Annotated in this window: 62 protein-coding genes (2 of these 62 cut by a window edge); 43 read left to right on the forward strand and 19 right to left on the reverse strand. The window is 66.2% G+C overall.

Translation table 11 applies throughout. From position 1 onward, the window contains the following. The 6 genes from WBP06_RS17725 to WBP06_RS17750 all read left to right on the forward strand — a co-directional run. A protein-coding gene (locus WBP06_RS17725; RefSeq protein WP_395330381.1) for an SMP-30/gluconolactonase/LRE family protein crosses the window boundary here: on the forward strand, nt 1–335 show its 3' portion. Its footprint begins 1,282 nt before the window's first position; only the last 335 of its 1,617 coding nucleotides appear in the window; its start codon lies off the left edge, out of view; its stop codon occupies nt 333–335. A 127-nt stretch (nt 336–462) separates the two neighbouring features. Further along, a complete protein-coding gene (locus WBP06_RS17730; RefSeq protein ID WP_134093806.1) occupies nt 463–876 on the forward strand; it encodes an EthD domain-containing protein in 414 nt (137 codons plus the stop codon). Then, a complete protein-coding gene (locus WBP06_RS17735; RefSeq protein ID WP_395330383.1) occupies nt 869–2,101 on the forward strand; it encodes an MFS transporter in 1,233 nt (410 codons plus the stop codon). Before WBP06_RS17730 ends, WBP06_RS17735 begins: the two co-directional genes overlap by 8 nt. An 89-nt stretch (nt 2,102–2,190) precedes the next feature. After that, complete coding sequence (locus WBP06_RS17740; protein WP_395330385.1) at nt 2,191–3,549, forward strand: SRPBCC family protein; 1,359 nt, start codon at nt 2,191–2,193, stop codon at nt 3,547–3,549. Nucleotides 3,550–3,565: 16 nt separating this feature from the next. Further along, nucleotides 3,566–4,477: a glyoxalase gene (locus WBP06_RS17745; protein ID WP_395330387.1), complete on the forward strand. Its 912-nt coding sequence runs from the start codon at nt 3,566–3,568 to the stop codon at nt 4,475–4,477. 46 nt (nt 4,478–4,523) lie between these two features. Beyond that, nucleotides 4,524–4,850 (forward strand): YnfA family protein, encoded by a 327-nt coding sequence (locus tag WBP06_RS17750; RefSeq protein ID WP_395330389.1) that lies wholly within the window; start codon nt 4,524–4,526, stop codon nt 4,848–4,850. A gap of 4 nt (nt 4,851–4,854) precedes the next feature. On the opposite strand, the gene WBP06_RS17755 is transcribed toward WBP06_RS17750, so the two are convergent. Continuing rightward, on the reverse strand, nt 4,855–5,091 hold the full coding sequence (locus tag WBP06_RS17755) for a hypothetical protein (RefSeq protein WP_395330391.1): 237 nt from the start codon (nt 5,089–5,091) through the stop codon (nt 4,855–4,857). A gap of 79 nt (nt 5,092–5,170) precedes the next feature. After that, the gene (locus WBP06_RS17760; protein ID WP_395330393.1) at nt 5,171–5,692 is read right to left on the reverse strand and encodes a TlpA family protein disulfide reductase; all 522 of its coding nucleotides are present in this window, start codon (nt 5,690–5,692) and stop codon (nt 5,171–5,173) included. Between the two features lie 82 nt (nt 5,693–5,774). On the opposite strand from WBP06_RS17760, the gene argH reads away from it, so the two are divergent. The 8 genes from argH to WBP06_RS17800 all read left to right on the forward strand — a co-directional run bounded on the left by argH (nt 5,775) and on the right by WBP06_RS17800 (nt 12,308). Continuing rightward, entirely contained in the window at nt 5,775–7,148 is a 1,374-nt protein-coding gene (argH, locus tag WBP06_RS17765) for an argininosuccinate lyase (protein ID WP_395334250.1), read from the forward strand. A 5-nt stretch (nt 7,149–7,153) separates the two neighbouring features. Beyond that, nucleotides 7,154–7,405, forward strand: coding sequence for a hypothetical protein (locus tag WBP06_RS17770; protein ID WP_395330395.1), 252 nt, complete (start codon nt 7,154–7,156; stop codon nt 7,403–7,405). Between the two features lie 21 nt (nt 7,406–7,426). Beyond that, the gene (lysA, locus tag WBP06_RS17775) at nt 7,427–8,689 is read left to right on the forward strand and encodes a diaminopimelate decarboxylase (protein WP_395330397.1); all 1,263 of its coding nucleotides are present in this window, start codon (nt 7,427–7,429) and stop codon (nt 8,687–8,689) included. A gap of 135 nt (nt 8,690–8,824) precedes the next feature. Then, the gene (locus WBP06_RS17780; protein WP_395330399.1) at nt 8,825–9,613 is read left to right on the forward strand and encodes a siroheme synthase; all 789 of its coding nucleotides are present in this window, start codon (nt 8,825–8,827) and stop codon (nt 9,611–9,613) included. A gap of 168 nt (nt 9,614–9,781) precedes the next feature. Then, nucleotides 9,782–9,961, forward strand: coding sequence for a hypothetical protein (locus tag WBP06_RS17785; RefSeq protein WP_395330401.1), 180 nt, complete (start codon nt 9,782–9,784; stop codon nt 9,959–9,961). Between the two features lie 21 nt (nt 9,962–9,982). After that, nucleotides 9,983–10,948, forward strand: a complete 966-nt coding sequence (locus tag WBP06_RS17790) for a hypothetical protein (RefSeq protein WP_395330403.1) — start codon at nt 9,983–9,985, stop codon at nt 10,946–10,948. Beyond that, the gene (locus WBP06_RS17795) at nt 10,948–11,847 is read left to right on the forward strand and encodes a transposase (protein ID WP_395330405.1); all 900 of its coding nucleotides are present in this window, start codon (nt 10,948–10,950) and stop codon (nt 11,845–11,847) included. Before WBP06_RS17790 ends, WBP06_RS17795 begins: the two co-directional genes overlap by 1 nt. Continuing rightward, nucleotides 11,844–12,308: a hypothetical protein gene (locus tag WBP06_RS17800; protein WP_395330407.1), complete on the forward strand. Its 465-nt coding sequence runs from the start codon at nt 11,844–11,846 to the stop codon at nt 12,306–12,308. The genes WBP06_RS17795 and WBP06_RS17800 overlap by 4 nt, the downstream gene beginning before the upstream one ends. Before the next feature lie 13 nt (nt 12,309–12,321). On the opposite strand, the gene ruvX is transcribed toward WBP06_RS17800, so the two are convergent. From ruvX to pyrE, 7 genes are all read right to left on the reverse strand, one after another. After that, on the reverse strand, nt 12,322–12,807 hold the full coding sequence (gene ruvX, locus WBP06_RS17805; RefSeq protein WP_395330409.1) for a Holliday junction resolvase RuvX: 486 nt from the start codon (nt 12,805–12,807) through the stop codon (nt 12,322–12,324). A 31-nt stretch (nt 12,808–12,838) separates the two neighbouring features. After that, the gene (locus WBP06_RS17810) at nt 12,839–13,969 is read right to left on the reverse strand and encodes an AI-2E family transporter (RefSeq protein ID WP_395330411.1); all 1,131 of its coding nucleotides are present in this window, start codon (nt 13,967–13,969) and stop codon (nt 12,839–12,841) included. After that, nucleotides 13,966–14,895, reverse strand: a complete 930-nt coding sequence (gene lepB / locus WBP06_RS17815) for a signal peptidase I (protein WP_395330413.1) — start codon at nt 14,893–14,895, stop codon at nt 13,966–13,968. Before lepB ends, WBP06_RS17810 begins: the two co-directional genes overlap by 4 nt. Before the next feature lie 21 nt (nt 14,896–14,916). Continuing rightward, nucleotides 14,917–15,327: a holo-ACP synthase gene (gene acpS / locus WBP06_RS17820; protein WP_395330415.1), complete on the reverse strand. Its 411-nt coding sequence runs from the start codon at nt 15,325–15,327 to the stop codon at nt 14,917–14,919. Then, entirely contained in the window at nt 15,324–16,067 is a 744-nt protein-coding gene (locus WBP06_RS17825) for a pyridoxine 5'-phosphate synthase (protein WP_395330417.1), read from the reverse strand. The genes acpS and WBP06_RS17825 overlap by 4 nt, the downstream gene beginning before the upstream one ends. Further along, a complete protein-coding gene (locus WBP06_RS17830; RefSeq protein ID WP_395330420.1) occupies nt 16,064–16,312 on the reverse strand; it encodes a hypothetical protein in 249 nt (82 codons plus the stop codon). Before WBP06_RS17830 ends, WBP06_RS17825 begins: the two co-directional genes overlap by 4 nt. Before the next feature lie 79 nt (nt 16,313–16,391). After that, nucleotides 16,392–16,976 carry an orotate phosphoribosyltransferase gene (pyrE, locus tag WBP06_RS17835; protein ID WP_395330422.1) on the reverse strand — a complete coding sequence of 195 codons (585 nt, stop codon included), beginning with the start codon at nt 16,974–16,976 and terminating at the stop codon, nt 16,392–16,394. A gap of 222 nt (nt 16,977–17,198) precedes the next feature. Between pyrE and coxB the strand changes: the two genes are divergently transcribed. The 14 genes from coxB (at nt 17,199) to WBP06_RS17905 (ending at nt 28,219) form a co-directional block, all read left to right on the forward strand. Beyond that, nucleotides 17,199–18,254, forward strand: coding sequence for a cytochrome c oxidase subunit II (coxB, locus tag WBP06_RS17840; RefSeq protein WP_395330424.1), 1,056 nt, complete (start codon nt 17,199–17,201; stop codon nt 18,252–18,254). Between the two features lie 28 nt (nt 18,255–18,282). Next, nucleotides 18,283–19,965 (forward strand): cytochrome c oxidase subunit I, encoded by a 1,683-nt coding sequence (gene ctaD / locus WBP06_RS17845; protein WP_395330426.1) that lies wholly within the window; start codon nt 18,283–18,285, stop codon nt 19,963–19,965. A 117-nt stretch (nt 19,966–20,082) separates the two neighbouring features. Then, nucleotides 20,083–21,027 (forward strand): heme o synthase, encoded by a 945-nt coding sequence (locus WBP06_RS17850; RefSeq protein ID WP_395330428.1) that lies wholly within the window; start codon nt 20,083–20,085, stop codon nt 21,025–21,027. A gap of 10 nt (nt 21,028–21,037) precedes the next feature. Next, nucleotides 21,038–21,181: a hypothetical protein gene (locus WBP06_RS17855; RefSeq protein WP_395330430.1), complete on the forward strand. Its 144-nt coding sequence runs from the start codon at nt 21,038–21,040 to the stop codon at nt 21,179–21,181. A gap of 2 nt (nt 21,182–21,183) precedes the next feature. After that, on the forward strand, nt 21,184–21,792 hold the full coding sequence (locus WBP06_RS17860; RefSeq protein ID WP_395330432.1) for a cytochrome c oxidase assembly protein: 609 nt from the start codon (nt 21,184–21,186) through the stop codon (nt 21,790–21,792). Nucleotides 21,793–21,883: 91 nt separating this feature from the next. Continuing rightward, nucleotides 21,884–22,705: a cytochrome c oxidase subunit 3 gene (locus WBP06_RS17865; protein ID WP_395330434.1), complete on the forward strand. Its 822-nt coding sequence runs from the start codon at nt 21,884–21,886 to the stop codon at nt 22,703–22,705. 99 nt (nt 22,706–22,804) lie between these two features. Next, complete coding sequence (locus WBP06_RS17870) at nt 22,805–23,371, forward strand: SURF1 family cytochrome oxidase biogenesis protein (RefSeq protein WP_395330436.1); 567 nt, start codon at nt 22,805–22,807, stop codon at nt 23,369–23,371. A 114-nt stretch (nt 23,372–23,485) separates the two neighbouring features. Further along, nucleotides 23,486–24,886, forward strand: a complete 1,401-nt coding sequence (thrC, locus tag WBP06_RS17875) for a threonine synthase (RefSeq protein WP_395330438.1) — start codon at nt 23,486–23,488, stop codon at nt 24,884–24,886. Next, nucleotides 24,886–25,773, forward strand: coding sequence for a class I SAM-dependent methyltransferase (locus WBP06_RS17880; protein ID WP_395330440.1), 888 nt, complete (start codon nt 24,886–24,888; stop codon nt 25,771–25,773). Before thrC ends, WBP06_RS17880 begins: the two co-directional genes overlap by 1 nt. Before the next feature lie 20 nt (nt 25,774–25,793). After that, the gene (locus WBP06_RS17885; RefSeq protein ID WP_395334251.1) at nt 25,794–26,165 is read left to right on the forward strand and encodes a dihydroneopterin aldolase; all 372 of its coding nucleotides are present in this window, start codon (nt 25,794–25,796) and stop codon (nt 26,163–26,165) included. Between the two features lie 3 nt (nt 26,166–26,168). After that, on the forward strand, nt 26,169–26,495 hold the full coding sequence (locus tag WBP06_RS17890) for a Rossmann fold domain-containing protein (protein WP_395330442.1): 327 nt from the start codon (nt 26,169–26,171) through the stop codon (nt 26,493–26,495). A gap of 8 nt (nt 26,496–26,503) precedes the next feature. Beyond that, complete coding sequence (moaA, locus tag WBP06_RS17895; RefSeq protein WP_395330444.1) at nt 26,504–27,508, forward strand: GTP 3',8-cyclase MoaA; 1,005 nt, start codon at nt 26,504–26,506, stop codon at nt 27,506–27,508. Between the two features lie 2 nt (nt 27,509–27,510). After that, nucleotides 27,511–27,771, forward strand: a complete 261-nt coding sequence (locus tag WBP06_RS17900) for a MoaD/ThiS family protein (RefSeq protein ID WP_395330446.1) — start codon at nt 27,511–27,513, stop codon at nt 27,769–27,771. 1 nt (nt 27,772) lies between these two features. Then, nucleotides 27,773–28,219 (forward strand): molybdenum cofactor biosynthesis protein MoaE, encoded by a 447-nt coding sequence (locus WBP06_RS17905; RefSeq protein WP_395330448.1) that lies wholly within the window; start codon nt 27,773–27,775, stop codon nt 28,217–28,219. Nucleotides 28,220–28,228: 9 nt separating this feature from the next. Here the strand turns inward: WBP06_RS17905 and WBP06_RS17910 are convergent, their stop codons facing one another. Next, on the reverse strand, nt 28,229–28,744 hold the full coding sequence (locus tag WBP06_RS17910; protein WP_395330450.1) for a hypothetical protein: 516 nt from the start codon (nt 28,742–28,744) through the stop codon (nt 28,229–28,231). Between the two features lie 415 nt (nt 28,745–29,159). Here WBP06_RS17910 and rplU point away from each other — a divergent pair, with 415 nt between their 5' ends. The 4 genes from rplU (at nt 29,160) to WBP06_RS17930 (ending at nt 31,390) form a co-directional block, all read left to right on the forward strand. Next, nucleotides 29,160–29,456, forward strand: coding sequence for a 50S ribosomal protein L21 (gene rplU, locus WBP06_RS17915; RefSeq protein WP_395330452.1), 297 nt, complete (start codon nt 29,160–29,162; stop codon nt 29,454–29,456). A 23-nt stretch (nt 29,457–29,479) separates the two neighbouring features. Then, nucleotides 29,480–29,749 (forward strand): 50S ribosomal protein L27, encoded by a 270-nt coding sequence (gene rpmA / locus WBP06_RS17920; protein ID WP_395330454.1) that lies wholly within the window; start codon nt 29,480–29,482, stop codon nt 29,747–29,749. Nucleotides 29,750–30,004: 255 nt separating this feature from the next. After that, a complete protein-coding gene (locus WBP06_RS17925) occupies nt 30,005–30,607 on the forward strand; it encodes a GNAT family N-acetyltransferase (RefSeq protein ID WP_395330456.1) in 603 nt (200 codons plus the stop codon). 219 nt (nt 30,608–30,826) lie between these two features. Then, nucleotides 30,827–31,390 (forward strand): GNAT family N-acetyltransferase, encoded by a 564-nt coding sequence (locus WBP06_RS17930; RefSeq protein WP_395330459.1) that lies wholly within the window; start codon nt 30,827–30,829, stop codon nt 31,388–31,390. A 4-nt stretch (nt 31,391–31,394) separates the two neighbouring features. On the opposite strand, the gene WBP06_RS17935 is transcribed toward WBP06_RS17930, so the two are convergent. Beyond that, nucleotides 31,395–32,150, reverse strand: coding sequence for a YgfZ/GcvT domain-containing protein (locus WBP06_RS17935; RefSeq protein ID WP_395330461.1), 756 nt, complete (start codon nt 32,148–32,150; stop codon nt 31,395–31,397). A gap of 246 nt (nt 32,151–32,396) precedes the next feature. Here WBP06_RS17935 and WBP06_RS17940 point away from each other — a divergent pair, with 246 nt between their 5' ends. Beyond that, a complete protein-coding gene (locus WBP06_RS17940) occupies nt 32,397–32,975 on the forward strand; it encodes a nitroreductase family protein (RefSeq protein WP_395330463.1) in 579 nt (192 codons plus the stop codon). A gap of 137 nt (nt 32,976–33,112) precedes the next feature. Here WBP06_RS17940 and WBP06_RS17945 read toward each other — a convergent pair whose 3' ends face one another. After that, complete coding sequence (locus WBP06_RS17945; protein WP_395330465.1) at nt 33,113–33,466, reverse strand: hypothetical protein; 354 nt, start codon at nt 33,464–33,466, stop codon at nt 33,113–33,115. Between the two features lie 186 nt (nt 33,467–33,652). Here WBP06_RS17945 and WBP06_RS17950 point away from each other — a divergent pair, with 186 nt between their 5' ends. Beyond that, nucleotides 33,653–34,321: an HPP family protein gene (locus tag WBP06_RS17950; RefSeq protein WP_395330466.1), complete on the forward strand. Its 669-nt coding sequence runs from the start codon at nt 33,653–33,655 to the stop codon at nt 34,319–34,321. 17 nt (nt 34,322–34,338) lie between these two features. On the opposite strand, the gene rarD is transcribed toward WBP06_RS17950, so the two are convergent. Beyond that, nucleotides 34,339–35,241 carry an EamA family transporter RarD gene (gene rarD / locus WBP06_RS17955; RefSeq protein ID WP_395330469.1) on the reverse strand — a complete coding sequence of 301 codons (903 nt, stop codon included), beginning with the start codon at nt 35,239–35,241 and terminating at the stop codon, nt 34,339–34,341. Nucleotides 35,242–35,455: 214 nt separating this feature from the next. Here rarD and WBP06_RS17960 point away from each other — a divergent pair, with 214 nt between their 5' ends. Together WBP06_RS17960 and WBP06_RS17965 are read left to right on the forward strand one after the other, a co-directional pair. Then, on the forward strand, nt 35,456–35,881 hold the full coding sequence (locus WBP06_RS17960) for a glycine zipper 2TM domain-containing protein (RefSeq protein ID WP_395330471.1): 426 nt from the start codon (nt 35,456–35,458) through the stop codon (nt 35,879–35,881). Nucleotides 35,882–36,179: 298 nt separating this feature from the next. Beyond that, a complete protein-coding gene (locus tag WBP06_RS17965) occupies nt 36,180–36,872 on the forward strand; it encodes a hypothetical protein (protein ID WP_395330473.1) in 693 nt (230 codons plus the stop codon). Between the two features lie 3 nt (nt 36,873–36,875). Here the strand turns inward: WBP06_RS17965 and WBP06_RS17970 are convergent, their stop codons facing one another. Both WBP06_RS17970 and WBP06_RS17975 read right to left on the reverse strand, forming a co-directional pair. Next, complete coding sequence (locus WBP06_RS17970; protein ID WP_395330476.1) at nt 36,876–38,285, reverse strand: succinylglutamate-semialdehyde dehydrogenase; 1,410 nt, start codon at nt 38,283–38,285, stop codon at nt 36,876–36,878. 152 nt (nt 38,286–38,437) lie between these two features. Beyond that, nucleotides 38,438–39,844, reverse strand: a complete 1,407-nt coding sequence (locus WBP06_RS17975) for a protein adenylyltransferase SelO family protein (protein WP_395330478.1) — start codon at nt 39,842–39,844, stop codon at nt 38,438–38,440. Nucleotides 39,845–39,909: 65 nt separating this feature from the next. Between WBP06_RS17975 and WBP06_RS17980 the strand changes: the two genes are divergently transcribed. The 5 genes from WBP06_RS17980 to WBP06_RS18000 all read left to right on the forward strand — a co-directional run bounded on the left by WBP06_RS17980 (nt 39,910) and on the right by WBP06_RS18000 (nt 45,700). Beyond that, nucleotides 39,910–40,791, forward strand: a complete 882-nt coding sequence (locus WBP06_RS17980) for an alpha/beta fold hydrolase (protein WP_395330480.1) — start codon at nt 39,910–39,912, stop codon at nt 40,789–40,791. A 12-nt stretch (nt 40,792–40,803) separates the two neighbouring features. After that, entirely contained in the window at nt 40,804–41,931 is a 1,128-nt protein-coding gene (locus tag WBP06_RS17985; RefSeq protein ID WP_395330482.1) for a glycosyltransferase, read from the forward strand. Nucleotides 41,932–42,097: 166 nt separating this feature from the next. Then, entirely contained in the window at nt 42,098–42,865 is a 768-nt protein-coding gene (locus tag WBP06_RS17990; protein ID WP_395330484.1) for a tetratricopeptide repeat protein, read from the forward strand. 23 nt (nt 42,866–42,888) lie between these two features. After that, nucleotides 42,889–44,253 (forward strand): PQQ-binding-like beta-propeller repeat protein, encoded by a 1,365-nt coding sequence (locus tag WBP06_RS17995; RefSeq protein WP_395334252.1) that lies wholly within the window; start codon nt 42,889–42,891, stop codon nt 44,251–44,253. A gap of 106 nt (nt 44,254–44,359) precedes the next feature. Then, on the forward strand, nt 44,360–45,700 hold the full coding sequence (locus WBP06_RS18000) for a methyltransferase family protein (protein WP_395330486.1): 1,341 nt from the start codon (nt 44,360–44,362) through the stop codon (nt 45,698–45,700). A gap of 147 nt (nt 45,701–45,847) precedes the next feature. On the opposite strand, the gene WBP06_RS18005 is transcribed toward WBP06_RS18000, so the two are convergent. Both WBP06_RS18005 and WBP06_RS18010 read right to left on the reverse strand, forming a co-directional pair. Next, nucleotides 45,848–47,236: a glutamate--cysteine ligase gene (locus WBP06_RS18005; protein ID WP_395330488.1), complete on the reverse strand. Its 1,389-nt coding sequence runs from the start codon at nt 47,234–47,236 to the stop codon at nt 45,848–45,850. Nucleotides 47,237–47,486: 250 nt separating this feature from the next. Further along, complete coding sequence (locus WBP06_RS18010) at nt 47,487–48,230, reverse strand: 16S rRNA (uracil(1498)-N(3))-methyltransferase (protein WP_395330490.1); 744 nt, start codon at nt 48,228–48,230, stop codon at nt 47,487–47,489. Nucleotides 48,231–48,456: 226 nt separating this feature from the next. On the opposite strand from WBP06_RS18010, the gene ubiA reads away from it, so the two are divergent. Continuing rightward, nucleotides 48,457–49,407: a 4-hydroxybenzoate octaprenyltransferase gene (gene ubiA, locus WBP06_RS18015; RefSeq protein WP_395334253.1), complete on the forward strand. Its 951-nt coding sequence runs from the start codon at nt 48,457–48,459 to the stop codon at nt 49,405–49,407. A gap of 149 nt (nt 49,408–49,556) precedes the next feature. Here the strand turns inward: ubiA and WBP06_RS18020 are convergent, their stop codons facing one another. Further along, nucleotides 49,557–49,928 carry a VOC family protein gene (locus WBP06_RS18020; protein ID WP_395330492.1) on the reverse strand — a complete coding sequence of 124 codons (372 nt, stop codon included), beginning with the start codon at nt 49,926–49,928 and terminating at the stop codon, nt 49,557–49,559. Nucleotides 49,929–50,029: 101 nt separating this feature from the next. Here WBP06_RS18020 and soxR point away from each other — a divergent pair, with 101 nt between their 5' ends. Then, nucleotides 50,030–50,470 (forward strand): redox-sensitive transcriptional activator SoxR, encoded by a 441-nt coding sequence (gene soxR, locus WBP06_RS18025; RefSeq protein WP_395330494.1) that lies wholly within the window; start codon nt 50,030–50,032, stop codon nt 50,468–50,470. An 81-nt stretch (nt 50,471–50,551) separates the two neighbouring features. On the opposite strand, the gene WBP06_RS18030 is transcribed toward soxR, so the two are convergent. Continuing rightward, on the reverse strand, nt 50,552–53,550 hold the 3' portion of the coding sequence (locus WBP06_RS18030; RefSeq protein ID WP_395330496.1) for an AAA family ATPase. 439 nt of this gene lie beyond the right edge of the window; the window shows 2,999 of its 3,438 coding nt (coding positions 440–3,438); the start codon falls outside the window, past its right edge; the stop codon is at nt 50,552–50,554.

Consider the following 53,550-nt stretch of genomic DNA (forward strand, 5'->3'; position numbering starts at 1 on the left):
TGGTGAAACTGGTCGGTGGACGTGCCGAGACGGTGCTGGACGATCTTATCCGCCCCGAAGGCCTCGCGATCCGCAATGGCACCGTGACCGTACTCGACGTGAAGCGCCGCGAAGCGATCCAGTGCGACTTGTCCGGCGGCGCGCGCGAAGTGATCGCGGCCGGCCTGCCGGTCGGCGCGCCCGAAGGCACCGATCCCAAGCCGCTGGGCGGCGTGGGCGACATGTGCGGGCCGATGGGCAACATGACCGGGCTCGACGTGGGGCCGGACGGCACGGTGTGGATCTGCGGTGACCTCGAAGGCACCGTTCTCGCACTCAGGAAGGCGTCTTCGTGAAAACCCGCGGCATCGGCCCGCTCCCCCACCCGAGTACGCACAAGCGTATCCTCATGGGTGGTCGGGTGGGGGAGCGGGCCGGTGCCGCTTCGATCCGGCTGCGCCGGATCGTCAAAGGAGCCTAATCATGCTCAAGCAGATCTGCTTTTTCCGGAAACGTCCGGATATGACCATGGACGAGTTCATGGACTACTACGAGAACCAGCACTCGCAGCTTTCCAAGAAGATGGGCGCGCAGCCGGCGATCCCCGGCGCGGTGCGCTACGTGCGGCGCTATCTGGTGCCGGAAAAGAACCCGATCACCGGCGAAGTGCACGATCCCGGCTTCGATTGCGTGATGGAAATCTGGTGGAACAGCCGCGCCGACTTCGAACGCTCGCAGGCGATCATCAGCGATCCCGCGCGCCTGCCGATGACCAAGGCGGACGAGGAAAAGCTGTTCGCCAGCCACGCCAACCCGGTCTGCACCTGCATCGAATACGATTCGCCGATGGGTCCGAATGGCGAAGCGACGCAAGTCGAGCTGCGCTACGGTGACTGAATTGCCTTCGGCTCGGCAGGAATGGCGGCAGTTCGGGCTGGTGCCGGTGGCGGCGGGGCTCGGCTACGCCACCAGCGTGATCCATATCTACGGCATCGGGCCCTATATCGGCCCGGTGGCGGAAGCGATGGGCTGGAGCCGCACCGAAGTGACCTTCGGGCTCACCATTGCAACGCTAGTTCAAGCCATCGGGGGCGTGTTCATCGGCCTGGCGGTCGATCGCTTCGGTCCGCGCCGGTTCGGGGTGATCGGCATCGTACTGCTGACCCTGGCCTTCGCGCTGCTGGGCACGACCGGGGTCAGCCTGTCGCAATGGTATTTGCTCTGGGGGCTGATCGCGATGGTTTCGCTGCCGGTGCAGGCCTCGGTCTGGACCAGCGCCGTCGCGTCCCGGTTCGAACTTTCGCGCGGGATGGCGCTGGCGGTCACGCTCTGCGGCGCCTCGATCGCGGCGGGGCTGTTCCCGATCATTGGCACCTGGGCGATCAAGGCCTTCGGCTGGCGCATGGCCTTCGCGGTGCACGGTGGGCTGTGGTTCGTGATCGCGGCGCCGGTAATCTTCCTGTTCTTTCGCGGCGCGCATGACCGGGGGCGGCGCAAGGAGACCGCGCCGGCCAAGCGCGACCTGCCCGGCGTTTCGCTGGGCGAGGGGCTGCGCTCCAGCGTCTACCACCGGCTTTTCGTGGCGAGCCTGCTGTTCACTTTCACGATCATCGCCGTGGTCGTCCACTTCGTCTCGATCCTGGGCGATCGTGGCGCGGACCCGATGACGGCGGCGGCGATCGCCTCGTTCGTCGGCTGGTTCTCGCTCGCCGGGCGGCTGGGGACGGGCGTGTTGCTCGATCGCTTCCCGGCCTCGCTGGTGGGCGCGGCGGTGTTCATGCTGCCGGTGATCGGCTGCCTGCTGCTGCTGGGATCGGGCACTTCGCTGATGGCGTTGGCGCTCGCCTCGGGGCTGATCGGGCTGACGCTGGGGGCGGAGATCGACGTGGTGGTCTACCTGATCACCCGGCACTTCGGCCTCAGGAACTTCGGCGGGCTCTACGGTGGTGTGCTGGCGGCGCTCTCGATCGGCACGGCAGTCGGCCCGCTGGTCGCCGCGCTGATCCATGACCGCACGGGCAGCTACGAAATGTTCCTCTATCTGGCGATCGCCACGATGGCGGCCAGCAGCCTAGCCATCGGTACGCTGCCACGGCGCAGTCTGAAATTTGCCCCCGCCTAGCGCCCGGTAGCGCCACGGCGATTGGCCTTGCGTGCGAATAATGGGATAACGGCCGCAAATCGGCGCGATGCGAAATTGGGAAGAGAGCAATGGGTGAGCAAGGTAAGATCGTGCAGGCTCCCGAGGATCTGACCGTCCCGGTCCGCGTCCCGGCGGAAGCCTACATCTCGCCGGAATACGCCAAGGCGGAACGCGACAAGCTCTGGCGCAAGGTATGGCTTCAGGCCGGGCGGCTGGAAGACATTCCGGAAGTGGGCGATTTCATCACTTTCGACATCATCGACGATTCGGTGATCGTGGTCCGCGCCTCCGAAACCGAGATACACGCTTTCTACAATGTGTGCCCCCATCGCGGGCGCAAGCTAGTCGATACCCCCGCCGGAAAACGCAACGCGCGCGGCACCCGTCGCAGCTTCATCTGCGGCTATCACGGCTGGACCTTCGGGCTGGACGGCGCGAACACCTACATGGAGCATCAGGAGGACTGGCAGGGTCATCTCTGTGCCGGTAAGGCCGACTTAGGTGTCGTCAAGGTCGATACCTGGGGCGGCTGGATCTGGATCAATCTGGATCCCGATTCGATGCCGCTGGCGGACTATCTCCACCCGGCGGCGGGGATGCTCGATCCCTATGGCCTTCAGAACATGCGCCCGCGCTGGCGCAAGTGGGTGGTGTTCGAATGCAACTGGAAGGTCGCGATGGAGGCCTTCTGCGAAACCTACCACGTTGCCACCACCCACCCGGAATTCATGGAATTCGGCCAGTTCCGCGGCTGGGCGCGCAATCAGGGGCTCCATTCCAACATCGGTTACGACGCGCCCAAGGGGCAGGAGGAAGACTCCGGAAAGCTGCGCCTCGGCGCCGGGGAAGACCCGCGGCTGACCACGGCGGAAATGCAGAATTTCACCTGGGCCAACGCCAATACCAACACGACGATGACGCTGGTCGGCGTCGCCAACCGCCTGAAGGACGAACTGCCCGAAGGCACCCCGGCGGCGGAAGTCTCCGCCTACTGGATCGGCACCGCGCGCAAGGAAGATGCCGAGCGCGGCGTGGTCTGGGCGCAAGTGGACCCGCAGCACACCGCACAGGCGGGCACGGCCTGGCAGATTTTCCCGAACTTCCAGATCGGCCACGCGGTCAACAACATGCTCTGCTATCAGGCGCGGCCCTACGGCACCGATCCGGACAAGTGCATTTTCGAAGCCGCCGTCTACGAACTCTGGCCCGAGGGCGAGGCGCCGGAGACCGAGTGGGATTACACCGCGCCCAGCGACTGGCCGCCGGTGCTCCAGCAGGATTTCGCCAACATGGCCGCCGTCCAGCAGGGCATGAAGAACCTGGGTTTCCGGGGCGCGCAGCCCAATCCCTACATGGAACGATCGGTGGCATCGCTGCACATGAACCTTGCCAAGTTCATGGGCACCGGCGCGCCGGAAACGTACTGAGCGCGCCCGGCCGCCCATGCAGTTCCCGCTGGTCCACGTAAGCTGGGCGCTGGCCGATAACGCCGGCCGGCCGGCCTGCGATGCCTTCTTTCGCGAGGTGTTCGGGGCGCAGACCGCGCACGAAATCCTGATCACGCCCGAGACGGAGAAGATGGGGCTGGATCGGGAGGAAAGCCTGCTGATGGTGGGCGACGCCATGCTGATCCCGATCGCCCCGGCCGGCGGCGGCGCGCGGGAAGGCAGCCCGCTGGGCGACATGCTGCGCCGCTCCGCCGCGCCGCATCGCTGGATCGGGGTAGCGCTGAAAGTCGCCGATCTGGCCGAGGCCGACGCCTGGTTCGCGGCGCGCGGGTTCAAGCGACATTACGATCCGGGGATGGAGGCGTTCTACTTCCTGGTCCCGCGCGGACAGGCGCTGGGCATGCGGCTGGAAATCGTACGGCAGGACATGCCGGGCGATCCGCGCCGCGACCCGGAATGGCGGCCTGCGGCGGACCATCGGCTCGGCATAGAGGGGCTTCAGGCGCTGGGCGTCTCGACGCCCTCGCTGGAGGAAGCGCGGGCGCTGTTTGCGGAAAAGCTCGAATGGCCGGAAATCGGCGCGCGAGATTTGCCCGAGGCACGCTGTGCCGCCTTCGCGATGGGCGATACCGTGCTGGAAGCGCTTGAAGGCGCTGAAGGCTCGGCCGTCGCAGCCCATGCCTGCGATGTGAAGGGCATCTGCCATCTCGTCTTCAAGGTCCGCGATGCGGGGGAAACTGCGCGAAACCTGCGCGCACAAGGCTTGCCGCTGATCGGAGACACCGCCACGCGCTTCGCCATCGATCCCGACGCAGCGCACGGACGGCTGATCTGGTTCACCGATCAGGTGCCGCAGGGCTATCCGGCGACGGGATCAAGGCTGGGTGAAATATCGCGGCCGGCCTGAGCTTTACGGGGAAGACGTCGGGGGCTTGCAGCGCTAGGCAGGCCAGATGCAATCCATTCTTATCTACTTCGGCGCGGCACTGGCAGAGATCGCCGGGTGCTTCTCGTTCTGGGCATGGCTGCGCATGGGCAAGTCGCCCTTGTGGCTGGTGCCCGGCTGCGGGTCGCTGGTGCTGTTCGCGTGGCTGCTGACCCTGGTGGACAGTTCGCAGGCCGGGCGCGCGTACGCCGCTTATGGCGGCATCTACATCACTTTCGCGCTGCTGTGGCTCTGGGCGGCGGAGGGCGTGCGGCCGGATCGCTGGGATCTGGGCGGTGTGGCGCTATGCCTGGTCGGTGCGGCCGTCATCCTGTTCGGGCCGCATCGCGCCTGAAAAATCAGGTGCGCGGGGTACGCTTGCGCAAGGTGCGGGTGTGCAAGGTACGGGTCAGGCCGAAACCGATGCCGACCAGTGCGAAAGCGCCGGTCAGCAGCATCGCGACCTTCGCCAGCCCCAGAAATGCCGGGCCGCCGGTCATGATCAAGATCGCTGCGGTTCCCATCAACAGCATCAGCAGCATGGCCACGGCGAACATCACCGTCACGGTGGGATCGCGTCCGAGGAAGTTCTGCATGAGGGACTCTCCTTCTGGGATGCCGTAGTGTCTCATGCCACGGGCGGCAGGCAAAGCGCCTGCCGCCGCATCGCAATTCCTACTTGGCCTCGGCGATCAGCTTCTTCGCCTCGTCGCTGGTCCAGTCGTTGCCGCCGACGAAGCGCCAGACTTCCTTGCCCTGGCTGTCGAACAGCACGGTGATCGGCAGGTTGCCGCCGTACTGGAAGCCAAGGTCGCCATGCTCGTCCTGCCAGGGTTCGATATGGTCCAGCTTGCGGCGGTGCAGGATCTCCACCACTTTGCCCATGTCCGCCGTGTCTTCGGAAATCGGCAGGATTTGCACCGGCGAATCGGGATTGGCGGCCAATTCGTTCAGCGTCGGCATCTCGGCGATGCAGGGCGCGCACCATGTGGCCCAGAGGTTGACCAGCAGTGGCTTGCCCTTCAGCGAGGCGAGGTCGAGGGTTTCGCCGGTATTGTCCACCAAGGTAACGTCGGGGATCGGCTGGCCCTTGTGCGAACGGTCCAGCTTGTCGGTGGGTTTGGGTGCCTGCGCGACGGATTCCGTCGCCTGCGGTTGCGCCTCCTTCCCGCTTTGCTTATCGCAACCCGCGATCATGAGGGCTGAGGCCCCCGCCAGTGAACACAGGACAAGCGACTTGAGCGAAGTGGACGACAGCAAGGGGGCAGGCTCCAACCAGATGTGGGGCGGACGGTTCGCGGAAGGACCGTCGGCAATCATGCGCGAGATAAATGCCTCGATCCCCTTCGACAAGGCACTGTGGCGGCAGGACATCGCGGCCAGCAAGGCGCACGTCGCGATGCTGGCGGCTTGCGGCGTCGTTACCGACGCCGATGCGCTGGCGATTCGCGACGGTCTGGACGCGGTCGCCGCCGAGTACGAAGCCAGTGGCGTGCCCGAAAACTGGGACCTTGAAGACATCCACATGACCACAGAGGGCCGCCTGGCGGAACTCATCGGTCCGGCTGCCGGCCGCCTGCACACCGCGCGTTCGCGCAACGACCAGGTGGCGACCGATTTCCGCCTCTGGGTACGCGATGCGATGGATCAGGCCGATGCCGGGCTGGAGGCGCTGCAGAAGGCGCTGGTCGTTCGTGCAGGCGAGCATGCCGATTCGATCATGCCGGGCTTCACCCATCTGCAGACCGCGCAGCCGGTAACGCTGGGCCATCACCTGATGGCCTATTACGAGATGATCGGCCGCGACCGTTCGCGCTTTGCCGATGCGCGCAAGCGCATGAACCGCAGCCCGTTGGGCGCGGCGGCGCTGGCCGGCACCGGCTTCCCGATCGACCGGCACATGACCGCGCAGGCACTGGGCTTCGACGGGCCCACCGACAACAGCCTCGATTCGGTGTCGGACCGCGACTTCGCGCTCGATTACCTGATGGCAGCCAGCCAGTGCTCGCTGCACCTCTCGCGTCTGGCGGAAGAGTTCATCATCTGGGCCAGCCAGCCGTTCGGCTTCGTCGCGCTGCCCGATTCGCTGTCCACCGGCAGCTCGATCATGCCGCAGAAGAAGAACCCGGACGCGGCCGAACTGGTGCGCGGCCATTCGGGCCGGATCGTCGGCTGCCTGACCAGCCTGATGATCACCATGAAGGGCCTGCCGCTCGCCTATTCGAAGGACATGCAGGACGACAAGCCGCCGGTGTTCGAGGCGGCCAGCCTGCTGGCGCTGTCGATCGCGGCGATGACCGGCATGGTCGCCGAAACCCGCTTCCGCACCGATCGCATGCGCGGCGCGGCGGAACTGGGCTTCGCCACCGCCACCGATCTGGCCGACTGGCTGGTGCGCGAAGGCAACATTCCCTTCCGCGAGGCGCACCACATCACCGGTTCGGCGGTGAAGCTGGCCGAGCAGCGCGGCGTCGCGCTCGACCAATTGCCGCTGGAAGACCTGAAGGCCATCGACAGCCGCATCGACGAGCGCGTATTCAAGGCGCTCTCGGTCGAGGCTTCGGTCGCCGCGCGCAAGTCGCACGGCGGCACCGCGCCCGATCAGGTACGCCTGCGCGTGGCCGAAGCCCGGCTCGCGCTCGGTCTGGAGTGAGCTTGATGCGCAAGACTGCCGCCCTGATCCTGATACCGGTCCTTGCCGCAACGCTCGCCGGCTGCGGGCAGCGCGCACAGCTGACGGTCAAACAGGGCGAGCAGTTGCCGCCGGCGCCTTACGGGCGTGAGGTCAAGCCCAAGGCGGCGGAACTGCTGACGCCGCCCACGCTGGCCATTCCCGAACGCAGCGTGGAACTGCGCACCCGATCCGAGGAACGGCAGGACGATCCCTACGATCTGCCGCCGCCCGAATGAACTCCTGACGCCGAGAAAACCATGGACCATTTTGCCCTGAACAACGGCGAGCTTTTCGCCGAAGACGTCTCGCTGGCCGCCATTGCCGCCGAAGTCGGCACGCCCGTCTACGTCTATTCGCGCGCCACGCTCAGCCGCCATGCGCGCGTCTTCCGCGCCGCGCTTTCGGCGCTGCCCAGCGTCCACATCGCCTTTGCGGTCAAGTCCAACCCCAACCTTGCGGTGCTGCGCCTGCTGGCCAACGAAGGCTATGGTGCGGACGTGGTTTCCGAGGGCGAGATGAACCGCGCGCTGGCCGCCGGCATCCCGGCGGAGGACGTGGTTTTCTCCGGCGTTGGCAAGACGCGCCGCGAACTGACGGCGGCGGTGAAGGCCGGGATCGGCCAGTTCAATCTGGAGAGCGAGGAAGAAGGCGTCGAACTCGCGGAAATCGCGGCGGGGCTGGGCCTCAAGGCGGCTTGCGCGCTTCGCGTGAACCCCGATGTCGATGCGCGCACCCACGCCAAGATCTCGACCGGCAAGGCAGAGAACAAGTTCGGCGTCGCCTATGATCGCGCCGCCGGCATCTACGCGCGCCTTTCCGCGCTGCCCGGCCTCGATATGCGCGGCCTTGCCGTCCACATCGGCAGCCAGATTTCGGACCTCGAACCCTCGCGGCAGGCCTTCATCAAGATGGGCGCGCTGATGGAAGAGATCCGCGCGGCGGGCCAGAAGGTCACCCACATGGACCTCGGCGGCGGCCTTGGCGTGCCCTACAAGGCCAGCGACGTGCTGCCCACGCCGGAAGATTACGGCGCGATGGTCGCATCGGTCGCCAAGGACTGGGGCGTTACGCTGATGTTCGAGCCGGGCCGCGTGATCACCGGCAATTCGGGTGTGCTCGTCACCGAAGTCGTGCGCGTGAAGCAGGGCACGGTGAACCCGTTCGTGGTGGTCGATGCCGCGATGAACGATCTTGCCCGCCCCGCCATGTACGATGCCTGGCACGACTTCGCGGCCGTGAAGCCCAGCGGCAAGACCGTCACCGCCAACATCGTCGGCCCGATCTGCGAAAGCTCCGACACCTTCGCGATGGGGCGGCAGATCGACGAAGTCGTCGCGGGCGATCTGGCGATCTTCCGCACGGCCGGTGCCTATGGCGCGACGATGGCGAACACCTACAACAGCCGCGCGCTGGTGCCGGAAGTCATGGTGGACGGCGACAAGTGGGCGATCGTGGCCGAGCGTATCGAGCCGGCGACGATCCTGGCCGCCGAAACCGTGCCGGACTGGTTGAAGGCCTGATCGACAACGGGCGCGCGATCCGCCCCGATCGGGAGGGATCGCGCGCCATTTGTCGTTTGTTTGCTGCATTTTCGCTGAACTTACCGGGCCGCCGGGTGATTTCGCCCGACTGTAAAATGCTCTAGGGTCGCCGGCATGATCGCCAGCCTGCCCCTGTTTCACCGCGTACTCGATCGCCCCGTCATCGTGCTTGGGGTGGGCGAGGCGGCGGAAGCGAAGCGGCGGCTGGTGGCGAGGGCCGGCGCCATGCTGTTCGACGATCTGGACGCGGGATGCCGCGCCGGCGCCCGGCTGGCCTTCGTCGCCCACGAGGACGCGGCCGAGGCGGAGGCCGAGGCGCAGCGCGCGCGGCAGGCCGGACTGCTGGTCAATGTAGTCGACCGGCCGGCGCTATGCGATTTCACCGTGCCCTCCGTGCTCGACCGTTCGCCCGTACTGGTGGCGATCGGCACCGGCGGCGCTTCGGCCGGGCTGGCCAAGCAGCTCAGGCTGCGGCTGGAAGCACTGCTTCCCCCATCGTTGGGGCCGTTGGCGCACGCGCTGCATGCGGCGCGCGCGGCCTTGCGCGCGCGTTTTCCCGACGCCGGCGACCGTCGCCGCGCATTGGACGCGGCATTGGGGCAGGGCGGGGCGTTGGACCCCTTGGCAACGGAATCGGTCGCCCATGTCGATGCCTGGCTGGCCGGTGCGCCGCTCGAGGCGGGAGGGCGGGTGGACCTGCAGTTGCGCAGCCAGGATCCGGAGGATCTGACCTTGCGCGAGGCGCGCCTGCTTGGTTCGGCGGATCTCGTGCTCCATGAGGCCGGCGTCGCGCCTGAGGTGCTGGACCGCGCCCGCGCCGATGCCGCGCGCGGCGTGCTGGGCGAACACGGCGGAGACGCCGCCTCAGGCGCGCTGATCGTCATCCTGCGGGCGCCGCAATAGATCCGACCGGGTATTAACCACGATCTATTCAGGCGCGCCGACGACTTGAACGGTTGTCCATTCGAAGTTAATTATCCATTTATAATTGCAAGGAATTAATTCACGCTACTCCTTCCCGTGGGGCATTTTTGTCCGAACGGCGGCGGACACCATGCCAAGAGGGACAACGTGCAGCAGACGGATTTTCCGATACCCATCCTGCCCCGCATCGACATCTCGCGGATACCCGAGCTGGAGGATCTGATCGGGCTGTTCGGAATCTCCGCCGACGCCGCGCACCGGCATTCGCTGGACGATAACCGCGCGGAACTGCTCGATTGCCTTTACGCATTCCATCCCGGGGCGTGAGGGGCACTGCACAGGACGGGGATGACAGGTTTCGGAATGGACGTGATCGACTGGGAGCGCGGCCAGAGGCGGCTGGCTTCTGCGGTGAGGTTATGGCGGTCGGGCGATGCGGCCGGGCCGGTGCTGGCGGCGCTGGGCCGGTTTGCGGACGGCGCGCCGATCGACGAATGTCCGGCATTGGCGGCGCTTTTCGGCAAGGACGGATCGCTGGCCGAGCGGCTGGCAAACGGATTGGTGGGCGGCCTGGTCGACGCCATCCTGCCGCTTCTCCGCGAAAACCCATTGGGGCAATTGCCGCTGCGCCATGCCGGTCGGAAGACGGCGCATACGCTGCTGCTGGCGCGTGAGCGGGATGCCAGCCTGGCGGTGACGGTTCATGACGGCGCGGCCTTGGCGGCTCGGCCGATCCCGCATAGCGCCGAATTCGCGCCGGTAGAGACCTGGATGCGGGTCATGGCGGGGGCGGGCACCGCCGCGTGCCACTTGCGCGATCCTGCGCGGCCCGGGCACGTGGTACGATCGGAGTTAGTGTTGACGCCAGGCACGGTCCTGCAGCGCGATGGCCGGCGCGAGGCGATGCAGGTGCGCGCGGCGCAGGGGGCGCTGGTCGTCCTGCGTCTGCAACGGCGTCTCGAGGATGCCGACGGCATATGCGAACTGGCGATCGAGGATGGCATGCCGCTTCGTCGCGCCCCGGCGCGGATCGAGGATAGCCGGCTGGAACTGGCGGTGTCGGTGCTGGCGGCCCAGGGCCGCCGCGATGCGGTTCCCGCGCTGGGGCGGATCGTCAGCGGATCGGAGTCGGCCGCGCTGCGCTGGTCGGCGCTGCGGGCAGTGTTGGCACTGGATACCCGTGCCGGGCTGGTGCTGCTGGGCGAACTGGCCGATGGCGACGATCCGGCATTGGCTGCAGCGGCGCAAGGCGTGCGGCGCGACCTGCTGGTCGAATGGCCAGAACTGGAAAAGGTGGCGCAATGGCGCGGGTGATGACACGGCGCGATCCGACCGGGGCCTCGCTGGCCGAATGCACGGAAGCGTTGGCGAGTTGGGGCTTCGATCCGCGTGACGAAGTCAGCCTTTCGCATGCGGCGAACTGGCTGCAGCGGTTGGGCAACGACCGGAACTTTCTGGGCGACGTGCTGGTCGATCTGCTGGCCGGGCTGGCGCCGGTGCCTGCCGATGCCGAAGGGCTTGCGGCTGGCGGGCCGCAAACGGTGATGCTGGTGCCCCCGGGGCGCGGCGACTTTTCGATCCGGGCGCGCATCTGGGCGTCCCCGCGCGAAGCGGTCTACCGCGCCAGCGGCCCGGCGGCCTGCGGCTATGGCGAGGCGCATGACTTTGCAGGCGACGTGCTCTCGCTCGGCTATTTCGGCCCCGGCTATCTGGGGGAGGACTATGAATACGACCCGGAAGCGGTGATCGGTCATGTGGGCGAGCGGGTCGATTTACGGCTGGTGGGCCGCGGGCCGCTCGAGGAAGGGCGGCTGATCCATTACCGCGCCCGGCGCGACGTGCTGCTGTGCCAGCCGCCGGAAGCGCTTTCGGTCTCGGTGGACCTTGTCCACACCGATCCGGCGCAAGGCTGGGAAAGCCATCACACATTCGACGTCGCCCGGGGCGAGATTACCGAGCTTCTGGGCCACGGCCCTTCGGAAAGTTTCCTGCGCGTGGCGGTGGCGCTGGGTGGGGAAGCGGCGAAGGACCTCGCCACGCGTTTCGGCGAGCGGCATCCCAGCGATCGGATGCGGCTTGTCGCATGGCAGGCGCTGGCGGCGCGGGAGAACGACCTTGCCGCGCGCGATGCCGTCTGGGAAGCTGCGGAGCGGTCCGGCAGCCGGCTGGTGGCCGAAGCGGCCAGGCGGCAACGCGGGGGCGTGCAGGAGTGACGGCGGGTATCTGCTCCGGAATTTGGCCCAGAATTCGGCTCCGCATTCGCATCCTTGTTCGCAGGGCGGCGCCGGTGGTCGGGTGGATGGGGCTTGGCGCCTATGTCATGCTGTGGTTTGTCGTCTGGCGGATGCCGGACCTTGAGGAGCGACTTCGCGACTATAGCGGTCTTGCGTATTTTCTGATGATGATCGGTGCGCTTCTCTCGGGCATTCCCAAGGCTGCTCCATCGACCGTTCCGAACCTGGGAGTGGATTGGACGGGAGCGTTGACTGTCGTGCTGTGCGGCGCGGCCGCCATGGTCGCGACGTGGGTCAGCGGGGCGCCGCAAAGAATCCTGGAGATCGGTGTGATCGGCGTGGCCACGGCGGTGCTGGCCGCCGTAGCCCTGCGCTTCGCTTTACGGCACAAGGGGCAGATCGGCGAACAGCGCTTCGAGACCACGCCGCCCGCGATCTAAATATTGGCTGGCCTCAGAACATCCCGCCGGCCAGCGCGTCGATCGCGCCTTGCAGGATCACGGCGGCGGCGGCCGAATCGATGCGGGTGGCGCGCTTGGCCCGGCTCATGTCCTGTTCGATCAGCCCACGCTCCGCGCCGCTGGTGGACCAGCGTTCGTCCCACAGCAGGATCGGCAGACCCAGCGCGGTCAGGTTGCGGGCATAGGCGCGGCTCGATTGCGAGCGTGGACCTTCGGATCCGTCCATGTTGAGCGGCAGGCCGATGACGATGCCCTTGAGGGAGCGTTCGCGGATCAGTTCCTCCAACAGCACCTTGTCCGCGCCGAACTTGCCGCGTTTCAGCGTCTTGCCGGGCGAGGCGAAGCGCCAGCCAGCGTCGCAGAAGGCGGTGCCGATGGTCTGGGTACCCAGATCGAGCCCGAGCAGCGCGCCGCCGGTTTCCGGCAGCGCGTCCCGAAATTCCAGCGCGCCGGTGGTGATCACTGTCCCGTCTGCCATCTAGGCCGTCCTCTTCACGAATGGACGGCCCTCATAGAGAGGTCGTCTGCTCCGGGGAAGCGGGGGCGAGATCGTCGTTGCGCTCGGCCTGCCGTTCCAGCCAGATCTTGATCATCGCCACCAGCGGATCGGCCAGGGCCAGCCCCAGCAGCCCGAACAGCACGCCCATGATCAACTGCGCCGCCAGCACCAGTGCGGGCGGCAGGTCCACCGCCTTGCGGGCGATGACTGGCACGATCAGATAACCGTCGATCAGGTGGATCAGCGCGTAGACGAAGATCGTGTAGAGCCCCATCTCATAGCTGCCGGAAAAGCCGACAAGGATCATCAGCAGGCCGGAGATCGGCGCGCCGATGTTGGGCAGGAAGGCCAGCAAGCCGGTGATCAGCGCCAGCAGCGTTGCCATCGGCACGCCGTAGATTTCCAGCATGACCCAGGTGAACAGCCCCTCCACCGTCATGCCGATCACGCGCCCGAGCAGCAGGCGGCGCAGCGCCTGCCCCATGATCCCTGCCGTTTCCTCGAAATGTTCGCGGCGGTCGTGGGGAAGCATCCAGCCCACCCCGCGCCGGTAAAGCAGCGGTTCGAGCGCGAAGTAGATGCCCAGCACCAGAATCAGGAAAAGCGTGGTCAGCCCGCCGATCAACCCGCCGACCATTCGGGTGACTTGCCCGATGCCGCCGCCGACCCCGCTGATCGCCTCCTTGGCGAGCGAGCGCATATCGGTGACGCGCAGCATGAAGCCGTGGCTTTCCAGCCAGACGGCGCCGCGATGGAACTGGCTTTCCAGCGTGGCGGGAAGTTCGGCAGCCTGCGCGGCGATCTGGCTGCCGGCGAAATCGCCCATCCAGACGACGAAGGCCAGCGCCAGCAACAGCACCAGCCCAACGCGCCAGCCGCGCGGGATCTTCAGCACTTTGCCCAGCAGGCGCGCGCCGCCGTCGATCAGTGCGGCCACCACCACGCCGCCGAAGATCACCAGCAGCGATTGCGAAAGGAACACGATCAGCGCGAAAAGCGCGGCCATGCCGATCCATACGAAGGCCTTGCGGGCCTCCGTGCGGATCAGCGGATCGGCAATGTCGGTTGGCCCGGTACGCTCCTCCAGCGGGACCGGACTGTCGGCTCCGTCCGGATGCGGGGAGTGACCGGTGCCGCTCACTTCCAGGCCTTGGCGGGATCGACCGGCGGACGCAGGCTGGAGAAGGCCCGGCCTTCACGCAGCGCCTTCCACCAGGTCAGCGGGTTCCAGGTCTGCGTCCCGTCCAGCGAGAAGGTGATGAATTCCGCGCGGCCGCCGATATTGGTCAGCGGCACCGGCCCGCCCAGGCCGCCGCTGGGCTGCCCGAACACGTCGGTTTCGAACGGGGCGCGGCTGTCGGCCGAGCGGTCGCGGTCGTCGCCCATCAGGAACACATGGCCTTCGGGCACCTTGATCTCCGGATAATTGTCCAGCTCCTGATCGATATAGTCGATCACATCGTAACTGGCGCCGTTGGGCAAGGTTTCACGATAGGTCGGCAATTCGTAGACTTCCTTGCCGCTGGGCAGGCGGGTGCGGAACATCTCGAAGCCGTCGTAGCAGTGGCCGGGTTCGGCATCGCCCTCGCAACGCAGCGAATCGTCGGCGGGAATCCGCACTGGCGGCTCGACCTGGCGCGGTACGAACTGGCCGTTCAGGCGGATGCGGCCGTTGATCACCGCGATGCGATCGCCCGGCCGGGCCACCACGCGCTTGATCAGGTCCGCCGTGCGGTTGGCGGGCACGACGATGACGATGTCGCCATATTCGGGCGTGTGTTCGAAGATATGCCAGGTGCTGCGCTGCAGCAGGTGGAAGCTGATCGAGGACCAGTTCCAGCCATAGGGATACTTGGAAACCACCAGCCGGTCACCCACCAGCAGGTTCGGCATCATCGAGATCGACGGGATGTAGAATGGCTTGGCGATCAGTGAATGGAACGCCAGCACACCCAGCAGCATCAGCGCCAGCCCGCGCAGTTCCTGCAACCAGTTGACCCTTTCCTTCTCGGCCGGCTTCGCGGGCGCGTTTTCGGGGGCGGAGGTCTGGGGAAGGTCTTCGGCCATGGTGAGGGCGCAGAACTCGAATCAGGATTGGGGAAGGGGACGGGCTTCGATGATCACGAAGGCCTGGGCCCATGGGTGATCGTCCGTGAGCGTTAGGTGAATGACGGCTTCATGGCCAGCCGGGATCAGGCTTTCCAGCCGGGTTTTTGCGCCGCCGCTCAGCGCCAGGGTCGGCGCGCCCGACGGCGCGTTGACCACGCCGATGTCCTTCATGAACACGCCGGCCTTGAACCCGGTGCCCACGGCCTTGGAGAAAGCCTCCTTGGCGGCGAAACGCTTGGCCAGCGTGCCTGCGATCGTGTGCGGACGGCGGGCCGCTTTGGCACGCTCCACCTCGGTGAAGACGCGGTTGAGGAAACGCTCGCCATAGCGGTCGAGCGAGTTCTGGATCCGCTCGATATTGCAGAGGTCGGAGCCCAGGCCGATGATCACCGCACTTCGTCCATCAGGGCACGCATCTTCTTCACGCTTGCCTCCAGCCCGCAGAAAATGGCTTCACCGATCAGATAGTGACCGATGTTGAGTTCTGCGAGTTGTGGAATCGCGGCGATCGGCTGCACGTTGTCGTATGTAAGGCCGTGCCCGGCATGGGGCTCGATGCCGTTCTTGGCGGCCAGCGCGGCCATATCGACGATGCGGCGCAGTTCCACCGCGACCTGATCGCCCTCGGCATGGGCATATTCGCCGGTGTGGAACTCCACCACGGGCGCCCCCAGCTTCATCGCCGCTTCGATCTGGCGCGGTTCGGGGGCGATGAACAGGCTGACGCGCACGCCGGCATCGGCAAGACGCGCGACGATCGGCGCAAGCCGGTTGTGCTGCCCCGCCGCATCCAGCCCGCCCTCGGTCGTGCGTTCCTCGCGCCGTTCGGGCACGATGCAGGCCGCGTGCGGTTTGTGGCGCAGCGCGATTTCCAGCATTTCGTCCGTAGCCGCCATCTCCAGGTTGATCGGCAGGCCGGTGGCGGCGGCAACGCGCTCCAGATCCTCGTCGCGGATATGGCGGCGATCTTCACGCAAGTGCACGGTGATGCCATCGCCGCCTGCCGCCGCGACGATCTGCGCCGCGCGGGCGGGATCGGGATGCTCACCGCCGCGCGCATTGCGGATGGTGGCGACGTGGTCGATGTTCACGCCAAGGCGCAGGCGGGACGGATTGAGCACGGAAGTCATCGGCAGTTCACCATGGAAAGCACGTCATAGGGAAAACCCGGTTGTTTTCGGGTATTGCCATAATTCGCGGGACGGTGGCGCGAAAGGAAGATCACCGCGCGCCCGGTGCGGGGAATCTGATAATTGCGATGTTCAAAACCGGCAATGAGTCCTTGCCGTTCTGCCGTGCGTTCTTCGGCGGTGCCGCGCCGGGCGGCCATGGCATGGTGCGGCTTCGATTCGAAAAGGAGGGGGCGGATGTCCATGCGACAACCGGGAAAGCGGGTATCGCCAAGGCGATAGCCGGCTTTCCGGGAAGCCGCATGGGCATCGTTCGAGGTGCTCTCAGGCCTGCGCGCGACTGCCGGGCTTGACTGCCTGGGTGGCGGCCAGTTCCGGCGGCAGTTCATCCGGCGCGTATGTCGGAAAATTGAGCGCGACGAGCGGGAAATAGGGCACGCCCAGGTCCACCGAACCGCCCGAACGGTCCACCAGCGATGCCGCCGCGATCACTTCGCCGCCGGCTTCCTCGATCGCCTTGATCGCCTCACGGCTGGAAAGGCCGGTGGTCACGACGTCTTCGACCATCAGCACCTTGTCGCCCGGTTCCAGCGCAAAGCCACGGCGAAGCTCGAAAGTGCCGGTGGGGCGTTCGACGAACATCGCGTCTACCTGCAGCGCGCGGCCCATTTCCTGACCGATGATGACGCCGCCCATGGCCGGCGAGACGACCTTGTCGATCGACTTGCGAATATCGTGGGGGAGTTTTGCGGCCAGGGCGACGGCGAGTCGCGCGGCGCGATCGGGGTTCATCAGGACCCGTGCACACTGCAGGTAATGGGCGCTGTGACGGCCCGAGGAAAGCAGGAAATGCCCCTCAAGCAAGGCCTTGCTGGCGCGGAACTCGATGAGGACGTCTTCTTCCTGCATGGCGGCGTAATCCTTTGGTGCAATTTGCAATGTTCGGGCGCGATATCGCGCCATGGGGGAGCGAAAATCCCCTAGAGGCGCTTGAGACGAGCGGCAAGGCCGCGTATAGCCCCCTGAGAAGGGGGGCAAAAGCCTCCGCAACAGGGGTGCGCGCTTGGGAGGCGACTCTTTTCTGGAGACGAGTCTCTAGGCGCGAATAAGAAACGGGAAAGCGCTGAATCCATGACATTGGGCAAGACCGTTCGTAATTTGGGTGAGGCTGCAAAGGCCTTTGGATTGGCAGTTTTCGCGTTTGGTGCCGTTTTCGGCGCCTCTGCCGCTGCTTACGCGGCGGATGCGGCAGCGCCTGCCGCCGGATACACGCCGATGAAGCCGACGCCGGGCGTCGGTATGCCGGTTGATGGCGGCATCGGCCTGCAGGGCGAATATTCGAAGATCGGTGAATATGGCGAGTGGATGCACGACATCGTGCTGATGCCGATCATCACCGCGATCTGCGTCTTCGTGCTGTTCCTGCTGCTGGTGATCGTGGTGCGTTTCAACCGCCGCGCCAATCCGGTTCCTTCCAAGACCAGCCACAACACCATCCTCGAAGTGGTGTGGACGCTGCTTCCCGTGCTGATCCTGATCGGCATCGCGGTCCCCTCGATCGACCTGATCGCCAAGCAGTACAAGCCGGCCCCCAAGGGCGCGCTGACCATCAAGGTCACGGGCAACCAGTGGTTCTGGACGTACGGCTATCCCGACAATGGCGATTTCGAAGTCGTTTCGAACATGCTCAACATCCCCGGTCAGCCGGTGATCAACAACGGCGTGCGCGAAGTGGGCTCCAAGCCCTGGGACGGCCCCTCGCACCTTGAGGTGGACAACCGCATGGTCGTGCCGGTGGGCGAACCGATCCGCCTGCAGATCACCGCAGCGGACGTGATCCACTCGTTCGCGGTCCCCTCGCTCTGGTTCAAGCTCGACGCGGTTCCCGGCCGCATCAACGAGAAGGTACTTCTGGTCGAAAAGCCGGGCGTCTACTACGGCCAGTGCTCCGAACTGTGCGGCGCCAAGCACGGCTACATGCCAATCGCGGTGGAGGCCCTGCCGCGCAAGCAATACGATGCCTGGGTCCTGACCCACGCCGGCGGCGTGATCGACGGACAGGCCAAGCCCGCAGCAACGGCTCCGGCCGCTGCCGCCGGCGCGGCACCTGCTGCGGCTGCCACGGCGGAGGCTTCGGAAGCCCCGGCCACGGCAGGCGCGACCGACGCCACCGCAGCCGCTGAATAAGAGCGAATTGAAGGACAGGGTCCCGACCATGGCAACCACCGCAGATTTCCAGGCCCACGGCGACGTGCACGGCCATACGGATCACGACCATAAGCCGAGCTTCTTCGCTCGCTGGTTCATGTCCACCAACCACAAGGACATCGGCACGATGTACCTGATCTTCGCGATCTTCGCGGGGATCATCGGCGGCGCCGTTTCCGGCGTGATGCGTGCCGAACTGGCCGAACCCGGCATCCAGTACCTCGGCTTCTTCGCCAAGCTGGTGGGCGACAATCCGGACGACTTCAACGCCACGCTGCACATGTGGAACGTGCTGATCACCGCCCACGGCCTGATCATGGTGTTCTTCATGGTCATGCCGGCGATCATCGGTGGCTTCGGCAACTGGTTCGTGCCGATCATGATCGGCGCGCCGGATATGGCCTTCCCGCGCATGAACAACATCTCGTTCTGGCTGACCGTCGCGGGCTTCTGCTCGCTGATGTGCTCCGCCTTCGTGCCCGGCGGCACCGGGATGGGTGCGGGCACGGGCTGGACGGTCTATGCGCCGCTCTCGACCTCGGGCTCGGTCGGTCCGGCGGTCGACTTCGGCATCTTCGCGCTGCACCTTGCCGGTGCCGGTTCGATCATGGGCGCGATCAACTTCATCACCACCATCTTCAACATGCGTGCCCCCGGCATGACCATGCACAAGATGCCGCTGTTCGTATGGTCGGTGCTGGTCACCGCCTTCCTGCTGCTGCTCGCGCTGCCGGTCCTTGCCGCGGCGATCACCATGCTGCTGACCGATCGCAACTTCGGCACGACCTTCTTCGATCCCGCCGGCGGCGGCGATCCGGTGCTCTACCAGCACTTGTTCTGGTTCTTCGGCCACCCCGAAGTCTACATCATGATCCTGCCGGGCTTCGGCATCATCTCGCAGATCGTTTCCACCTTCTCGAAGAAGCCGGTGTTCGGTTACCTCGGCATGGCCTACGCCATGGTCGCGATCGGCGTCGTCGGCTTCATCGTCTGGGCGCACCACATGTACGCCACCGGCATGTCGGTGAACACGAAGATGTACTTCACCGCCGCCACCATGGTCATCGCAGTGCCTACCGGCATCAAGATCTTCTCGTGGATCGCCACGATGTGGGGTGGTTCGGTCGAGTTCAAGAGCCCGATGGTCTGGGCGCTGGGCTTCATCTTCCTCTTCACCGTCGGCGGCGTGACCGGCGTGGTGCTGGCGAACGGCGGCGTCGACGACGTGCTGCATGACACGTATTACGTGGTCGCCCACTTCCACTACGTGCTCTCGCTGGGCGCGGTGACCGCGCTCTTCGCCGGGTTCTACTACTGGTTCCCGAAGATGAGCGGCCGGATGCATTCGGAGTTCCTCGCCCACGTCCATTTCTGGATCTTCTTCGTCGGCGTGAACATGATCTTCTTCCCAATGCACTTCCTGGGCCTGCAGGGAATGCCGCGTCGTTATCCCGACTATGCAGAGGCTTACCACCACTGGAACCACGTCGCCACGATCGGCTACATGGTCATGGCGGTCAGCATCGGCGTGTGGTTCGTCAACATCATCTACGCGTTCGTCGCCGGTAAGAAGGCCGAAGACAACTATTGGGGTGAAGGCGCCACCACGCTGGAGTGGACGCTGACCAGCCCGCCGCCGTTCCACCAGTTCGAGACGCTGCCCGTCATCGGCGAAACGGCGCACCACTGAGCCGCTTCCGAACGCCGCCCGGGAACGGATCCCGGGCGGCGTTTCGGTAACGGCGTCCCGCGTTGCTCCACGCAGGCCTCGCTTTTGCGGCGCTTGCGGGTGTATGGGCCCAAGACCATGACTACCACGAGTCCCTCTTCCACGGCCGCCGCGTCGGCCGCTGTCCCGGCCGCCGCCCCTTTGCCCGCCGATTGGCGCGACCTTTTCGCGCTGACCAAGCCGCGGGTGATGACCCTTGTGATCTTCACGGGAATCTGCGGGCTTCTCGCCGCGCCGGAGCGCATTCACCCCGTTCTCGCCTTCACCGCGATCCTCTGCATCGCGATGGGTGCCGGCGGCGCCGCCGCGCTCAACCAGTGGTGGGAGGCCGATCTCGACGCCGGGATGAAGCGCACCGCCAACCGCCCGTTGCCGCAGGGCCGGATCGATCGCACCACCGCACGCGATTTTGCCGGCGTACTCTGTGCCGCTTCCGTCTTCCTGATGGGCTTTGCGGTGGGCTGGCTGCCGGCGGCGATCCTGGCAATCTCGATCTTCTACTATGCCGTGGTCTATACCATCTGGCTGAAGCCGCGCACGCCGCAGAACATCGTCATCGGTGGCGGTGCCGGCGCGTTTCCGCCGCTGATCGGCTGGGTGGCGGCCACCGGGCACGTCTCGCTGATGCCGGTGCTGTTGTTCGCCATCATCTTCTTCTGGACGCCGCCGCACTTCTGGGCGCTCGCGCTGTTCGTGAAGAGCGATTACGCCAAGGTCGGCATCCCGATGATGCCGGTGGTCGCGGGCGAAAAGTCCACGCGCCGCCAGATACTGGTTTACGCGGTGCTGCTGCTGCCCCTGGCGGTGCTGCCCTGGGCGATCGGCGGCACGCACGCGATCTACGGCATTTCGGCACTTGTGCTTTCCAGCCTGTTCCTCCTTCTGTCGATCCGTGTCGGCCTGCGCGAACGCAGCGGCCCGGAAGATACGATGAAGCCGGAAAAGCAGCTGTTCGCCTTCTCGATCGTCTATCTCTTCGCCTTGTTCGCGGCGCTGGTGGTCGATCGCCTCATCGTCCTGTGAAAGAGGCCCCATGACCGAATCGCACATCGAACCCGGCCAGCCTGATCCGCGCACCCCGCAGGAAATTCGCCGCAGCCGAAACAGGGTGCTGGGGCTTGGTCTGGCGGCTTTCGTGATTCTGGTGTTCTTCATCTCCATCGCGAAGATGAGCTGATCATGGCGGCGGCGACGGAAGGGGGCGAAACGCGCAGCAACAAGCGCGTCGCGTTCATCGCCCTGTCGATGGCTGTGGGGATGCTGGGGCTGGGTTTCGCCTCGGTGCCGCTCTACCGGATCTTTTGTCAGGTGACCGGATACGACGGCACCACCCGTCGGGTGGACGAGGCGCAGGCCGCCACCGTGCAGGTGACCGACAAGACGATGTCGATCCGCTTCGACGCCAATGTCGAACGCGGGATGCCGTGGGAGTTCAAGCCGCTCCAGCGCACCGACACGGTGACCATCGGCGAGCGTGACATGGCGCTTTTCTGGGCCAAAAACGATTCGGACAAGGTGATCACCGGCACCGCCAGCTTCAATGTGGAGCCCGAACAGGCGGCCCGCTACTTCAACAAGATCCAGTGCTTCTGCTTCACCGAACAGACCCTGCAACCGGGTGAGGCGGTGAAGATGCCGGTGATCTATTACGTCGATCCGGGCATCCTCAACGATCCCGACAACAAGGACGTGCAGCAGATCACGCTCAGCTACACCTTCCACGTCACCGGCATCGCCGATGCGGGAGCGGACGCGAAGGCACTGGACCGCAAGCAGACGGGCGGTTAAGGCCTTCAACGGGAAATAAATCACGGGGGAACCAAGTTCCCCCGATAAAGATTCGAACAGGCAGATTCGAGCAAACGGGGACGAAGGCACCATGGCCGGTACCAAGAACCACGATTACCATATTCTTCCGCCGGACATCGCGCCGTTGGCGACCACGATTGGTGCGTTCACCTTCACTTCGGGCATGGTGCTGTTCATGCACAAGCTGCCCGGCGGCGCTTTCGTGCCGTGGCTGGGTCTTGCGATCCTGCTCGCCTCGATGTTCATGTGGTTTTCCAAGATCATCAAGGAAGCGCACGCGGGCGATCACACGCCGATCGTGCAGCTGCACCAGCGCTATGGCATGATCCTGTTCATCGCTTCGGAAGTGATGTTCTTCGTCGGCTGGTTCTGGGCCTTCTTCGATTTCTCGCTGTTCCCCTCGACCATTGCCGAGGTGGTGGGCGGTCAGTGGCCGCCCAAGGCGATCGAGGCGGTGATGGATCCGTTCGACCTGCCGCTGCTGAACACGCTGATCCTCCTTTGCTCGGGCACCACCGTCACCTGGGCGCACCACTCGCTGATCCATGGCGATCGCGAAGGGCTGAAGAAGGGCCTTTGGGCGACCGTGCTGCTGGGCCTGCTGTTCACCTCGATCCAGGCTTACGAGTACATTCACGCACCGTTCCCCTTCGGCCAGAACACCTATGGTTCGGCCTTCTACATGGCGACCGGATTCCACGGCTTCCACGTGATCGTCGGCACGATCATGCTGATCGTGTGCCTGGTGCGCGCCTACAAGGGCGATTTCACGCCGCGTCAGCACTTCGGCTTCGAAGCGGCGGCCTGGTACTGGCACTTCGTCGACGTGGTGTGGCTGTTCCTCTTCGTCGCGATCTACATCTGGGGCGGCTGGGGCTACCCGACGCACTGATCGCCGCAGGACGGCATTCGCATTATCCCCGAGGGGCAGTCGGACACGCGTCGGCTGCCCTTTTGGTTTCAGGCCTTCCGCTTTCAGATGGGTGACCGCTTGCCTCGTATCCCGATCGTTCCGACCATTCTTGTCCTTGCCGCCGTCGGGGTGATGATCTGGCTCGGTTTCTGGCAGTTGCGCCGGCTGGACGAGAAGGAATCGCTGCTTGCCCACTATGCCGCTGCGCAGACGATGAGCACGGAAGTCGCCTGGCCCAAGGGGGAGGCGGCAGAGAAGGACATGCTTTACCGCCATGCGCGGATCGACTGCGTCGGCGTGACCAACCGCTCCAGCATGGCCGGCCGTAATGCGGGCGGCGAATCGGGCATGGCGCAGACGGCGGAGTGCCAGTTGGGCGATGGCTCGCAGGCGCTGGTCGTACTCGGCTGGTCACGCCTGCCGATGGCGGCGGGAACCTGGAACGGCGGCACGCTGCACGGCGTGATCGCGCCGGGACCGCGTCTTGTGGCGGTGCCGGCCGTCGCCGGGTTGGAGGCCAATGCCATTCCAGATCCGTCCGAAATCCCCAACAACCACTTCGCTTATGCGGTCCAGTGGTTCTTTTTCGCGGCGACGGCGCTGGTCATCTATGCGCTGGCGCTGATGAAGCGGGGGAAAAAGTAAGGTACGGCCGCGCGAGCGGTATCGCACTCAGCTTCGCCCCCCTTTAGGAATTGTTCGCGCGCCAGCCCAACGACAGGCTTTTCATTTCGCGCCCCTCCGGCTAACCGCGCCGTCATGGATTACATCAGCACCCGCGGCAGCGCACCGGCGCTCGACTTCGAAGGCGCCACGCTCGCCGGTCTCGCCTCCGACGGCGGCCTCTACGTGCCGCGCGAATGGCCGCGCTTCTCGGCCGATGAAATCGCCGCAATGGCGGGCCTGCCTTATGCCGAGTTGGCCGCGAAGATCATGTTCCCCTTCGTCGAGGGCAGCCTGACCTATGACCGCCTGCTGGAACTGACCACGCAGGCCTATGGCCGCTTCGCGCACAAGGCGGTGACGCCGCTGAAGCAGCTCGACGAACAGCAGTGGGTGCTGGAACTGTTCCACGGCCCCACGCTGGCGTTCAAGGACGTGGCGCTGCAACTGCTGGGCCTGCTGTTCGAGGAATTCCTCGGCCGTTCTGAGCGTAACCTGACCATCGTCGGCGCGACTTCGGGTGACACCGGCTCGGCCGCGATCGACGCGGTGGCCGGCCGCGCCAAGGTCGATATCTTCATGCTGCACCCCAAGGGCCGCGTGTCCGACGTGCAGCGCCGCCAGATGACCACGGTGCTGGCACCCAACGTCCACAACATCGCCATCGACGGTTCGTTCGACGACGCGCAGGCCACCGTGAAGCGCATGTTCAACGACAAGGCGATGACCGACCGTTTCGCCATCGGCGCGGTGAACTCGATCAACTGGGCACGCCTGATGGCGCAGGTGGTCTATTACTTCGCCGCCGGTCTCCAGCTGGGCGCGCCGTATCGCAAGGTGGCCTTCTCGGTTCCGACCGGCAATTTCGGCGACGTTTTCGCCGGCTATGTCGCGGCGCAGATGGGCCTTCCGGTCGAAAAGCTGATCGTTGCCACCAACGTCAACGACATTCTCCACCGCGCGCTGGCAGAGGGCGACTATTCGCAGGGCACCGTCACGCCCACCGCTGCGCCGTCGATGGACATCCAGGTCTCGTCGAACTTCGAACGCCTGCTGTTCGACCTGAACGGCCGCGACGGCAAGGCGCTGGCCGAGCAGATGGCCGGGTTCGAGGCGACCAAGGCGATGCAGCTCACCAACGCGCAGCGTGAAGGCGCCTCGGCACTATTCTCCTCCGCGCGTACGGATGCCGACGAGATGGCCTCGACCATCCGCTGGGCCTGGGAGAACTGCGGAGAACTGATCGATCCGCACACCGCCTGCGGCCTCTTCGCTGCCCGCACCGCCGGCATCGACGCCAGCGTTCCGGTCGTCACCCTGGCGACGGCGCATCCGGCCAAGTTCCCCGATGCGGTCGAGCGCGCCACCGGCCAGCGCTCGGGCCTGCCCGCGCGCGTCGGCGACTTGTTCGAGCGTGAGGAAAAGTGCGTCGACCTGACCGGCGACTACGATTCGATCGCCGATTTCGTGGCCCAGCACGCGGTGCCGAAGGTCTGATGGCACGCCTGGAAACCCAACCCGTCATCCTCGCCGGAGAGGGCTGGGACGATTACGGCCTTGTCGATTCGGGTCACGGTCGCAAGCTGGAACGCTATGGCGCCTACCGCTTCGTGCGCCCCGAACCGCAGGCGATGTGGACGCCGCGCCAGGAAAACTGGGACGCGCATGGCGAATTCGTGCCCGGTTCGGACGAGGACGGCGGCGGCCGTTGGCAGTTCGACAAGCCGGTGCCGCGCGAAGGTTGGCCGCTTGCCTGGAACGAAGTGAGCTTCACTGCACAATGCACGCCGTTCCGCCATCTCGGCTTCTTCCCGGACATGGCGCCGGTGTGGGACTGGATGCGCGAGATGCTTGCCGGTCGAGACGACGCCAATACGCTGAACCTGTTCGGCTATACCGGCGTGGGCACCCTGGCGCTTTCCGCGCACGGGCCGGTCACGCACGTCGATGCCTCCAAGAAATCGGTCGGTCAGGCGCGGGAGAACGCGGCGCTGGCGGGGCTGGAGGATCGTCCGGTCCGTTGGCTGATCGACGATGCCGCCAAGTTCAGCGCGCGCGAAGTGCGCCGGGGCAAGCGGTATGACGGCATCATCCTCGATCCGCCGAAGTTCGGCCGTGGACCGACGGGCGAAACCTGGCGCCTGGAAGAGAACCTTCCCGCCCTGCTGGCCGATTGCCGCCAGTTGCTGGATGCGGACAGCAAGTTCCTGTTCCTCACCGTCTATGCCGTGCGCATGTCGTCGCTGGCGCTGGCCGGGCTGATGGAAGAACTGTTCCGCGATCTGCCGGGCACCATCGAACATGGCGACCTTTCGGTGCGCGAAGACGGTGAAGGACGATTGCTGCCAACGGCAATCTTCGCACGTTGGCGCAATAACGGCTAAGAGCGCGCGCCATGACCCCCATCACCGATTCGCTCATCCTCGAAGTCGCCGATTTCGAACACGACGTTCTCACCGGGATCTACTCGGAAGAGACCGGCAAGCCGCAGCCGCTGCGCTTCACGATCCAGGTCGCGATGAAGCCGATCGATCGCTACACGCCCGATACGCCGCTGACCGAGAGCAAGAACTACATGGACCTCAAGTTCGCGGCCAGCGATGCGCTGCCGCAGGGCGTCCATTTCAAGCTGATCGAGGCGGTGGCCGATCACGTCTGCGAAACGCTGTTCCTGCAGGATGCGCGAATCCAGGCGGTGACGGTGAAGATCGTCAAGCTCGCCATCGCCGAAGCGGGCGAGAAGATCGGGATCACGCTCACCCGGCAGCGCCGCTGAAAGATGATCCTGCACGTCGGTCCGCTGGCGGATGGTCCGCTTGATGCCGCCGCGCAGTTCCATGCCGAAGTGCTGCCCCGCGTCCGCCAGACGCTGGCGCAGGGCTGTTCCCTGACGCTGGTTTTTGCCGTCGCCGATCACGCGCATCGCGGTTGGCGCCTTGCCGCCGTGCAGGCGCTGGCGCGCGATCTTGCGCCGGCGCGGATCAATGCGCTGGAAGGCGACGACCCGTCCGCCATCGACGCTGCGGCGATCTACTTGTCCTCCGCGGCAGGCGTTACCGGACAATTGCTGCGTCTTGATGGAATCGGCGCCGGGGCAATGCTATAGCGGAAGGCATGAGCGCAAGAACGCCTCTCGTCGATCAGTTCCGACGCCGCATTACCTACTTGCGGCTTTCGGTGACCGATCGGTGCGACCTGCGCTGTGCCTATTGCATGCCCGAACGCATGACCTTCCTGCCGCGCAAGGAAGTGCTCACGCTCGACGAACTGCACAAGCTGGCGCTGGGCTTTGTCGGTCGGGGCGTCACCAAGCTGCGCCTGACCGGGGGCGAACCGCTGGTGCGGCGAGACATGGTCGAGCTTGTTCGCGCCCTCGGCCGCAAGCTGGGAGACGGGCTGGAAGAGCTGACGCTCACCACCAATGCCACGCGCCTTGCGGAGTTCGCCGACGATCTGGCGGCGGCAGGGGTGCGGCGAATCAATGTCTCGCTCGACACGCTGGACCGCGCGACGTTCGAACGCATCTCGCGCCGCGATTCGCTGCCGCAGGTGCTGGAAGGGCTGGCGGCAGCCAAGGCAGCGGGGTTGGCCGTGAAGCTCAACACCGTCGCTCTGAAAGGGCTGAACGAGGCCGATATTCCCGAGATCGTCGCTTGGGCGCACGGGCAGGGGTTCGATTCGACGCTGATCGAGGTCATGCCGCTGGGAGAGGTGGAGGAAGACCGCGTCGACCACTATCTGCCGCTCACCAAAGTGCGTGAAAATCTTGAGCGGCGCTGGACGCTGACGCCCAGCGATCACCGCACCGGCGGCCCGGCACGCTATTTCGATGTGGCGGAAACCGGCGGTCGATTGGGCCTGATCACACCGCTGACCGAGAATTTCTGTGAATCCTGCAACCGCATCCGCGTCACTGCGACGGGGCAACTCTACGCCTGCCTTGGCGGCAGCGAGCGGGTGGACTTGCGGGCGGCGCTGAGAAGCGAAGATGCGGAGGCCGCGCTGGATGCCGCGCTCGACATGGCGATGCGGATCAAGCCCGAACGCCATCACTTCGCCATCGAAACGCGTGGCGATGCGCCTGCCCTCGCGCGTCACATGTCGATGACGGGCGGGTGACGATGCAGGCAAAGCTGGTGTTCCTCGGCCGGCTGGAGGATATGGCCGGCCGTGCCGGCGAGGATATCTCCATCCTCGCGCCGCTGGACTGGTACGACGTGATCGGCTGGCTGGGCGATCACTATCCACCGAATCTGGCAGATGCGGTCGCCGGCAGCAAGGTGAAGGTGGCGATCAACGGCGCGCTGATCGCCGACAAGCACACGCTCGTTCTGGCGGACGGGGATGAATTGGCCTTCCTGCCGCCGGTTTCCGGGGGCTGAAATGGACAGCGATGTCCGCCTCCTGACCGAATCGTTCGATCCTGCCGCGCTGTTGGCCGCGTTCACGGCTGCGGTGCCGGAAGCCGGGGGCGTGGTCAGCTTCCTGGGGCAGGTGCGCGCGGGGGAAGGTGTGGAGGCGCTGGAACTGCGGCATTATGATCCGCTGACCCTGCCGGCCATGCGGGGCCTTGCGGAACGCGTGCGGGGGCGCTGGGATATCGACGGGCTGCTGATCGTCCACCGCAGCGGGGAGATCGCGCCGGGCGCGCCGATCGTGCTGGTTGCCGCAGCCGCGCGGCATCGCCGCGATGCCTTTGCCGCCGCCGATTTCGCGATGGATCATCTCAAGAGCGAATCGTGGTTCTGGAAGCGTGAGAAACGCCGTGGGGCGTGGCACTGGATAGAGCCGCGCGAGCAGGATTTCGAGGATATCGCCCGCTGGGGCTGACGGGGTGGCTCAGTTACCCAGGCGAGCGTCCAGCCCGGCAACGACGGCGTCCTGCGCGTCCACTTGCGCTTGCACTTTCCCGCGCGCCGCATCGATGCTTTGCGCGCTGGGCGATTCCCGATCGGGCGAGGCATCGCGGGCCGCCGCGAACATCGTGTCCAGTTCCGCCAGGGCGGCCACTGCGGGATCGCGACTGGCCTGCAGCGTGGATACCGCCACTTGCGCATTCAGCCACGAATCGGTGCCCTTCGCGCCGGCGGCCGAAACCGCGCGCTCTGCCACCGGGCGCTTGGCGGCAAAGGCGCTGTCCGCCTGCCCGGCCGTGGCGAGGATGCCGTCGATTCGGCTGCTGAGGTCCGCGCTGGGTGGCGGCAGCGGGGCAACCGCATCCGAGGGATCGGGCGCGACCGGGGTGGCGCGCTCTACCGGGCGATAGGCCAGCGAGGGATATTGGCTGGCCGACGAACAGGCGGCGAGACCTGCAGCGAGGAAAAGCGGCAGCAGGCGGGCTTTTGCGCGGATCATCCCCGTGCCATAGCACGCGCGCCGATAATCGCGAGAGGCAATCGAAGCGCCGGGCGAGAACGCTGGACTGGAATCTTGGGCTATAAAGCAACGTGCGTAGAGGCGCGCGAAGGGCAGCCTCTCGCCACCTGCCCGTGGCCCGGTACGCTCCGCCCCACATATCCGGCATTCGGTCATGCAAGAGTCGCATTTCTGCGGCTTAAGGCCAAGTTCCGACCCGCGCTTTGGCAAAGTCCTTGGTTGACACGAATCAGCCGGTGCACTAACGGCACCCACTCTTTCCGGTACCTCGTTCGTGAACGGGGTAGCGGCGCGTCGCCCGCAAGGCTCCACGGTTCCTCGTCGGACCTGAGCGGCCGGGGCAAGGTTTGTTTCGGCCCATCACGGGCACACATAGAGATTAGGTAAGGGCACCATGTTCGCAGTTGTGCGCACGGGCGGCAAGCAGTACCGGGTTGCCGCCGGAGACAAGATCGCGGTTGAAAAGCTGGCTGGTGAAGCCGGTGAGACCATCACCCTGGGCGACGTTCTGCTCGCTGGCAACGACGGCGAAGTCGTCGAAGCGTCGAAGATTTCGGTTTCGGCCGAAATCATCGCGCAGGCCAAGAGCGAGAAGGTCGTGGTGTTCAAGAAGCGCCGCCGCCACAACTATCGTCGCAAGAACGGCCACCGCCAGCAGATGACCCTGCTGCGCATCGTGTCGGTCGCCTGAGCCAAGATCGGAAGGACTGAACAATGGCACATAAGAAAGCTGGCGGTTCGTCGCGTAACGGTCGCGACTCTGCAGGCCGCCGTCTTGGCGTGAAGAAGTTCGGCGGTCAGGAAGTGATCGGCGGCAACATTATCATCCGTCAGCGCGGCACCCGCGTGTATCCGGGCGTGAACGTCGGCATGGGCAAGGATCACACCCTGTTCGCCACCGCCGAAGGTCGCGTGCGCTTCCACGACGGCAAGCAGGGCCGCAAATACGTCTCCGTAGACGTAATGGCAGCAGCCGCCGAATAATCGGATGGTCGATAAAAGGGCCATCCCTGCGGGATGGTCCCGCCGATCCTCACGGATCGGCTGAACGAGGGAGAGGGGCCAGCCCGTCTCCCTCTTTTCGTGTCTCCCTCACTCACGGCTCGCGATCCGGCGGGCGTGAATCTCGCGCGTTTTTCCGTAAAATGTGCCTGATTTCCGCCAATTGGCCGCGCGCGTAATCGCAATGTCACGCGGTCTTCCTATGAAGAGCGCGGGGCTGATGAGTGGAGATACGTTATGTTCATTCGCAGCGAACGCCTGTTCCTGCGGCCAGGCTGGCCCGAGGACCGGGACGAGCTTCTGGCACTGGTTGCCGACGAATCGGTCGTGCGCAACCTTGCACGGGCACCTTGGCCCTATACGGCCGACGATGCCCGGCGCTTCCTTGACATGCCGGAAGACCGTTTCCTGCCGCGCTTCCTGATCACGCACCCCGGTGCCGCGGGCGCGCGACTGGTCGGCTGCGTCGGCCTTTCCGAAAAGCATGGCGAAGCCAACCTGGGCTATTGGATCGCGCGCGAATACTGGGGCCAGGGGTTCGCCGGAGAGGCGACTCGCGCGGTGCTCACGCTTGCGCGGTCGATCGGTCACAAGCGGATCGTCGCCAGCCACTTCGTCGACAATCCTGCATCGGGCCGCGTGCTCGAAAAGGCGGGTTTCACGCGCACGGGCCGGATCGTCGAGCAGTTCAGCCAGGGACGCGGAATGGCCTATCCGGCGCGCGAGTATGCGCTTGAGTTCGATGCGCCCAGCGATTGCGACGACGATTCGGACAATCGCGGCGTGTCTTCCGCCCGAATGTCGGCGGCCCGGCTCTCGCCGCGCCGTCGGGCCGCCTGATTCGAGACTGCAATCGCTGCGGGACGGAAATGTACGGAAGCCGGCCCGCAGCGAACCTTTAATTCACCCCGCAGCATCACCTCGGCATCACTTTACGCTGATGGTCGAAAGCACGGAATTTGGCGGCACCCCAGGGACGGCGCGCCGCAAAGTCCGTGCATCGACTGGCCGAATCGCGCATGATGAGGCTGCGGGATAAAAACAACGGAGAACCGTGACATGTTCGTCCGCACGGAGAGGCTCTTTCTCAGGCCCGGTTGGCCAGAGGATGTCGACGAACTGGTGGAGGCCATTTCGGACGAAGCGGTGCAGCGCAACGTCGGCATCAGCACGCTGCCGCGCACGGCGCAGGCCATGCGCGATTACCTGACGCTGGATCGCGATCCGCGCCTGCCCCATTTCTTCATGTATTTGCGCTCGCCCGATGGGCCGCAACTGGTCGGCGGCATTGGCCTGGGCCGGTTCGAAGGCGACGTGGAGATGGGCTACTGGATCGCGCCGCCCTATCGCGGCAAGGGCTTTGCTCGCGAGGCGGTGCGCGCGCTGCTGGCGCAGGCCCGCGCGCTGGGTCATCGGCGCGTGCTCGCCAGCTTTTTCGAAGAAGCGCCGGCGACCCGCAGCGTGCTCGAATCGACCGGCTTCAGCGATAGCGGCGAATATCGCGAGCGCTTCAGCCAGACGCGGGGCACCCCGATCAGGGCGCGCATCTACGTGGCCGAATTCGCTGGAGATGGCGATTCGCGGCACGCGCCCGATCAGGCGCCGGTCACGTGCCTGGGATAGGGCCTCAGGCCTCTTCCTCGGGTGCAAGCCAAGCCGGGCGGAGCGTGGGATCGATATCTTCCACCCGCAGATGGTCGATCGCAAAGCCCAGATCGTCATAGGCGATACGGCGGCGCTTTTCGTTGGAGCGGGCCAGCGGCACCACGATCAGGCGGCGGTTGACCTTCTGCCGCCAGTTCATGCGGGCAGTGTTCTCCTGCCCGACGTAGCAGCCCTTGGTGAAACTGACGCCGTTCAGTTCCACCGCGTTGCATTCCAGCCATAGAGTCTCGCCATCGCCCAGTTCGGCGCGGCCTTCGGGCACGCCCATGCGCAGGCGATGCGCGCGCCATGCGGTATCGGCGCCGGGTTCGTGCTCGGCCGGGTCCATCTCGTCGATCCGGCCGACCCAGCGCTCGCCCAGGGCATGAAGCCGCGGATCCGGGGCGGCGCCATCGCCCAGATGCGGGCGCCAGTGGACCGAAAGCCGGTCATCCCGCGCGATATCGATGGCGCGGCGCAGGCGATACATCGACAGGCGCTTCACCAGCGCGTCGGCATGTTCGGCCTCGCAGTCGATCAGCAGATCATTGCCGGAAGGCCAGACGATGAAGTCGAACAGCGCCTTGCCCTGCGGGGTCAGCAGCGCCGCCCAGGCCGGCAACTGCGTTTTCACGTCCGCAGTCACCAATCCCTGCAGGAAATCGGCGACGTCTTCTTGCGAATCGGGGCGGGGCGAAAGCCGGATCACGGCGCGGTCGAACAGGCGGCTGGCAGTCATGGCCGTTAAGTGGGGGAACCGGTGCCCGCGTGCAAGACACTGGATTCGGCAAAAAAGCGGCAATCGGCATTGCGGGATCAAAGGGCGCGCGCGATCAAGACCGGGCAGGCAGGGCCGTTCATGGCTCTGGCGACGGCTTTTCCAGTTACTGGAACAGTTCGGTCGAAATTATCCCGATTTCCCGATGGCCGATCGCCGGCTATCCCTCCCTTCAAGAATTCCACTTCTCTTCCAAGGATACCTGAGATGACCGGACGCATTGCCCACCCCAAGGTCGAAAAGCTCATCGTCAATCGCTGGTCGCCGCGCGCCTTCGACGGCAGCGAGATTCCGCAGGAAGACCTCGACGTGATCTTCGAAGCCGGCGGCTGGGCCCCTTCGGCCTATAACGTGCAGCCTTGGACCTTCCTCTATGCGAAGAAGGGCGATGCCAACTGGGACCTGTTCCTCTCGCAACTGGTCGAATTCAATCAGGGTTGGGCCAAGGATGCTTCGGCGCTCGTCTTCGTGGTTTCGGACAGCCAGATGCGTTCGGACAAGGGCAATTCGAATAACCACAGCCACAGCTTCGATGCCGGCGCGGCATGGGCACTGGCTGCCCTGCAGGCGCAGGCGCTGGGCTATCACACGCACGGCATGACCGGCCTGAAGTTCGGTGAGGCGGAAGCGGCGCTGGGCATTCCCGCCGACCACCGCCTGGAAGCGGCTTTCGCGATCGGCAAGATGGGCGACAAGACCTCGCTCCCCGAATTCCTGCAGGAGCGCGAAGTGGCCAGCAACCGCAAGCCGGTGGCCGAGATCGCCAAGGCCGGCACGTTCGCCTGACCGTTTCGACACTTTCCAACCTTGCCTGATGTCCCCCCGATCAGGCTGAAGGCGCCCCATCCTCCTCCCCCCGCAAGGGGCGCTTCAAGAACCCGGTCCGCTCTCCTCCCGGCGGACCGGGTTTTTTCCTGCCCGGATCAGAATCCGATCTTGACGCCGGCCATCACGCGGTTGCTGACCGCGCCGGCTGGCATCGCCACGGAATCCATGTGGACATCCGCGACCACGCCCGGCGCGATCTGCCGTTCGGCACGGCCGAGGCCTTCGGTCACCTTGTAGGTATCCGGCAGCGGGCGAAGGCGATCCGCCTCGGGATCCGGCGCGCAGACCACGATCTCTCCGGGACGGCCCTCGGGGCAGCGCCGGCGCAGGATGGTGAGGCCGTTCCGGCCCGGCGTACGCAGTTGCGCCAGATCGAATGCGTCCAGCGCCTGTTCGGCGGCGGCAGGCGGAGGGGCGGGCGGAGAGGGGGGCGAATCGGCTGTCGGCATCAGGGTCGCACTCCTGCGGTCCGGCTGGGCCGGGCTGGTGAAGACAACCACCTGATCGTGGCTGATTTGCGGCAGGGGGCGCGGCGCGGAACAGCGCCGCTTGTCCGCCGCAAAGATCTCTCGTCTGGATCGGCCGGCGCGATCGGTTATAGGCGCTCCGGTTCTTGCAAGGAGGTTGGCGCGGTCGTGGCGTTGAACAGCATCATTACCACTCAGGTTGGCGGCAGACGTCGGCTGGCTCCTCTGCGCGCGGCACTGGGCGGGCTTTTCGGCATCGCCTTGGCCGGCGCGCTGACGCGTCTGCTGGAAAGTGGCTACGATCCCGCACTGCCGTTCCTTGTCGCTCCGCTGGGCGCATCGGCGGTGCTGGTCTTTGCGGTGCCGGCCAGTCCGCTGGCGCAGCCCTGGCCGGTGATGGGCGGCAACTTGCTATCGGCGGTGGTCGGGATCGCGGCGGGCAAGCTGGTGGGCGATCCCTGGCTGGCAGGCAGCCTTGCGGTGGGACTGGCGATCGCGGCCATGACGGTGACGCGCAGCCTGCATCCGCCGGGCGGGGCCTGCGCGCTGCTCAGCGCCCTGGGTGCGACCGGCCATCCCGCCTGGGGCTGGGCACATCTGCTGCCTTTCGCGGTCAACGTGGTGACGCTCTGCGCAGTCGGCTGGATTTACAACAACGCCACCGACCACCCCTGGCCGCACCACGCGGCCCCGGTGGTGCACAAGCCGGGCGAACCCTATACGCGCGCCGATATCGAGGCGCTTCTGGCCGAGTGGGACGAGACACTGGACGTCGATGCCGACGACCTGGACGCTTTCGTGCAAGAACTGCTGAAGCGGGGCAAGAAGCCCGCCTGAATTGGCGGGCCGAGCGCTTAGGCCGTCGCCGCAGTGGCGCGGCGGCGCTGGACCAGATCCCAGCAGAACACCGCGATCGCGATCCAGATGAACAGGAAACACACGAGCTGAGAGGATTTCAGCGGCTCGTTGAAGGCGATCAGGCCCATCAGGAACACGCCGGTGGGCGTCACGAACTGGATGAAGCCCAGCAGCGAGAAGTCCAGCTTGCGCGCCGCGCTGGCGAACAGCATCAGCGGGATGCCGGTGATCGGCCCGGCGAACGCCAGCAGCAGATCGATCCGCGGCGAGGAGCCCATCGACAGCCCGGCCGGGCTTGATGCCTGCCACATCAGCAGGCCGATCGCCGGAAGCGTCAGCACCATCGTCTCCACCGTCAGGCCGGGCAGCGCGGTGACCGGCGCCAGCTTGCGCGTCAGGCCATAGCCGCCGAAGCTGAGCGCAAGGCCGGCGCTGATCCACAGTGTGTCCAGCGCATCGCGCGCCAGCATGGCAACGCCGATCGCGGCCAGCCCCACCGCCAGCCATTGCAGGCGGGACAGCTTTTCGCGCAGGAAGATCGTGGCCGCCAGCACGTTGACCAGCGGATTGATGTAGTAGCCAAGGCTGGCCGCCAGCACGTGCCCGCTCATCACCGCGATGACATAGATCGACCAGTTGATGCCGATCAGCAGCCCGCTCAGCGCCAATGCGCCAACGATGCGCGGGTTGGCCAGGGCCGCGCGCAATTCGCCGCCCTGCTTCAGCGCCACGATCATCAGAAGGCAGAACGGCAGCGTGAACAGGATCCGCCAGGCCACCACTTCGAACGCCGCGACTTGGTGGAGCAGCGCGAAATAGAGCGGGAACAGGCACCAGACGAAGTAGGCGCCCAGCGCCTGCGCAAGGCCGCCCGAACGGCGGGGAAGAGTCTGCGGCATGAAAATCTGGCCCCAAGGCGGAAAATCGAGCCGGTTCGATAGGGGGCGGGGCGCGGGGCGGCAAGCGGTTCGTCGCATCCATTCCCTCACCTCGTCGATATCGGCAATTCTGACGGCCGCGTTGCACTGCGTTCAGGTTCGGCGTCTTAAAGATGAATGCGTAGAGCGGAGATCGGGTTGCGACTGCCCTCCGCCAGACTGAAGGAGAATGACAATGCGCGCACTGACCAAGGCCACCGCCCTTGCCGTCGCCGCCGTCTCTCTGGCGGGTGCAATGCCGGCCAATGCGGCTCCGACGTTCCATGCAGCCAGCGAATTCGTGGCGCCGGGGCAGGAGACCAACGCCCACAGCCGCCAGCGCTATTCGCGTGACGATTACCGTCGCGGCTACGGCTATCGCGGTGGTTATCGCGGCGAGCCGGTCTATCGCGACACCCGCGTGTGGCGCGGCGACAATGGCCGCTATTACTGCCGCCGCCAGAACGGCACGACCGGTCTGCTGATCGGTGGTGCGGCGGGTGCCCTGCTGGGGCGCGAGGTGGACCAGCGCGGCGATCGCACGCTCGGCACCGTGCTCGGTGCGGTAGGCGGCGCGCTGCTGGGCCGCGAGATCGATCGCGGCGGTTCGTCCTGCCGGTAAGTACGGCGCAACATCACCCCCTTTCCCCGCGCTGACGGCGAAGCGCAGGGAAGTCCGCCTGACCCCCTGGGGAGCGGGTGGAGAGGGCGTCTGCGGCAACCCCGCAGGCGCCCTCGACACGTTTCTGCCCCGTTTTAAGTATTGGCCCGCGACTATTCCCGCTTTGGCACATGCGCCTGATCGGATGCGTCTCACCCTTGTCTTTCGGGTCGGCCGGAGGGAAGGCTTGCGCAATAGTCGTTGAAAAACAGCGGCACGGGCCGCGATTCTGCTGCCGCCGGGGCCGGAAAGGGACGCCATGAACCAAGCTACCGCAAGCGCCGTGGGCATGATGCTCGCCGTAACCGTCGTGCTCGCCGGCTGTTCGAAAGCGGGCAAGACCGAAGCCGACAAGACGCAGGCGGCGCTGGGGGATGCGATCGTCGTCGATCCCACCATGACCGCCGAGAGCGGTGCTGCCGGGGCGGAGAAGGGCATCGTCCTCTCGCCCGACAGCCGTTCGTCGCAGGCCATCGAGGCGACGCGCAAGGCGGCGGCCGATCTGGCCGGCGGGCTGCGCGAACTGCCGGAACCGGTCAAGGGCAGCGCATCGCAGCTGTCCGCAGTGGCCGCTGCCGCCGCGCAGACCACGCCCGCTGCCAAGGCGGCGAAGACCGATTGCACTACCAAGGTTCAGTACGGCCCTGATTGGGCACAGAAGCTGCCTGCCGAATTGCCGCTCTATCCCCGCGCCGCGGTGCAGGAAGCGGCAGGCACCGACAGCGACGGCTGCGCGCTACGCGTCGTCAGCTTCGGCACCCCGGTCGCCCAGCAGGATGTGATCGGCTTCTACCGCGCGATGGCGTTGAAGGCCGGTTACTCGGCCGATTATCGCCTTGACGGTGGCGACCAGGTGGTGGGCGGCGGGAAGGGCGGGCAGGCCTACGTGGTCTTTGCGCGCAAGCAGTCCAACGGTGTGACCGAAGTGGACCTGATCACCAGCGGCCGCTGATCTTTATCTGAGGCCGACCCCAATCATCGCGCGCGGCTGCTCCATCTCGCCCGAGGCGACCGGATAGGCGCAGTAGTCCGCGGCATAATAGCCGCTGGGCCGGTGGTTGCCGGAAAGGCCGATGCCGCCCATCGGTGCCGCGTGGCTGGGGCCGGTGGTGGTGCGGTTCCAGTTGATGATTCCGGCGCGCACATGCGCCCAGAAGCGGTTGTAGTCCTGCGGAGAACCGCCGATCAGCGAGGCGGCAAGGCCGAAGCGGGTGTTGTTGGCCTCTGCAATCGCCTCGTCGAAATCGTCGACGCGGACCACTTGCAGGATCGGGCCGAACAATTCGACGTCAGGCCGGTCCTTCAGCGCGGTGGTGTCGATGATCGCCGGGCTGAGGAAGGGCAGATTGTCATCCTGCCGGACAAGGTGCTTGATCGCCTTGCCGCCGTTGCTCAGCAGATAGAGAAAGCTTTCGGCAAGTCCGTCGGCAGCGGCATTGTCGATTACCGGGCCCATGAACGGCGCGGGTTCGTCGAACGGGGCGCCGACGATGATGCGGTCGGCCAGCGCCTTGATCTCGGCCATCATCGCATCGTGGATCGATGCCTTGACGATCAGCCGCCGTGCCGCCGTGCAGCGCTGCCCGGCGCTGGCGAAGGCGGACTGCACCACCAGTGCGGCGGCGTCGGTAATCTTGGGCGTATCCCACAGCACGATCGGATTGTTGCCGCCCATCTCCAGCGCCACGACCTTGTCGGGCCGGGTAGCGAGGCGGCGGTTGATGGAGATGCCGGTGTTGGCGGAACCGGTGAACAACACCCCGTCCACGCCCTCATGCGCCACGAAGTCCTGCCCTTCCAGCGGGCCGCCGATGGCCAGTTGGACGACACCGGCGGAAATCCCCGCGCGGTGGAAACAGCGGGTGAGCAGTTCGCTCGTGGCGGGCGCCTTCTCGCTGGGCTTGAAGATCACCACGTTGCCCGCGATCAGCGCGGGCACGATGTGGGCGTTGGGCAAGTGTGCCGGGAAATTGTACGGCCCCAGCACCACCATCACGCCGTGCGGTTTGTGGCGCACAGCCATGCTGCCCTGCAAAGCGCTGTCCAGCTTTCGCTGGCTGGTCCGCTCCGCATAGGCGCGGATCGAGACTTCGACTTTGGCGACCACCGATTCGACTTCGGCGCGGGCTTCCCACAAGGGCTTGCCCACTTCGCGGGCGATCAGGTCCGCCAGCGCCTCCGCCTCCTTGCGCACTTCGTTGGCGAAGCGGCGGACCAATTCCATGCGCGTGGACAGCGGCTGCGCGGCCCAGGCCGGCCAGGCGCGGCGGGCGCGATCCACCACGTCGTTCACGTCGCAAGGCATGCCGCGCCAGATCTCCGCGCCCGTTGCCGGTTCGCACGAAACAATCTGCTCAGCACTCACGGTATCGACGGGTCCTCGTTTGTCGCTGGCCGGAAGCGGCGGGAGCGGGGCCTTGGTTGCGGTTGTGGCTGCACCGTGCATGACGGGGTCTGTCCGTTGCGGGTAGATCGAAGCGAGACCGAAGCTATGGCACGCTTATCCCTAATGAGACCCTAACGGAGATGGCCTGCCGGCACCGGAGCCGGGCCGAGTTGGCGGCCCAATTCGCAGATTGCGGCAACCTTTTCGTGCAGCGGGGCCCAATCGTCGTGTTCGTCGATCGCGGCCCAGATGCGTTCCACCTCGTCGATCAGCAGGCCCGGCGGGGCGGGTTCGTGCCAGATCGATGCATCCGTATCGGAGCTGGGGCGCCGTGCCTTGAGCAGTTCTCCAAAAGCGTCGTCGCCCGCATCGCGGCCGGCGCGATGGCGGAAATAGAACGTCTCCGGCGCTTCGCCGCTGGCGACCATGGCTTTTTCCGCCGCCTGGATCAGCGCCATGTCGGCGGCATCGTCTATCTGCTCGACGCCGAGCCGCCAGCAGAAGCGGCGATACATCGCCTGTTGGTAGAGCGGCGCGAAGCGATCGAGCGCGGCGACCAGCGGCTCGGTTTCCGCCAGCAGACGCAGGGCAACGGCCAGTTGGCCGCAATCCCACAGCACCGCCTCGGGCTGGCGGCCGAAGGCATAGAGCCCGGCATGGTCGAAATAGGCGGCGGTGAAGCCGGGATCCCAGCGCGGCAGCCAGCGCCAGGGGCCGTAATCGAAACTCTCGCCCGAGATATTGATGTTGTCGCTGTTGAGCACGCCATGGACGAATCCGGCAACCATCCACGAGGCGACGGTGTCAGCCATGCGCTCCACCACCTGATGCAGCAGGATCACCGCCGGCTGGTCGCGGCCGGGCATGTCCTCGGGCGGAAGCGGTCCGGGGAAGGTGGCCAGGCAATAGTCGACCAGCGCCGCCATGTGCTCTGCATCGTCCATTGCCAGCAGGCGCTGAAAGCTACCTATCCGTACATGGCCGTGGCTGAGGCGGACCAGAGCCGCCGAACGTGTGGGCGAAGGCTCATCCCCGCGCCACAGCGATTCTCCGGTCTCGACGACCGAGAAGGTCTTGCTGGTGTTCACCCCCAGCGCCTCCAGCATCTCGGTGGCGAGAATCTCGCGCACCGCGCCCTTCAGCGTCAGCCTGCCGTCGCCGTCGCGGCTGTAGGGCGTCTGGCCCGAACCCTTGGTGCCAAGGTCCAGCACACGGCCCTCGCCGTCCAGCATCTGCGCGAACAGGAAGCCGCGCCCGTCGCCGATGTTGGGGTTGTACACGCGGAACTGGTGGCCGTGATAACGCAGCGCCAGCGGCCGGGGCAGGTTATCCGGCAGCGGCTCGAAACGTCCGAAATGGGCGATCCACTGCGCGTCGTCCAGGATGTCCAGGCCCACCGCGCGGGCCCACCTGTCGTTGCGGAAGCGCAGGATATGGTTGGGGAAATCGGCCGCGTCGACGGGATTCGCGATCCAGTCGGAAATAGCCTCGATACGGGGGGCAGGGCGGTAGGCACTTGCTTGCGGTTCGCTTCGCATCGGGCGATAGTGGCGATGGATGGCCCGTCGATCAAGGTGGGTGCAGGAGGTCGCAGGCTTCGCAGATGACGGGTTTTGAAGATCGGTTCTGGTCGAGCCGCGAAGGATTGAAGCTGCATTTCCGCGATTATGCCGGCCCCGACGGCGTTCTGGACGGCCCCCCGGTGGTCTGTCTTCCGGGGCTGACACGCAATGCCCGCGATTTCGAGCGGCTGGCGCCTCGCCTGGCCCAGCAGCGCCGGGTGATCTGCCCGGACATGCGCGGGCGGGGCGACAGCGAGTATGCGCGCGATTCGGCCAGCTATAACCCCGTGCAGTATGGCGAGGACCTGCTGGCGCTGTTGGATCAGGAGGGAATCGATCGCTTCGCCGCCATCGGCACATCGCTGGGCGGGTTGATGATCATGGGACTTGCCACGATGATCTCCGACCGCATCGCCGCCGCCGTGATCAACGATGTCGGCCCCTATCTTGAGCCTGAGGGGATGGAGCGGATCGTCGACTATGTCGGGCAGGGGCGCAGCTTTCCCACCTGGGTCCATGCCGCGCGCGGGATCGAGGATACCTTGGGTGACGCCTATCCCGGCCACACGCTGGATTTCTGGATCGGCATGGCCAAGCGGCTGATGACGCTTTCGGGCAATGGCCGCATGGTCTTCGATTACGACATGAAGATCGCTGAGCCGTTCAACGCCTTCGACGTCGATACCCAGCCCGATCTCTGGCCCGCGTGGGAGGCGCTGGGCGGTGAAAGCGGGGCAGGCCGCCCGGTGCTGGTGCTGCGCGGCGAACTGTCCGACCTGCTCTCGGCGCCGACGCTGGAGAAGATGCTGCGCCGCGTGCCCGATGCCGTGGCGGTGACGCTGCCCGATGTCGGCCATGCGCCGACGCTGGACGAGCCCGATGCGGTTTCCGCGATCGAGGCGTTGCTGGCGCGGGCCGGCTGACCGGCGGAAAACATGCGCATTCTCCACCTCCATTCCAGCTTTGCGGCGGGCGGCAAGGAACTGCGTGCGGTGCGCTTGATGAACGTCTTCGGGCGGGGAATCGGGCATGACGTGGTCTCCGCCCAGCCCGGCGCGTTGGGCGCGGCGGTGGTCCTCGACCCCGCGTTGGATGTCGGCTTTCCCGAAGACTTTCCCGGCCTGCAGGGCCGCCCGACCCCCGCGCGGCTGTGGCGCATCGCCCAGGCCATGCAGGGTTACGACCTGGTGCTCAGCTACAACTGGGGGGCGATGGATGCGGTGCTGGCGCATCGGCTCTATGCCGGGCTGCTGCAGCTGCCGCCGCTGGTCCATCACGAGGATGGCTTCAACGAGGACGAGGCCAATGGCCTGAAGCCATCGCGCAACCTTTTCCGCCGCGTGGCGCTGGCCGGGGCGGCGGCGCTGGTGGTGCCGAGCCGCCGGCTGGAGGCGATCGCGCGGCAGGCGTGGCGCCAGCCGGCCGAACGCCTGCGCTTCATCCCCAACGGCATCGATTGCGGCGCCTTCATCGACAAGCCGCGGCCCGATGTGCTGCCGGGCGTCGTCAAGCGGGAGGGTGATCGCTGGGTGGGCACGCTGGCGGGGCTGCGCCCGGTCAAGGACTTGCCCCGGCTGGTGCGCGCCTTTGCCGGCCTGCCGGACCCGTGGAAGCTGGTGATCCTGGGCGAAGGCCCCGAACGCGGCGCGATCTTGGCCGAAGCGGAGCGACTTGGCCTGGGCCATCGCGTGCATCTGCCCGGCTTCGTTGCCGATCCATCGCGCGCGGTCGGCCTGTTCGACGTGTTCGCGCTTTCTTCGAAGAGCGAACAGTTCCCGATCTCGGTGGTGGAGGCGATGGCGGCCGGCTTGCCGGTGGCAGCCCCGGCGGTGGGCGACGTTGCCGACATGATCGCGGGGGAGAACGCCCCCTTCATCGTCCCGGCGGAAGATGAACCCGCTCTCGCCGCCGCTCTGGCGGCTCTGGCCGAGGCGCCGGACCTGCGCGCCCGCGTCGGTGCCGCCAATCGCGCGAAGGCGCAGGCGGAATACGACGAAGCGGCAATGATTTCCGCCTATCGGGCGGTTTACGGGCAGGCGATAGGTGCGGAGGAGCTGGTTTGAAGGCGTCCCAACACCGTTCAGCCGGGCTTCACCGCTGGGAGGGCACGCCAGATCATCGTTGAAAAGCCGCCACCATTCGCTAAACAGCCCGGCAACCATTCAGACATACGCAGAAAGCGCCCGCAAATTGGCCCTGCCTCCTTCCGATAGTTCGACCTCCAATACCGTGTCTGCCCAGCGACTCGCCGCTCAGCAGGATGTATTCCTGCGCGAAGTCGACGATGCGCTGCGCCACGATCAGGTCGAAGGCTTCTTCAAGCGCTTTGGTCTGCCGCTGCTGGCGGTGGTTTTGCTGGGCCTTGCCGCGTTCGGCGGCTTCCTGTTCTGGAAGCACCGCCAGGAAGAGACGCGCGCCGCCAATTCCGAGGCGTTCACCCAGGCGATCGATGCGCTGAAGGCGCAGAACTTCGACAGCGCCAAGGACAAGCTGAAGCCGCTGGCCGACAGCGGTTCGGACGGCAGCGCCACCTCGGCCAAGCTGCTGCTGGCAGGCATCGCGCTCCAGCAGAACAAGACCGCCGATGCGCTGAAGCTGTACGACGCCGTCGCCAATGACGCGAAGGCGCCGCAGCCGATGCGCGATCTGGCGGTGATCCGCAGCGTTGCCGCCAATTTCGACGCGATGAAGCCCGAAGACGTGGTGTCCAGGCTGAAGCCCTATGCCGCGCCGGGCAACCCGTGGTTCGGTGCCGCCGGCGAACTGGTGGGCATGGCCTACATCAAGATGAACAAGGGCGATCAGGCCGGTCCGCTCTTCGCCGCCATCGCGAAGGACGAAACCATCGAGGACGGCCTGCGCAGCCGCGCGCGCCAGCTGGCCGCCGTGCTGGGCGTCGATGCCGTGGACGATGTCGTCGACGAGCGTGGCGAACCGCTGGGCAAGGCCAATGGCGCCGCGCCCGTGGCCGCTGCCGCCGCGCCTGCCGGAGAATGACGATGTCTATTGAGAACGTGCGCATGAACGCTGTCGTTTCGAAATCGCGTGCCGGTCGTGGCCGGCAGGTGCGCGTGGCGTCGCTGATCGCGCTGGCGCTGGTGGCGGGCCTGTCGGGCTGCAAGAGCGGCGGCAAGGGCCGTCCCAAGACGCCGACGGTGGGCGAACGCGTGCCGATCCTTTCGCGCATCGAAGCCGGTGCCAAGGTCGATCCGTCGCTGGAAGCCGTCTCGGTGATCCTGCCGCCGGCCACCGCCAATTCGGAATGGGCGCAGGGCGGCGGCAACGCCGGCAAGTCCTACGGCCATCTGGCCCTCGCGGAAAATCCGCAGCGCGTCTGGACCGCGCAGATCGCCGGTTCGACCACGCGCCAGCGTCTGGCCGCATCGCCGGTGATCGGCGATGGCAAGCTCTTCGTGATGGACACGGACGGCGTGGTTCACGCTTTCGATGCCGAAAAGGGCACCCACCTGTGGACCAAGAATTTCGCGGTTTCCGGGCAAAACAACAAGGCGATCTTCGGCGGCGGTGTCAGCTTCGATTCGGGTAAGCTCTACGTCACCACCGGCCTTGGCGAAGTGGCGGTGCTCAACGCGAACGACGGCACCCAGGTCTGGACCAAGAAGCCCGGCGGCCCGCTGCGCGGATCGCCCACGGTCAGCTTCAACGCCGTCTACGTGATGACGCAGGACAACCAGATCATCGCGCTGAACGCGGCCGATGGCGAAGTGCTGTGGAACGAATCGGCCTCGCTCACCCAGTCGGGCGTATTCGGCGTGGCCACCCCGGCGGCGGCGCAGGGCACCGTGATCGCCGGCTATGCCTCGGGCGAACTGGTGGCCTACCGCTACGAGAACGGCCGCCAGCTGTGGTCCGACGCGCTGGCCCGCACCTCGATCTCGACCGAGGTGGGCAGCATCACCGATCTTGACGCCGATCCGATCATCGACCGTGGCCGCGTCTACGCGCTGGGCCAGGGCGGTCGCATGGCGGCGTACGAACTGGTCACCGGCCAGCGTATCTGGGAACTGAACCTTGCCGGCATCTCGACCCCGGCGATCGTGGGTGACTGGATCTTCACGCTGGACGATCATGCCGAAGTGCTGGCGATCGCCCGCACCAGCGGCAAGGTGCGCTGGCTGACGCAGCTGACGCGCTACCAGAACGAGAAGAAGCGCAAGGGCCCGATCTTCTGGGTGGGCCCGGTGCTGGCCGGCAACAAGCTGTGGATCGGCAATTCGCGCGGCGAAGTGGGCACGATCGATCCGGGTACGGGCGCCTATGCCAAGTACCAGGAGCTGAAGGACCCGATCTCGCTGGCACCCGTGGTGGCCAACCAGACGCTCTATATCCTCGACGATTCGGGCCAGATCAGCGCCTATCGCTGATCGCGCGAACTGCGGGCGAAAGGGACAATGGGCCGCCGGTATCTTCCACGATGCCGGCGGCCTTTCCTTTGCGGCCGTTTAACCATTTGCCGCTAGGCCCTCTGCAATGACCGGCAGCCCTTTCAGACCCGCAAGCGACGTTTCGGCAGGCGTGGGCCTGACCGGGCTGGCCGCGCTGCTCGGCTGGCTGCTGGTGTGCCGCAAGTGGGCCGCGATTGCCGATGCCTTCGCGCTGCCCGGCCCCCATGCACCGATGAGCGGGCCCTACGCCGCCGTCGCCACGCTGTTCCTTACCGGCCTGGCCATGAGCCTGTGGTCGCTGCTGGTGGACAAGGTGCATCGCCGCCCGTCGACCGGCATCGATTGGACCCGGGCTCGGCCCTTCGCCGAAACGCTGGACGTTTCGATCACCAAGCTGGCCGGGCTCTGGGCGACATGGGCGCTGATCGCGGGCTATTACTGCATCGGCCGCTGGTACTGGGACGGGCAATACCTGTTCGCGATGGAGGTGATCGGCGCGGCGGCGGTGCCGCTGCTGGTGCTGTCGATCCCCTATGTGTTCTGGCTGGACCGGCATCTGGTGGAGCCGCGCGATGCCGCATGGCATTTCGGCGCGCTGCTGATCGGGCGAGAGGCATGGGATATCGGCCAGGTGAAACGCCATGGCCGGGCCTGGGCGATCAAGGCCTTCTTCGGCGCCTTCATGATCTCCATCCTGCCCGGCGGCTTCGCGCAGATCGTCAACGCCGATTTCGGCAGCATGGTGCACGATCCGGTGCGGCTGGGGCTGACGCTGATCGCGCTGCTGTTCCTGATCGACGTGCAGATCGGCACGGTCGGCTACATCTTCACCTTCCGCCCGCTCGACGCGCATATCCGCAGCGGCAATCCGCTGCTGGCGGGCTGGGTGGCGGCGCTGATGTGCTATCCGCCCTTCGTCTGGGGCACGATGGGCCGCGCGGACGTGCTGGGGTACGAAGTTAACACGCCGGGCTGGGCCTACTGGCTGCAGGGTCATACGGCCCTCCTGTGGCTCTGGGCGGCGCTGCTGGTCACGCTGACGGCGATCTATGCCTGGGCGACCTTCGCCTTCGGCCTGCGCTTCTCCAACCTCACCTATCGCGGGGTGCTGACCAACGGCCCCTACCGCTTCACGCGGCACCCGGCCTACCTGTCGAAGAACCTGTTCTGGTGGTGCTCCACGCTGCCGTTCCTCGTCTCCAGCCATGCCCTGACCGACATGGTGCGCAACACCGTGCTGCTGGGCGTGGTGAGCGCGATCTACTACTGGCGCGCCCGGACCGAGGAAGCGCACCTGCTGGCGGAGGATGCCAAGTACCGCGCCTATCACGCCTGGATGGCGGAGAACGCGCTGATCACGCGGACGCTGACGAAGTTGGGCGAAAGGCTGCGGCTGAGCGTACGGGAGCCGCAGGCAGCGGAGTAAGGATTACCCTACTCCACCAATCACCACCGCTCATCCTGAGCTTGTCGAAGGATGTGAGCCACAGCGCTCCGCCTAAGGGGGCTTCGACAAGCTCAGCCTGAGCGGGAAGGGTGAGGGCCTCACCGGAGCGAGCGAGGCCCTCCCTGTTCAGAAGCTCTTGAGCGCGTAGATCTTCGACAGATCGCCGCCCCACTCGCCATTGTAGAGGTCGAGCAGGCGCTGGGCCGGGACCTTGCCGGTGGCGACGATCTCGGCCAGCGGTTCCAGATAGCCGGTCTCGTTGTCGCCGCCCGCATTGAGGCGCGCGCGCGCAGCCAGGCCCGAGCGGGAGATGTTCAGCACTTCGCCGGCAATGTCACGCAGCGTGCCACCACCCCCCCTAAATGATTTGGGAAGCGGGGCATCGAGCGCCAGCTTCGGTACCGCATTGCGCAGTTCCTCGCGACCTTCCATGTCCCAGTCCTTGACCAGATCCCATGCGGCGTCGAGCGCGGTCTGGTCGTAGAGCAGGCCCACCCAGAACGCGGGCAGGGCGCAGATGCGGCCCCACGGACCGCCATCGGCGCCGCGCATTTCCAGGAAGGACTTCAGGCGCACTTCGGGGAAGGCGGTGGAAAGGTGATCGGTCCAGTCCGACAGGCGCGGCTTCTCTCCGGGGAGCACCGAAAGCTCACCCTTCAGGAAGTCGCGGAACGACAGGCCGGCGGCGTCGATATACTTGCCGTCGCGGAACACGAAGTACATCGGCACGTCGAGCATGTAGTCGACATAGCGCTCGTAGCCGAAGCCGTCCTCGAACACGAAGGGCAGCATGCCGGTGCGCGCGGGGTCGGTGTCCGACCAGATGTGGCTGCGGTACGAGAGGTAGCCGTTGGGCTTGCCCTCTGTGAACGGAGAGTTCGCGAATAGCGCGGTGGCCAGCGGCTGCAGCGCCAGCGAGGTGCGGAACTTCTTCACCATGTCCGCCTCGCTCGAATAGTCGAGGTTGACCTGGATGGTGCACGTGCGCAGCATCATGTCGAGGCCCATCGTGCCCACGCGCGGCATGTGGCGCAGCATGATGTCGTAGCGGCCCTTGGGCATGATCGGCAGTTCGGCGCGGGTCTTGTCCGGCCACATGCCAAGGCCGAGGTAGGCCTTGCCGATGTGATCGCCAATCGTCTTCACTTGCGCGAGGTGGCGGCCGGTTTCCGCGCACGTCTGGTGCAGGTTTTCCAGCGGCGCGCCGGAAAGCTCCAGCTGGCCGGCCGGCTCCAGGCTGACATTGCCGTCGCTGCCCTTCAGGGCGATGACGTTCCCGCCTTCGATGATGGGTTCCCAACCGAACTGGGTCAGCGCGTTCAGCAGATCGCGGATGCCGCCTTGCTCGTCATAGGACGGGGCATGGTGATCGGCGGTGTCGTAGACGAATTTCTCGTGCTCGGTACCTATGCGCCACGCCTCGCGCGGCTTTTCGCCCGCAGCCATCGGCGCGGCGAGTTGATCCAGGCTTTCGATCACCGGATCTTCGCGATCCGAAACCTCACGGGTGCTCATGGGCGCGGAGGTAGAGTGCCTTCGAGCCGGACGCCACAACTTTTTGTACCGACCGGTTTCTTTTTAGCGAGAGGCCCGGTTTTCGGGCGATTTCCGCGTGGTGCGGACAGTTTGATGGAGAACCTTCAGCCATCCGGCATTTCCCGTCGCCCCCGCGAAGGCGGGGGCCCCGCTTCCTTTCGCCTCGCCCGCAACGAACAAGCGGGATTCCCGCCTTCGCGGGGAGGACGGGTTTAGCGGAGGGTACGGTCTACCAATCCCCGGAAATCGCCATCCACAAGGCGGTCGCACCGATGCTGGCCGTCTCGCCGCGCAGGATGCGCGGGCCGAGGGTGATCGCCCGTGCCATCGGATGCGCGCGGATCGCGGCGCGTTCCTCTTCGTCGAAGCCGCCTTCCGGGCCCACCAGCAGCGCGGCGGGGCCGGAATGCGCGGCAAATTGCTCGGCGGCCGGCGCACCGCCGGTCTCGTCCGCGAAGTACAGCGCGCGATCTGCGGGCCAGTCGCGCAGCATGGCGTCCAGCTTCACTGGCTCGGCCACGCGGGGCAGCGCGGTGCGCGCGCATTGCTCCGCCGCTTCGGTGACGATGGTGGCCGCGCGCTCGGCATTGAGCTTGTCGGCTACGCAGCGGCGGGTGATCATCGGCTGGATCGTCGCCACGCCCAGTTCGGTGGCCTTTTCCAGCACCAGATCGAAGTTCGGCTTCTTCAACAGCGCGGCACAGAGCCAGAAGTCCGGCACTGCCTCCCGTTCGCGCAGTCGCTCGCGCAGTTCCAGCACGACATCGCGCTTGCCGGCGGAGACGACTTCGCCGGCCCATTCGCCGGTTTCGTCATCGCACAGAATTACCGCGTCACCGGCGGCGATGCGCATCACTTTGGCCAGATAGTGGGCCTGCCCACCCTCGATGGAGAGGGACTGCCCCTGCGATAGCGGCCCGGTCACGAAAAGGCGCGGCGCCGAACGCGGCGGCCAGGCGGGGGTGGCTCCCATCTTGCAATCTGCTCCTGCTTGGAAGGCGACTTTCGCAGCGATTCTCACTGCTTCGTGCCGGGATCAAGTATCGCGGACAGCCGGCGCGCGTTCAAGTCGTGGGAAAAGACACAGTGGTGCGCACATGCATCGCCGTTTGGTTCCCGCGCAAGCGATGAACCGCACCCTCTGCGCGACGGAAGGCGGCAGGCAGCCGTACGGCGTGCGTGCTTTGGGCGGTTCGTACATGACAGCGGAGGGCAATTGCATTACCTCGACCGCCGTGAGCGACTCTCTACTCGTCCCCGATACCGAACATCGCGGCCTCGTTTCCGCCCTTCCACCAATGCCACGCGCTTTCGCGATGCTGGCGCGGTTCGACCGCCCGATCGGGTGGTGGCTGCTGTTCTGGCCTTGCGCCTGGGGTGTGCTGCTGGCGGGCGGCGAAGCCCGCTGGGGCCTGATCCTGTGGCTGCTGGCCGGCTCCATCGCGATGCGCGGCGCGGGCTGCGTCTATAACGACATCGTCGACGCCGATCTGGACCGCAAGGTGGCACGCACCGCCAAACGCCCGATCGCCAGCGGGCAGGTCAGCCCGAAGGCGGCGTGGATCTGGCTGCTGGCGCTCTGCCTCGTCGGACTGGTGGTGCTGATCCAGTTGCGCCCCATGGCGCAGCTTGTCGCACTGGGCAGCGTGGCGCTGGTAGCGGCCTATCCCTTCATGAAGCGCATCACCTGGTGGCCGCAGGCGTGGCTGGGCATGGTCTTCACCTGGGGCGCGCTGGTCGGCTGGGTGGAGATCCGCAGCGATCATCTGGAAGTGCTGGCGGCGCTCTATCTGGGCTCGATCGCCTGGTGCATCGGCTACGACACGATCTACGCCATCCAGGACCGCGAGGATGACGCGCTGGTGGGCATCCGTTCATCGGCCCTGCGCATGGGCACGCATGTGCGTGGCGGCGTGGCCGGGTTCTACGCGATAGCCGTGGCGTTCTGGGCGCTGGCGTTCTGGATGCTGCGTCACGACTGGGTGGCGATGGTTGGGCTGGGGCCGGTGGCGCTGCATCTGGCGTTTCAGGTGATCACGCTGGACACCGCAGACGGTGATAATGCGCTCGCCCGCTTCCGCTCCAACCGTGATCTCGGCCTGGTGATGGCGCTGGCTTGCTGGGTAGTGGGGAACGCCGGAATTATCTGAAGGCTGTTTGAAATCCGGCCATAGCCGGATTTGCGGCACCGGCCCTCTCCCCCACCCGGCCACCCTGCAGGGTAGACTTCGTGGGTGCTCGGGTGGGGGAGAGGGCCGGTGCCGCCAAAATTCGCTCTCGGCGAATTTTCAAAGGACTCCTACTCGTAGCTGACGAGTTCGAACTCGATCCCGTCCCAATCGAAGAAATAGAACCGGCGGCCGGGCTCGTAGTCCGCGTGGTTGAACGGCACGAGGCCTGCCGCGACAACGCGGCGTTCGGCTTCGTCCAGATCGTCCACCACCAGCCCCACATGGTTCAGCGGCGTGCCTTTGGCAAAACGGTCGTGCGCCTTTCGGTCGGTGTAGACCGCGATGTAGCTGAAATCCCCGCCGACATGGATCGTCTCGCCGCCATTGATCGCGGGACCGCGCCAGCGTTCGTGCCAGCCGAGCAGGTCTTGCAACAGCGCGGATGAGCGCTCGATATCGCTGACGGTGATATTGGCATGTTCGAGGCGGCCCTGGGCCATCGGAATGTCTCCTGCTTTTGCGCCGATCGAATCGCCGGCCTGGCCTTCATGCAACCTCAAGTTAACTTGAGGTCAAACGGAAAACGCGGCAGGAAGGGCGGATGGTTGACGACCGCTTCATTTCCATCGGCTATCTCGCCCGCCGCACCGGCGTGGCGGTGTCGGCGATCCGGTTCTATGAAGACAAGGGCCTGCTGACCTCGCTGCGGTCCGGCGGCAACCAGCGCCGCTTCCTGCGATCCGACATCCGCCGCGTCAGCTTCGTGCTGATCGCGCAGAAACTGGGACTTGGCCTTGCGGAGATCGAGCGCGAACTCTCTTCGCTGCCGCAGGGCCGCACGCCGACGATGGAGGACTGGGAACGCATCAGCCTGTCGATGCGCGAGGCGATCGACAGCAAGATCGCGCTGCTGGAACTGACCCGCCGCAAGCTAGACGAATGCATCGGTTGCGGCTGCCTCAGCCTTGCCAAGTGCCGCCTCTACAACCGCGATGACGAAGCGGCGGCTCTGGGGCCGGGGCCACGATTCGTGCTGAAATAAGGACGATCGAAGCGGGAGGGCGTAACCCCAACTCCTACATCGTAGCTTCCGCCGGGACGACGGGATGGGGAATGGCCGCTGCTATTCCGCTGCCAGCAGTTCCTCGGCACCGACAAGGTCGACGCTGACGAGGCGGGAGACGCCCTTTTCCACCATGGTCACGCCGAACAGGCGGTGCATCCGGCTCATCGTCACGGCATTGTGGGTGACCACGAGGTAGCGCGTGTCGGTTTCCTTGGTCATCGCTTCCAGCAGGTCGCAGAAGCGTTCGATATTGGCATCGTCCAGCGGGGCGTCGACTTCGTCGAGCACGCAGATCGGCGCGGGATTGGTGAGGAACAGGCCGAAGATCAGCGCCACGGCGGTCAGTGCCTGCTCGCCGCCCGACAGCAGCGTCAGCGACTGCAGCCGCTTGCCCGGCGGCTGGGCGAAGATTTCGAGGCCGGCTTCCAGCGGATCGTCCGAATCGACCAGTGCAAGGTGCGCCTGCCCGCCTTGGAACAGGCGGGTGAACAGGCGGCGGAAGTGGCCGTCCACTGCCTCGAACGCGGCGCGCAGGCGTTCGCGGCCTTCGCGATTGAGGTTGCCGATGGAGCCGCGCAGGCGGCTGACCGCCTCGGTCAGTTCGGCCTTTTCGGTGACGCTGACGCCCAGGCGCTCTTCCGCCTCGGCCAATTCGCTGGCGGCGAGCAGGTTGACCGGGCCGATCCGCTCACGATCGGCGACCAGGCCGTCCATGCCGGAGCCTTCCTGATCGGTGTGGCCGACATCGGCGGGCGCGAAGCCGAAGCGTTCGGCCAGCACCGGCGGCGGGCACTGGAAGCGCTCGCCCGAGAGGCGCGTGGTTTCGACGCGGCGGGCGTCCTCGTTCTCGGCACGCGCGGTGGCACCGGCACGGTATTCGCGGGCGCTGGCCAGCGTTTCCTGCGCGACGGAAAGCGCGGCATCGGCCTTGCGCGCGGCTTCGGTGAGCGCGGAGACGCCTGTCTCGGCCTTGGCCAGTTCCTCGGCCAGCCGGTTGCGGATCGCCTCGCCCTGCTCGATCTGCTGCATCAGCGAGGCAGGCTTGGCGGCGATCACCGCGCGTTCGCTCTCGATCTCCTCCAGCCGTCCGCCCATCTGCGCAAGGCGGTTGGCGGCATCGCCGGCGCGTGCCTGCCAGCTGCGCATGTCGCCCGCCTGCGAAGCGGTGCGCTCACGCGCGACGGCAAGGCCCTGATCGTGCGCGGCCAGCGCGGCGATGGCAGACTGGTGCGCGGTGCGCGCCCTGTCGTTCTTCAGCCGCGCGGCGTCGAGCGCGGCGCGGCCAAGCCCGGGATCGGGCAGGGCGGTGCGCTTGGCTTCGGCCGTGGCAACCTCCTGCTCGGCACTGTTGCGCTGTTCAGCCAGTTCGTCCTCGGCCCGCGCAATCTCGGCGCGACGGACGGCGTGGCGCTGGCGGGCATCCTCGGCCTGGTCGACGGCGCGCAACGCGGTGCGCTCGCTCGTCGCCGCATCGGCAATCGCCCGCTCGGCAGCGACCACGGCGGTGGAAAGCGCGGCAAGCTGCTGCTGTACTTCAGTCTGGCGCGCTTCGGCGGAGGTTACTGCGCCGCGCAGCGGTGGCAGTTGTGCATCGAGCTGCGCGAAGCGGTTCTCCGCTTCCAGCCGTGCCGCTTCCGCCGCGCCTTCGCCGCGCGCGATGAAGCCGTCCCAGCGACGCAGCACGCCGCCGCGCGTGACCAGCCATTCGCCCGGTTTCAGCGCCCGCCCATCATCCTCATCCGCGACATGGACGAGCGCGAGGCGGGCAGCGAGTTCGGGCGGGCATTGGGAGACTTGCGCGGCAAGGCTGTCCTTTACCGGCGCGGGTGCCTCCGCCCCGGTCCAGAAACGACCGTCCGCCTTCGGCACTTCGCCCAGCGGTGCGCGCGCATCGCGGCCGAGCACGGCGGCCACCGCGCGTTCGTATCCCGGCGCGACTTTCACCGCGTCGATGGCGACGGGCAGGCCATGCGCGGCCTTGGCGCCCTTGGCGCGCGCCTCGCGGTCCTTGAGCAGCGCGGCATGTTCACGCTCGATACCAGTCAGATCGGCGCGGGCGGCGGCAAGCGCCGAGGCGGCGGTGTCGCGCTCCGCCTGAAGCTCGCCCTTGCGCGTCTGCTGCGCTTCCAGCCCTTCGCGCGCGGTGGTCAGCGCGACGCCGGCGGTTTCGGCGCGCGCTTTCGCCTCGGTCACCGCGGCATCCAGATCCCCGGTTTGTGCCAGAGCCTCAACCTGAGCGGCCAGGCGTGCCGCCTCGGCCGAAAGGCGATCCAACCGAGAACGCGCCTGCGCCAGTTCGGCTTCGGCAATGCGCCATTCGGCCTCTACCCCGGCTTGCGCCGCCGTGGCTTGCGCCAGATCGAGTTCGGCAGCGCGGGAGGCGCGCTCGGCCCCTTCCAGTGCATTGGCAAGGCGGGGGCGGGCGGCCTCATCCTCTTCCAGCTTGCGCTTGCCTTCGGACAGTTCCCTTTCCAGCCGCGCCAGCGCCTCGGCGGCGTCGCGCGTCAGGCGGTCGGCATCGCCACGATCCTCTTCCAGCCGCACCTTCTGGCGATCGAGATCCTTCAACCTCTGTTCGGCGGCCTCCAACTGGCTGGTCAACGTCGCCATGCGGTGACCCTGCGCGCTGGCATCGTCGCGCCGGTCGGCCAGTTCATCGCGCGCGAGAATCAGAGCCTCGGCCGCAGCGGCCTGCTGCTTCTGCGCTTCGGTGGCGAGGTCCTGTGCGGCGGTCACGCGCGTTTCGGCGGCCTGTGCATCCTTGCGCGCGGCATCGGCGGCTGCGGCGGCATCGCGCCAGCGGGCGAACACCACGCGCGCTTCGGCAAGGCGGATCTGGTCGGTCAGCGCCTTGTAGCGCTCCGCCGCCTTGGCCTGACGGCGCAGTGCGAGGACTTGCTTGTCCAGCCCCGCCATCAGGTCTTCCAACCGGGCCAGATTGGCCTCGGTGGCGCGCAGTTTGGTTTCGGCGTCCTTGCGGCGGACGTGGAGGCCGGCGATGCCCGCCGCCTCTTCCAGCATGGCACGGCGTTCGGCGGGCTTGGCGGCGATGACGG

It is taken from the genome of Novosphingobium mississippiense, assembly GCF_044029535.1.
Lineage (GTDB): Bacteria > Pseudomonadota > Alphaproteobacteria > Sphingomonadales > Sphingomonadaceae > Novosphingobium.

Excerpts from the sequence above, each read along its gene's own strand:
- WBP06_RS17750 (WP_395330389.1), top strand. The coding sequence starts at position 4,524 with ATGCAATCCATTCTTATCTACTTCGGCGCGGCACTGGCAGAGATCGCC.
- WBP06_RS17940 (WP_395330463.1), top strand. The coding sequence starts at position 32,397 with ATGACCGGACGCATTGCCCACCCCAAGGTCGAAAAGCTCATCGTCAAT.
- WBP06_RS18010 (WP_395330490.1), bottom strand. The coding sequence starts at position 48,230 with ATGGGAGCCACCCCCGCCTGGCCGCCGCGTTCGGCGCCGCGCCTTTTC.
- WBP06_RS17850 (WP_395330428.1), top strand. The coding sequence starts at position 20,083 with ATGACTACCACGAGTCCCTCTTCCACGGCCGCCGCGTCGGCCGCTGTC.
- WBP06_RS17865 (WP_395330434.1), top strand. The coding sequence starts at position 21,884 with ATGGCCGGTACCAAGAACCACGATTACCATATTCTTCCGCCGGACATC.
- ubiA (WP_395334253.1), top strand. The coding sequence starts at position 48,457 with ATGACAGCGGAGGGCAATTGCATTACCTCGACCGCCGTGAGCGACTCT.
- WBP06_RS17730 (WP_134093806.1), top strand. The coding sequence starts at position 463 with ATGCTCAAGCAGATCTGCTTTTTCCGGAAACGTCCGGATATGACCATG.
- WBP06_RS17945 (WP_395330465.1), bottom strand. The coding sequence starts at position 33,466 with ATGCCGACAGCCGATTCGCCCCCCTCTCCGCCCGCCCCTCCGCCTGCC.
- WBP06_RS17770 (WP_395330395.1), top strand. The coding sequence starts at position 7,154 with ATGCGCAAGACTGCCGCCCTGATCCTGATACCGGTCCTTGCCGCAACG.
- WBP06_RS17995 (WP_395334252.1), top strand. The coding sequence starts at position 42,889 with ATGAACGCTGTCGTTTCGAAATCGCGTGCCGGTCGTGGCCGGCAGGTG.
- WBP06_RS17925 (WP_395330456.1), top strand. The coding sequence starts at position 30,005 with ATGTTCATTCGCAGCGAACGCCTGTTCCTGCGGCCAGGCTGGCCCGAG.
- WBP06_RS17790 (WP_395330403.1), top strand. The coding sequence starts at position 9,983 with ATGACAGGTTTCGGAATGGACGTGATCGACTGGGAGCGCGGCCAGAGG.
- WBP06_RS17935 (WP_395330461.1), bottom strand. The coding sequence starts at position 32,150 with ATGACTGCCAGCCGCCTGTTCGACCGCGCCGTGATCCGGCTTTCGCCC.
- rplU (WP_395330452.1), top strand. The coding sequence starts at position 29,160 with ATGTTCGCAGTTGTGCGCACGGGCGGCAAGCAGTACCGGGTTGCCGCC.
- rpmA (WP_395330454.1), top strand. The coding sequence starts at position 29,480 with ATGGCACATAAGAAAGCTGGCGGTTCGTCGCGTAACGGTCGCGACTCT.
- WBP06_RS17780 (WP_395330399.1), top strand. The coding sequence starts at position 8,825 with ATGATCGCCAGCCTGCCCCTGTTTCACCGCGTACTCGATCGCCCCGTC.
- lysA (WP_395330397.1), top strand. The coding sequence starts at position 7,427 with ATGGACCATTTTGCCCTGAACAACGGCGAGCTTTTCGCCGAAGACGTC.
- rarD (WP_395330469.1), bottom strand. The coding sequence starts at position 35,241 with ATGCCGCAGACTCTTCCCCGCCGTTCGGGCGGCCTTGCGCAGGCGCTG.
- WBP06_RS17760 (WP_395330393.1), bottom strand. The coding sequence starts at position 5,692 with ATGATCGCGGGTTGCGATAAGCAAAGCGGGAAGGAGGCGCAACCGCAG.
- WBP06_RS17855 (WP_395330430.1), top strand. The coding sequence starts at position 21,038 with ATGACCGAATCGCACATCGAACCCGGCCAGCCTGATCCGCGCACCCCG.
- WBP06_RS17905 (WP_395330448.1), top strand. The coding sequence starts at position 27,773 with ATGGACAGCGATGTCCGCCTCCTGACCGAATCGTTCGATCCTGCCGCG.
- WBP06_RS17910 (WP_395330450.1), bottom strand. The coding sequence starts at position 28,744 with ATGATCCGCGCAAAAGCCCGCCTGCTGCCGCTTTTCCTCGCTGCAGGT.
- argH (WP_395334250.1), top strand. The coding sequence starts at position 5,775 with ATGTGGGGCGGACGGTTCGCGGAAGGACCGTCGGCAATCATGCGCGAG.
- lepB (WP_395330413.1), bottom strand. The coding sequence starts at position 14,895 with ATGGCCGAAGACCTTCCCCAGACCTCCGCCCCCGAAAACGCGCCCGCG.
- WBP06_RS17980 (WP_395330480.1), top strand. The coding sequence starts at position 39,910 with ATGACGGGTTTTGAAGATCGGTTCTGGTCGAGCCGCGAAGGATTGAAG.
- WBP06_RS17825 (WP_395330417.1), bottom strand. The coding sequence starts at position 16,067 with ATGACTTCCGTGCTCAATCCGTCCCGCCTGCGCCTTGGCGTGAACATC.
- WBP06_RS17860 (WP_395330432.1), top strand. The coding sequence starts at position 21,184 with ATGGCGGCGGCGACGGAAGGGGGCGAAACGCGCAGCAACAAGCGCGTC.
- WBP06_RS17930 (WP_395330459.1), top strand. The coding sequence starts at position 30,827 with ATGTTCGTCCGCACGGAGAGGCTCTTTCTCAGGCCCGGTTGGCCAGAG.
- WBP06_RS17900 (WP_395330446.1), top strand. The coding sequence starts at position 27,511 with ATGCAGGCAAAGCTGGTGTTCCTCGGCCGGCTGGAGGATATGGCCGGC.
- WBP06_RS18020 (WP_395330492.1), bottom strand. The coding sequence starts at position 49,928 with ATGGCCCAGGGCCGCCTCGAACATGCCAATATCACCGTCAGCGATATC.
- WBP06_RS17975 (WP_395330478.1), bottom strand. The coding sequence starts at position 39,844 with ATGCGAAGCGAACCGCAAGCAAGTGCCTACCGCCCTGCCCCCCGTATC.
- WBP06_RS18000 (WP_395330486.1), top strand. The coding sequence starts at position 44,360 with ATGACCGGCAGCCCTTTCAGACCCGCAAGCGACGTTTCGGCAGGCGTG.
- WBP06_RS18005 (WP_395330488.1), bottom strand. The coding sequence starts at position 47,236 with ATGAGCACCCGTGAGGTTTCGGATCGCGAAGATCCGGTGATCGAAAGC.
- WBP06_RS17755 (WP_395330391.1), bottom strand. The coding sequence starts at position 5,091 with ATGCAGAACTTCCTCGGACGCGATCCCACCGTGACGGTGATGTTCGCC.
- thrC (WP_395330438.1), top strand. The coding sequence starts at position 23,486 with ATGGATTACATCAGCACCCGCGGCAGCGCACCGGCGCTCGACTTCGAA.
- coxB (WP_395330424.1), top strand. The coding sequence starts at position 17,199 with ATGACATTGGGCAAGACCGTTCGTAATTTGGGTGAGGCTGCAAAGGCC.
- WBP06_RS17745 (WP_395330387.1), top strand. The coding sequence starts at position 3,566 with ATGCAGTTCCCGCTGGTCCACGTAAGCTGGGCGCTGGCCGATAACGCC.
- soxR (WP_395330494.1), top strand. The coding sequence starts at position 50,030 with ATGGTTGACGACCGCTTCATTTCCATCGGCTATCTCGCCCGCCGCACC.
- ruvX (WP_395330409.1), bottom strand. The coding sequence starts at position 12,807 with ATGGCAGACGGGACAGTGATCACCACCGGCGCGCTGGAATTTCGGGAC.
- WBP06_RS17985 (WP_395330482.1), top strand. The coding sequence starts at position 40,804 with ATGCGCATTCTCCACCTCCATTCCAGCTTTGCGGCGGGCGGCAAGGAA.
- pyrE (WP_395330422.1), bottom strand. The coding sequence starts at position 16,976 with ATGCAGGAAGAAGACGTCCTCATCGAGTTCCGCGCCAGCAAGGCCTTG.
- ctaD (WP_395330426.1), top strand. The coding sequence starts at position 18,283 with ATGGCAACCACCGCAGATTTCCAGGCCCACGGCGACGTGCACGGCCAT.
- WBP06_RS17890 (WP_395330442.1), top strand. The coding sequence starts at position 26,169 with ATGATCCTGCACGTCGGTCCGCTGGCGGATGGTCCGCTTGATGCCGCC.
- WBP06_RS17960 (WP_395330471.1), top strand. The coding sequence starts at position 35,456 with ATGCGCGCACTGACCAAGGCCACCGCCCTTGCCGTCGCCGCCGTCTCT.
- WBP06_RS17795 (WP_395330405.1), top strand. The coding sequence starts at position 10,948 with ATGACACGGCGCGATCCGACCGGGGCCTCGCTGGCCGAATGCACGGAA.
- WBP06_RS17740 (WP_395330385.1), top strand. The coding sequence starts at position 2,191 with ATGGGTGAGCAAGGTAAGATCGTGCAGGCTCCCGAGGATCTGACCGTC.
- WBP06_RS17965 (WP_395330473.1), top strand. The coding sequence starts at position 36,180 with ATGAACCAAGCTACCGCAAGCGCCGTGGGCATGATGCTCGCCGTAACC.
- moaA (WP_395330444.1), top strand. The coding sequence starts at position 26,504 with ATGAGCGCAAGAACGCCTCTCGTCGATCAGTTCCGACGCCGCATTACC.
- WBP06_RS17830 (WP_395330420.1), bottom strand. The coding sequence starts at position 16,312 with ATGGACATCCGCCCCCTCCTTTTCGAATCGAAGCCGCACCATGCCATG.
- WBP06_RS17880 (WP_395330440.1), top strand. The coding sequence starts at position 24,886 with ATGGCACGCCTGGAAACCCAACCCGTCATCCTCGCCGGAGAGGGCTGG.